Source organism: Microbacterium sp. AG157 (genome assembly GCF_003385695.1).
Taxonomy (GTDB): Bacteria; Actinomycetota; Actinomycetes; order Actinomycetales; family Microbacteriaceae; genus Microbacterium; species Microbacterium testaceum.
The window spans coordinates 1-56,585 of record NZ_QRDK01000005.1; the positions used below are offsets into that span (position 1 = coordinate 1).

A 56,585-nucleotide genomic window follows, 5' to 3' on the forward strand; every position below is an offset into this window, starting at 1 on the left:
GCCCGGTGGGGCGGGGGGCGCCCCCCCGGTCCCGCGGGGGGCGAAGGCGGGGGGGGGGGGGGGGGGGGGGGGGGGGGCCGGGGGGGGGGGGGGGGGGGGGGGGGGGGGGGGGGGCTCGCGGCGCGCGCCGGTGTCGGCGCCCCGCCATAGACTCGAACGGACGGAGGTGCGCATGATCGACACGACGGAGGAGGCCGGGTTCTCGGCATCCATCGATCGCGCCGTCGACGTCCTCGCGGGTCGCAAGATCGCCGTGCTGACGGGGGCGGGCGTGTCGACCGACTCGGGTATCCCCGACTACCGCGGCAAGGGGGCACCCACACGCACGCCGATGACGGCGCAGCAGTTCCTCTCGAGCGCCGACGCCCGTCGCCGCTACTGGGTGGGCAGTCACCTGGGCTGGAAGGTGTTCGCGGCCGCGCAGCCGAACGACGGCCACCGTGCCCTCGCCGACCTCGAGTCCGCGGGAGTCGCGAACGGCGTCATCACGCAGAACGTCGACGGTCTGCACGTGCGGGCGGGCAGCGGCCGGGTGGTCGAGCTGCACGGCACCATGCGCCGGGTCGGCTGCTTGCAGTGCGGGCAGGTGTTCGACCGCCGCGATCTGGCGGAACGCGTCGAAGCCGATAACCCGTGGATCTCGCTGCCCGAGAACGTCGAGCTGGGCCCCGACGGTGACGTGACCCCGGCGTCGGCCGACGGGTTCGTCGTCCCGGTGTGCTCGGTGTGCGGGGGCACGCTCAAGCCCGACGTCGTGTTCTTCGGCGAGTTCATCCCGGTCGAGAAGTTCCGCGAGGCCGAGCAGCTGGTCCATGCGAGCGAGGCTCTGGTCATCGCCGGTTCGTCGCTCGTGGTCAACTCCGGCATCCGACTGGTTGAGCGGGCGCGGCGCAGGCGCCTCCCGGTGGTCATCGTCAACCGCGGAGAGACCCGCGCCGACCAGCGAGCGGCGGTCAAGATCGACGGCGGCACGACGCACGTGCTGCGCGCCCTCGCCGACCGGCTGCCGGCTCTGCTCTGAGGCTCGGCTCCTCTCGCGCAGCGACCTCCCGGCGAACGGCGACGCTGTGATCGCGCGACGACATCGCAGCCGCACGCGCCCGCCGGGAGAGGCGGCCCGCGCCATCCGGTGCCGCGCCCACCGCCGTCACCGCTCCCGCGTGAAGCCCACTGCTCCGCCGTCGAGGAACGCCCGGTGCGCCCCGCGCACGGTCATGCCGGTGAGACGCTCGATCGCGGAGGTCGCCCCGGGGCGCAGCTCGTCGTGGCGGCGCACGAAGACCTCGTGGGCGCGGGGGGCGTTCCACCCCGCGGGCAGCAGGTCGGCCGGCAGGTCGGGATCGGTGAAGGGGAAGCGGCGGTAGTCGTCGGTGAGGCGCACGCGAGCCACCAGGGCATCGTCGTGGGTCCCGCCGTCGACCGGGCTGTCGTGCTGCGCCACGAACCTGCCGTACAGCGCGTCGAGCGCGTCGAGGTCCCACCCGCGTGCGGCGATCGATCGGTCGTGGTCGAGGTCGCCGCTGCGGCTGAGGAACACGTCGGAGCTCACGCCGTTTGTCTCCATCAGATCGCGCGCCGCGGCCATGCGGTCGCCGGGTGCGACCCAGATCGCGGGCTGCAGCTGCCCGAAGCCCAGCCAGGTGAGCTGTTTGCGCACCTCGTCGCGGGCCGAGCGGTCGCCCGCGCGCGTCGCGATGAGCGTCCATTGGCCGTCCCACTCGCCGGATACGTGCCGGAAGATGCGTTCGCGTCCCTCGTCGAGCAGCTGCCAGGCCTTGGGCGAGAGCACGTAGGTGGTCAGGCGACCGTCACGGCGGGTCTCGAACCACCCCTCGGCCCGCAGGCGCGACATCACCACGCGGGTGGTGGCCGGTTCGACCTCGAAGAGCTGGAGTACGTCGCTGAGTCCGCGCAGCGGAGCCTCGCCGTCGCCGCAGTAACGGAAGTAGTCCCCGAAGAGCGTGAAGACGAGAGAGCGGGGGCGCATGCGAGAACGTTACCCGACCATTATGTAACGAAGTGCTGGCGCCGAACGTTTTTATGTTGCATACTCGTTGCGTCGTGACGGTTCGACATTCTCAGCGAGGAGGCTGACATGCGTATCGCAATCATCGGAGGCGGCCCGGGCGGGCTGCTCTTCGCCGCCCTGGCCGCGCGGAACATCCCCGGGGCTCACGTCGACCTGTTCGAGCGCAATCGCGCCGACGAGGCATTCGGCTTCGGCGTCGTCTTCTCGAACGCGACGCAGAGCGGAGTGGATGCCGCCGACTCGGCGCTGCGCGAGACCCTCGACGCGTCGGGGGTGCGGTGGGACGCCATCCGCGTCACCGCGAAGGGCGAGACCATGACCTTCGCCGGCAACGGCATGGGCGCCGTGCTGCGCAAAGATCTGCTCGCCGCCCTCCAGCAGCGGGCCGTCGCCGCCGGGGCGCATCTGCACTTCTCCGCCCCGCAATGCATCGACGAACTCGGCGACTACGACGTGATCGTGGCCGCCGACGGAGCGAATTCGCAGACGCGCGCCGCGATCGGCGACGACACCCTGGGGGTGACGTACGAGACGGCCGCGGCGAAGTTCATCTGGTTCGCCACCGATGCCCCCTTCGAGGGCCTGACGTTCCTGCACACCCACGCCGAGGGTCTTCCCGACGACGTCGCCGGCGTTTTCGCGGCGCACGCCTATCCGATCGGCGGCGGCCTGTCGACCTTCATCGTCGAGACCGACGAAGACACCTGGCGCGCCGCCGGTCTCGACGCCTTCGCCCCCGCCACTCCCCCGGGCCCGAGCGACGAGCACAGCCAGCACCGGCTCGAGCAGATCTTCGCCCCCCTCATCGGCGGCGCACACCTCATCGGCAACAACTCCCGGTGGGGCAACTTCCGCACCATCCACGCGCGCAGCTGGCACCGCGGCAACGTCGCTCTGCTCGGTGACGCCGTGCACACCGCGCACTTCTCGGTCGGCAGCGGCACGAAGATGTCGCTCGAAGACGCCATCGCCCTCGCCGACGCTCTCGTGGCGCACCCCGACGACGTCGAGGCCGCGTTCCTCGCGTACGAGGGCGTGCGGCAGCCGCAGGTCGCCCGCATTCAGGGCGCGGCGCGGCCGAGCCTGTCCTGGTGGGAGAACTTCGGGACGTACTTCCACGCGTTCGAGCCCTGGCAGTTCGGTTTCCACTTCTTCTCGCGCGCCCTCCCCGCGGCCAAGATCGCGCGCCGCGACCCGGATGCCGTGGACCGTGCCCTGCGACAGTGGCAGAACAGGCACGGCGCCCCGCCCCTCGAGTCGGCGGTGACGGGGCTCCTCGACAGACGTGTTCTCGACCGCGACCAGCTGCCCCCGGTCGTGACGGTCGCGGCGGGCGACGGCATCCGTCCCGACGACGCCGTGCGCGAGGCCCTCGCCGGTCACGCCGACGCCTCGGCTGTGCTCGTCACGGGCGGCAGCGCGCTCGATCGCCAGCTCACCGCCGAGGCCGCTCGCCTGCGACACGGCGTGGCGGCGATCATCGACGAGCCCGAATGCGACGAGGATCGCGCCATGACCCTGGTGCTCTCGGGCCGCGCGGATGCGGTGCTGCGATGAAGACGCGCGAGGGGACGACGCCCTGGCCCGCCGACGTCGCCGCGCGGTACCGCGCCGAGGGGCTGTGGCAGGGCCGCACGCTCGGTGACGCGTTCGCCGAAGCCGCACACGTGCACGCCGACCGGGTCGCTCTCGTCGACGACGAGGTCTCCCTGACCTACACCGAGCTGCACGACCGGGTCGAGGCGTGCGCGGCGCGCCTGATCGATCTGGGCCTCGTCCCCGACGATCGCGTCGTCGTGCAGCTGCCGAACCACTGGACGTTCGTCGTTCTGACGGTCGCGTGCCTGCGGGCCGGGATCGTGCCGGTCATGGCGCTGCCCGCCCACCGCGAGCACGAGTTGCGACACCTGGTCTCGGCATCCGAGGCCGTCGCGCTCGTCACTCCCGACATCCTGCGCGACTTCGATCACTTGGCGCTCGGCCGCGCTCTGCGGGCGTCGAGCCCGACCGTGCGGCACCTGATCGTGCTGAGCGACGATGACGACGCTCCCGACGCCGTCAGCCTCAGGGCCCTGTGCGCACCGTCCGACGACTCGATCCGCGGTCGGGCGCTGCCGAGGCCGGATGCCACCGACGTCGCCGTGTTCCTGCTCTCGGGCGGCACGACGGGCCTTCCCAAGCTCATCGCCCGCACGCACGACGACTACCTCTGCAACATCGTCCTGACCTCGCCGCCCTCGGCGGTCGATCGCGACACGGTATACCTCGCGACGCTGCCCATGGGACACAACTTCCCGCTCGCGTGCCCCGGCATCCTGGGCACCCTGCTCGCCGGCGGCACTGTCGTGCCGTTGGGTTCTCCGCGGCCCGAGCGCGCATTCGCGGCCATCGAGCGGCACAGGGTCACCCACACCGCCGCGGTGCCCGCGGTGGTCGCCTCGTGGCTCGATCACGCCGGCGCCGTGGGGTTCGACGCACTCGGGAGCCTGCGCGTGCTGCAGGTGGGCGGAGCGCGCCTCGCCGACGAACTGGCCGAGCGCGTCGTGCGGGGGCTGCCGGGCACGCTGCAGCAGGTGTTCGGCATGGCCGAGGGGCTCATCAACGTCACGCGGCTCGACGATCCGGTCGAGGTCGTCGTCGGTACGCAGGGGCGTCCCGTGTCGCCCCGCGACGAGCTCCGCGTGGTCGACGAGACGAGCGGGCTCGACGTCGCCCCGGGCGCACCCGGCGTGCTGCTCACCCGAGGCCCCTACACGCCGCGCGGGTACTACGACGCTCCGGAGACGAACGCGCGCTCCTTCACCCCCGACGGCTACTACATCACCGGCGACATCGTGCGCCGGCGTCCCGACGGGAACCTCGTCGTCGAGGGACGCAGTAAAGACATGATCAACCGCGGCGGCGAGAACATTTCGGCCGAAGAGGTCGAGAACCTCGCTTACGCCCTAACGGGGGTGCGCCTCGCCGCGGCGGTGGCCATGCCGCACGACACCCTGGGTGAGACGGTGTGCCTGTTCGCCGTGCTGTCCGACGGACACGACCTCGATCTCGGCGCGGTGAGGGCGCACTTCGATGCCTGTGGCGTCGCGGCGTTCAAACGCCCCGACCACCTCGTGACGGTGACCGAGCTGCCGTTGACGAAGGTCGGCAAGATCGACAAAAAGGCCCTTCGCGAACGTCTCGTCGCCGAGCGGTCCGCCGAGCTCACCGCATCCTGACCCGGAAGGAGCGTTCGATGTTCATCGACGCCGCGGGGCTCTCCCCCGCCGACACGTACCGCCTGCTGGTCGGATCGGTCGTGCCTCGCCCGATCGCGTGGGTGACGAGCGGGCGGGAGCCCGTGAACCTCGCCCCGTTCAGTTCGTTCACCTGGGTGAGCCAGCATCCCGCGATGCTGGGCTTCACTGTCAACAAGCGCGCGAACGGCCGCAAGGACACCGTGCGCAACATCGAGGAGCAGGGCGAGTTCGTGGTGAACATCGCCGACGAGGCGATGCTCGAAGCGCTGCACGCGAGTTCGGAATGGATGCCGCCGGAGGTGGGCGAGGCCGACCGCCTGGGTCTCGCACTCGCGGAGTCGCGCATCATCGGCATCCCGGGCCTGGCCGACGCCCCCGTGCGCATGGAGTGCCGTTACCACTCAACGACCGCATTCAGCCCGACGGGCGGCGAGTTCGTCGTCGGCACGGTGGTCGCCTGGTCGATCCGCGACGACGTCGTGCGGCTCGGCTCGACCGGTGCGGCCAGCATCGACACCGAGCTGCTGCGGCCGATCGGCCGTCTCGCCGGCCCGCGGTACACCCCGCTCGGCGAGGTGGTCGAGCTGCCGCCGGTTCCAGGCGGGTGAAATACTCCACGCGTGAGACCCCGTGGGGTCTGCACGGGGCCCCGTGAGACGTCGACTCACCCCGGCTCGGTAGCGGAGCGCATCAGCGTCGGACGACCTCAGGTGTCCGAGATCGAGCACGGCGATCTCGAGAACACGAAGGTCCGCACGATCCGGGGACACCCGGGGCCGACGGCGGCAGCTTCGTCATCGAGGACGTCACGGGCGACGCCCGGGCGCAGGTCACAGAGTTCGGCGTGGGCCCCGCGCGCGCCGTCCCGCAGTTCCGCTCGGGTGACATCCGCCTGCGAGTCGCGTCGCCCGACACGGAGCACGTCCGCGAGCGGTCGCGACGGCGCGCCCTCAGAACCAGCGCGCGATCGCCGGCAGCTTTCCACCGCCCACGACCCGCAGCCGCCGCGCACCGCGGCCGGCGAGCCAGCGCGCAAGGTCTGCCGCGGCGCCCTCGACCACGGGGCCGCCCTCGCCGTACTCCCCCGGTGCGGCGTCTCGGTCGGTCGCCCGCAGCACCACCGCGCCGGGCTCGCTGCGGCGCGTCCAGGCGCGCAGCACGTCGGCGATGATGCCGTCGACCATCTCGGGCGGGAAGTCGAGGAACGAGCCGCCGTTGTCGAGGTCGACCGCGTGCACCCAAACTTCCTTGGCCCGCATCCACGCCGTCTCGCGCGCGGGCACCGTGCGTCCCTGCGCGGTGACGACCTCGGCATCCCACTGCGCGTCGGTGAGATCACGCCACTCGACGTCGAGGTGCACGGCGGCGTGGTCGACGAGGTGGCGCAGCGCGCGGGTCGGCAGGGTCGCGCCGAGCACGATCTCGTCCCACCGCTGCGTGTCGGAGGCGTACATGCGGTTCTCCACGCCCGTCCGCGCCCATTCGACGAGTCGGGCGACGGCACGGGCGTTGTAGCCGACATGCGCCACGAGGTGACGACGCGTCCATCCGGGCAGCAGGCTCGGCGCGTCGAGGTCGGCGTCGTCGAGCTGCATGAGCCGCCGGGCGAAGTACGCGGTGCCCCGGCGCGCGAGATCGAGGTGCGCGTGCGGGGCGGCGTCGGCGTCGTAGCGCGCGCCCGCCCCCTGCCGCTCGCGCAGGGCGAGCTGCTCGGGGCTCAGCGGGGCGCCGCTCACGGCTCTTCCGGGACGAATCGGTTGGTCAACGTCCCGATCCCGTCGATCGCGACCTCGACCACGCTTCCGGATGCCAGATACTCGCGGGGTTCGCGGGCGTGCCCGACGCCGCCGGGGGTTCCGGTGAGGATGACGTCACCGGGGCGCAGGGTCGTGATGGTCGAGACGTACCGCACGAGGTCGACGGGGCCGTGGACCAGGTCGTGGATGTCGCCGACCTGCTTCTGCACGCCGTCGACGGTCGTGGTCATCCGGGCGTCGAAGGGAATCTCCTCGGGGGTGGCGAGCACCGGCCCGAGCGGCGTCGAGCGCTCCCATGTCTTGCCCTGCAGCCATTCGCGGGTGCGGAATTGCCAATCGCGCATCGAGACGTCGTTCGCGATGGTGTAGCCGGCGATCGCGTCTTCGGCCTCCTCGTCCGACGCACGGCGCACGGTGGCGCCGATGACGACCGCGAGCTCGCCCTCCCAGTCGATCTCGGGGCTCTCCGGCGGCAGGGCGATCTCTTCACCGGCCGCGGCGAGGGTGTCGGCGAACTTCGCGAACAGCACCGGATACTCGGGCAGCTCGCGCTTCATCTCCAGGATGTGGGCGCGGTAGTTCAGACCGACGCACACGATCTTGCTCGGTGCCACGATCACGGGCGCGTAGCGCACGGCATCCAGCGCGATGACCGCCCCCTCCAGCGACGCCACCGCCGATGGAGCCCCGGCGCGCAGCACGGCTCCGACGTCGGCGAACCCCTCCAGCACGACAGCGCGATCGCCCTCGACACGGGCGGCGGCGGTGTCACCGTTCCACAGGATGGTGCAGAGCTTCATGGACGATTCCCCTCGACGACTCCGGTATACGGAGCGATCGCACCGACGGCCGGGAGAGTTGTGCGGAGCGTCATCGCCGCCTCCCCCCGTCGCGGGCCGTTCGCCCGGTGTGAATCGGAGAGGTTTCTGCGCGGGGTCATCGGTCGGTCTCCTCTTCGAACTCGCGGTACAGTCCCAGCCCCTCGAAGATCGGGGTGTCGCTGAAGTGGAACAGGTCGAGGCGCGTTTCGGCCTGAACGCGGAAGCGGCACCAGCTGGGCACGACGAAGATGTCGCCGTGCTCGACGGTGTGCTCGGTGTCGCCGAGCAGGACCCGTCCGGTGCCGTCGAACACCTGGTAGACGTTGGAGCCGACCTCCTGTCGCACCGGCGTCGAAGCCCCCTCGCGCAGGCGGTGAAACTGCGCGCGGATGGTGGGCATGACGTCTCCCCCAGTAGTGGGGTTCGCGAAGCGCACGGCGGCGTGACCGGGACCGACGGTGGCCGGCATCCCCTCCTTCTCGAGCAACAGCTGGTCGGTCAGGGCGGCGTCGGTGTGCTCCCAGCGGTAAGCGCCGATCGGGCTCGACACGGTACGACGCAGGCCGGCCAGCGGCAAGAGGCCCGGATGCGCCCACAGGCGTTCCGAGCGGGAGTAGTTGGGGGTCGCCTCGTCGGTGACCCTCTCGGAACCGAACTCGAAGAACCCCGAGTCCATCTGGTACGCGAAGGGGATGTCGAGGCCGTCGATCCACGTCATCGACTCGTCGGTCTCGTTGTGGTGCCCGTGGAAGTGCCAGCCCGGGGTGAGCAGGAAGTCGCCGCGGCTCATCCGCACCGGATCGCCGTTGACGACGGTCCAGACGCCCTCGCCGGAGGTCACGAAGCGGAAGGCGTTCTGCGAGTGCCGGTGCTCGGGTGCCGTTTCGCGGGGGCCGAGTTGCTGGATCGCCGCCCACAGCGTCGGCGAGATGTAGGCGCGTCCGCCCATTCCGGGGTTGGCCAGACCGATCGCACGGCGCTCTCCGCCGCGCCCGACGGGCACAAGATCGCCGGCGCGCTCGGCCAGGGGCTGCAGGGCGCTCCACCGCCAGACCCACGGCAGGGCCTTGGGCTGCGGGGTCTGCGGCATGAGGTCGTCGAGCTGCGTCCACAGGGGAATGAGGTGTTGCTCGTCGAATCCTCGGTACAGGGCGCGCAGTTCGGGGGTGTCCTCGGGCTGCATCGCGTTCTCGACCGGGGTGATGGTCTCGCTCATCGGTCCTCCTCGACGTCGGCGTGGTTCCAGGTTGCATTACTTCGCTTCGTTGCGCAACGCACTTTTGTCACACGTTTCGACGAGGCGAGACATTTTCCTTGCGCAAGACACGAATCTGTTACACCATGTCGCCACGGGATGCCGCGGCACGGCGCCACGGCCCCGGTGAGAGCATCGACGCCGATCTGCAAGGAGGCAGAGCATGTCCGAACTCGAGCACCACGCGACCACTTCGTCCGATGGCACTCCCATCTCGTACTTCCGCCGTGGCCGGGGGCCCGCGCTCGTGGTGACGCACGGGAGCATCGCGACGAAGGAGCAGTGGATCCCCGTCAGCGAAGCGCTCGCCGAGCACGTCACGCTCTACGTGTACGACCGACGCGGCCGCGGCGGCACCGGGGATGCCGGTGCCTACTCCCTCGCCCACGAGGTCGCCGACATCGCCGCGATGAGGGAGGTCGCCGGCCCCGGAGCACACCTCCTGGGCCACTCGTTCGGCGCCCTCGCCACCCTCGCCTACGCGCGCGAGCACGGCCTCGGCGGCGGCACTCTCCTCGCCTACGAGCCTCCGCTCGCCGTGCAGGGCCCCGTCGCGGGCGACCGCCTCGCCGGTTACCGAGAACTCGTGGATGCCGGTGACCTCGACGCCGCCCTCGAGTACGCGCTCGTGAACTTCGTGCGCGTGCCCGCCGAGGCGATCCCGTTCGTCCGCGAGACACCGCTGTGGGGCGCCAGCGTGCCCCTGACCCCCACGTGGGTGCGCGAGCTCGCCGAGATCGACGCCCTCGGCAGCGACCTCGCGCCCTACGCCGAGATCGACGACCCGACCCACCTCATCGCGGGCACGGCGACCACGTCGTTCCTGTATCAGTCCGCTCACGATCTGGCGAACATCATCCCCGGCGCGGGCATCACCGACATCGAGGGCGCCGATCACTTCGCGCACCTCGCCGATCCGCGGGGCTTCACCCGCGTCGTGGTCGACGCGCTCGATACCGCCGCGGTCGTTCGGTAGCCCCCGCCCCCGGACCGGCCCCCGGCGCGCGCCCCGACCGCGCCGGGGGCCCCACGAGTCGGGGCGGTTCCGCCGTCCATCGGACCGCTCGGGCGCCCGGAGCCTGCGCGCGCGGCACGAGGGGCGGGCGGTGGGTACAGGCGGCGGGGTGCGCACCCCACCCCCGGGTTAGGCTCGAACGGTGACGATCCTGACTCTGGTGCGACATGGCGAGACCGCGTGGAACTACGAGGGGCGGATCCAGGGCTCCACCGACATCCCCCTGAACGACACCGGTCGTGTGCAGGCGCGCGGTATCGCCGAGACCCTCGCGGCTGAGTACGCGGGGCGCGACGTCATCGTCGTGTCGAGCGATCTCGGTCGCGCTGCCGAGACCGCCGACATCATCGCGGCGGCCCTCGGCACCACCGTGTCGCGCCGCTTGCCCGGATTGCAGGAGCGCTCGTACGGCGACGCCGAGGGGATGGACGCGCCGACCTTCTACGAGACCTACGGCCCATGGCACGCGGCCGACGTCCCCGGCGCGGAGACCTGGCCGGTGGTGCGCGAGCGCGCTCTCGCCGCGATCGCCGAGGCCGTGGCATCCGCTCCCGTGGGCGTCGACGTGATCGCCGTCGCCCACGGCGCACTCATCCGCGAGGTCATCATGTTCGCCACCGACGGGGAGTTCCCGCGCGAGGGCGAGCGCCTGCCGAACTGCTCGGCGACGACGTTCCGCCTCGAAGGCGACCGCTGGGAGATGCTGGCCTACGCCGGCGTCGCGAGCTGAGATCCCCGTCTCCGCACAGACCGGGCGTCGCGCGAGAACCTGAGGGGTCTCCTCACGACGTCGCGCGTGCCACCACCGACCGTGCGTGCCGCAGGATCGGCTCGTCGATCATGCGTCCCTCGTAACGGAACACGCCCCGCTCCCCCTCCGCTGCGTCGAGCACTCCCCGCGCCCAGGCGACGAGGTGCGCGCTCGGGGCGTACGCCTCGCGGATCGTCGCGACCTGCCCCGGGTGGATGCACGCCGTGGCGGCGAAACCGGATGCCGCGGCATCCCGAGCCTCCGCGGAGAGCCCCTCCAGGTCGGCGATGTCGACGTGCACGGCGTCGATGGCCCGCTTGCCGAAAGCCCCCGCCGCCAGCAGCACGCGCGCCCGCGCCAGGCGCGCGACGTCGCGGTAGCCCCCGTCGTCGCGGCGGCTCGAGGTGCCGCCCAGGCTTGCGACCAGATCCTCCGCGCCCCACATGAGAGCCACGACCTGCGGGAGCGCCGCGAGCTGCTCGGCGTGGACGATCCCCCGTGCCGTCTCGCACAGGGCGATCACCTCGAACCGCTCGAGCAGACCGAGGGATGCCGGGTCCTCGGCCTTGGCGACCATCACGCGTCGCACCCGGGTGTGCGCGAGGGCGGCCAGGTCGTGCGCGAAGTCCGGCGTCCGCGGCCCGTTCACCCGCACGATCACGCGCTCGGGGTCGGGGTCGGCGGCGATCATCGCGTCGCGGGCCGAGGACTTGGCGTCCGCGGACACGGCGTCTTCGAGGTCGAGAATCGCGGCATCCGCCCGCTCGAGGGCTTTCGACAGCCGTTCGGGCCGGTCGGCGGGGACGAACAACAACGCGGGGCCGAGGGTGAACGCGCGGGTCACCTCGCTCACGCCCGCCCCTCCAGCGCCCACACCAGCACCGTCCGCGTGGCGGTCGCCACGACCTCGCCGTTCTGCGAGCACCCGGTATGAGCCATGACCACGACGCCTTGACCCGGACGGGATGCCGAAGAACGCACCGACACGATCTCGGTCTCGGCGGTGAGGGTGTCACCGACGAACAGCGGCGCGGGGAAGCTCACGTCGGTGAGCCCCAGTTGCGCGACGAGCGTGCCCTGCGTCAGCTGCGCGACGGAGAGGCCGACGAGGGTCGACAGCGTCCACATCGAGTTGACGAGGGGTCGACCGAAGGGCTGGGTCGCGGCGTACGCGGCATCCAGGTGCAGTGCCTGTGCGTTCATCGTGAGGGTCGTGAACACGACGTTGTCGGCATCCGTCACGGTGCGGCCGGGGCGATGCGCGTACCTCTCACCGACGACGAACTCCTCCAGGTACAGGCCGCGCTGCTCGATCATGCGGCAACGGTACCCGTGAGCCCCAGCGCGCGCGAGATCACCATGAGCTGCACCTCGGTGGTGCCCTCGCCGATCTCGAGGATCTTCGAGTCGCGGTAGTGACGGGCCACGGGGTACTCGTTGATGAAGCCGTTGCCGCCGAACACCTGTGTCGCGTCGCGCGCGTTGGCCATGGCGGCATCGCTCGCCGTCATCTTGGCGACGGCGGCGTCGACCGTGAAGGGCTTGCCGGCGTCGCACAGGCGCGCGGCGTGCACCCACGCCAGGCGGGCGGTGTGCACGCGGGCGTGCATGCGGGCGAGCAGGAACTGCATGTTCTGCCGGGTGGACAGGCGTTCCCCGAACACCGTGCGACTGCGGGCGTAGTCGACGGCCGCTTCGAGGCATCCCTCTGCGGCTCCCGTGGCGAGGGCGGCGATCGCGACGCGGCCCTCGTCGAGCGTGCGGAGGAAGTTCTTGAACCCGTGCCCGCGCTGACCGAGCAGGTTCGCCTCGGGCACCCGCACGCCGTCGAACGTGAGGGGGTGCGTGTCGGAGGCGTTCCAGCCGACCTTGTCGTAGGCGGGGCCGACGGTGAAGCCGGGTGTGCCGTTGGGCACGATGATCGTCGAGATCTCGGGGCGCTCGTTCGTGCGGCCGGTCACGGCGGTGACGGTGACGAACCGGGTGATGTCGGTGCCGGAGTTGGTGATGAACTGCTTCGACCCGTCGATCACCCACTCGCCCCCCTCGAGTCGCGCGGTGGTGCGGGTGGCGCCCGCATCGCTGCCCGCCTCGGCCTCGGTGAGTCCGAATCCGGCGAGAGCGCGACCCGCCACGAGGTCGGGCAGGTACTCGGCCTTCTGCGCATCGGTGCCGTAGCGGTAGATGGGCATGGCGCCCAGGCCCACCCCCGCCTCGAGGGTGATCGCCATCGACTGGTCGACGCGCGCGACGCCCTCGATCGCGACGCACAGACTCGCGTAATCGCCGCCCTGCCCGCCGACCTCCTCGGGGAACGGCAGGCCGAAGAGCCCGAGCTCCCCCATCTGCTCGACGAGATCGAGGGGCAGCTCGTGCGCGCGGTCGGCTTCGTACGAGCGCGGCGCGATGACCTCGTCGGCGAACTCGCGCACCATCGCGCTCAGTTCGCGTTCGTCGTCGGTGAAGGCCTGCTGACTGTCGATGCTCACGGGAGGGTCTCCTTGTGGGAAGGGATGGGGTCGGATGCCGGGATCCCGGCGAGATCGTGCGGCTCGGAGGGCGCGGGGGTCACCGAGGCGACCACCGCATCGCGGGCGACCTGCGCTCCCGCCGCGGTGCGGAGTCGAACGACGCCGGCGTGGGGCGCGGTGACGGTGTGCTCCATCTTCATCGCCTCGATCGTGACGAGCCGGGCCCCCGTCTCGACCGTGTCTCCGTCCGCGACGTGCACCGCCACGACCGTGCCCGGCAGCGGAGCGACCAGATCGGGATCGAGGGTTCCCGGCGCGCGGCCGACCGCGGCCCGGCGACGCTCGGCGGCCGCTCGACGCGAGACCGGACGCAGGCGATGCGCTCCGCCGTCGGCATGCACCCAGAACTCCCCCGGGCCACCGGTCACGAGGGCCTCGACCTCGGCCGGCCCGACCGCGCGCACGACTCCGGCGTCGTCTTCGAGGAACACGCTCCGACCGGGCGCCGCTGCCCCGGCACGCCACGCGCCGACGCGGCCCCAGACGGAGCCGTCGGCCGGGGAGCCGGCATCCACGACTCTCTTCGCCACGGCAGCGAGTGCATCCGGCGTCGGCTCGACGGCGTGAGGCGTGCCCCTCCGGTCCAGCAATCCCGTATCCAGATCCCCCGCGCGCACGGCCGGGTCGGCCAGCAACGCCCGGAGGTCGGCGATGTTCGTGTCGACGCCGAGCACGACGGTCTCGGCGAGAGCGGAGTCCAGGCGGGCGATCGCCGTCTCGCGGTCGGGGCCGTGCGCGATCACCTTGGCGATCATCGGGTCGTACAGAGAGCCGATGACGCTGCCGGTCTCGACGGCACTGTCGACGCGGGCGGATCCCGGATGCCAGAGGCTCACGGTCCCCGTCGCGGGGAGGTAGCCGCGCGAGGGCGTCTCGGCGTACACGCGCGCTTCGATCGCGTGCCCGTCGAGACGAACCTCGGGCAGGTCGAGCGCGAAGCCCGCGGCCACCCGCAGCTGCTGCTCGACGAGGTCGATACCGGTGACCATCTCGGTCACGGGATGCTCGACCTGCAGGCGCGTGTTCATCTCGATGAAGAAGGGTTCGTCGAGGCGGTCGCCCGCGACGAGGAATTCGACGGTGCCCGCGCCGAGGTATCCGACGCTGCGGGCGGCGGCGACGGCGGCCTCCCCCAGCCGTCGGCGGGTCTTTGCGTCGACGACGGGCGAGGGGGCCTCCTCGATCACTTTCTGGTGCCGTCGCTGCAGCGTGCATTCGCGCTCGCCGAGCGAGAGCGTCGTGCCGTGCGCGTCGGCGAGCACCTGCACCTCGATATGCCGCGGGCGTTCCAGCAGACGCTCGAGCAACAGGGTGTCGTCGCCGAAGGCCGCGGCGGCCACGCGGCGGGCGGTGGCGAGCGCGTCGGCGAGATCGTCGGGGCCGGTGGCCACGGTCATGCCCTTGCCACCTCCGCCCGCGGAGGGCTTCACCAGCAGCGGGTATCCCGCGCGATCCGCCTCGGCGGCGATCTGGTCGTCGCTCAACCCCTCGGCGGAGAACCCCGGGACCGTCGGCACCCCGTGGGCGGCGACGTGCTCCTTCGCGCGGATCTTGTCGCCCATCACCTCGAGCGCCTCGACCCCGGGGCCGACGAAGACGATCCCGGCCGCGGCGCACGCGCGGGCGAAGCCGGCGTTCTCGCTGAGGAAGCCGTACCCCGGGTGCACGGCATGCGCCCCCGACGACACCGCGGCGGCGACCACCGCGTCGACGTCGAGATACGACGGCACGCGCAGGGCGTGGTCGGCTTCACGGGCGTGGGGCGCATCGGCATCCGCGTCGGTATGGACGGCGATCGAACGGACGCCGAGACGGCGGAGCGTGCGGAACACCCGGCGCGCGATCTCACCGCGATTGGCGACGAGGACGGACGAGAACATGCGGGGCGGATCGACGCGCGGCGCGACGATGTCGCGAACGGGGCGGTCAGGCATCGCCGTCATCCCCGATCACATCCGGAAGAGGCCGAAGCCCCGGTCGGCGAGCGGCACGCGGCTGACGACGTCGAGCGCGAGCCCGAGCATCGTGCGGGTGTCGACGGGGTCGATCACGCCGTCGTCCCAGAGTCGAGCGGTGGCGTAGTACGGACTGCCCTGCTCCTCGTAGCGTTCGCGGATGGGTTTCTGGAACGCCTCGTCGTCGGCATCCGTCCACTCCTCTCCGCGCGCGGCGCGCTGCTCGCGGGTGACGGTGGAGAGGACGGATGCGGCCTGCGCCCCGCCCATGACCGAGATACGGCTCGAGGGCCAGGTCCACAGGAACCGCGGGTCGTACGCGCGCCCGCACATGGCGTAGTTGCCGGCGCCGTACGATCCGCCGACGAGGACGGTGAGCTTGGGGACGCGGGTGGTCGCGACGGCGGTGACCATCTTGGCGCCGTCTTTCGCGATGCCCCCGGCCTCGGCATCCCGCCCCACCATGAACCCGGTGATGTTCTGCAGGAAGAGCAGGGGGATGCCCCGCTGATCGGCGAGCTCGATGAAGTGCGCGGCCTTGAGCGCCGACTCGCTGAAGAGCACGCCGTCGTTGGCGACGATCGCGACCGGGTGTCCGTGCAGGCGCGCGAAGGTCGTGATGACGCTCTCGCCGTACAGCGCCTTGAACTCGTGCTGGGTGCCGGCGTCGACGAGGGTGTCGATGATCGCGCGCATGTCGACGGGCTGACCGATGTCGGCGGGGACGATGTCGTACAGGTCCTCGGGGTCGCGTGCGGGGTCTTTCACGGTCTCGACCGACCAGACCGGCGCCGCGGTTGGCGGCAGGGTTCGCACGATGTCGCGCACGATCTCGAGAGCGTGCTCGTCGTCGTCCGCGAGGTGGTCGACCACCCCCGAGCGACGGGCGTGCAGATCGCCGCCGCCGAGCTGTTCGGCGGTGACGTCCTCGCCGATCGCGGCCTTGACCAGGGGTGGTCCGCCGAGGAAGACCGTGCCCTGATTCCGCACGATCACGCTCTCGTCGCTCATTGCCGGGACGTAGGCGCCACCGGCGGTGCACGAGCCCATGACGGCGGCGATCTGCGGGATGCCGAGTGCCGACAGCTGCGCCTGGTTGCGGAAGATGCGGCCGAAATGGTCGCGGTCGGGGAACACCTCGTCCTGCAGGGGAAGGAAGGCGCCGCCCGAGTCGACGAGGTAGACGCAGGGCAGGCGGTTCTCGCGCGCGATGTCCTGCGCGCGCAGGTGCTTCTTGACCGTGAGGGGGAAGTAGGCGCCGCCCTTCACGGTCGCGTCGTTGGCGAGCACCATCACATGACGCCCGTGGACGAGACCGATCCCCGCGACGACGCCGGCGCCGGGCGCTCCACCGTCGTAGAGCCCGTGGGCGGCGAGCGGGGCGATCTCGAGAAAGGGACTCCCCTCGTCGAGGAGCCGGTCGATCCGGTCTCGTGCGAGAAGCTTGCCGCGGCCCGTGTGGCGATCGCGGGCGGCGTCCGACCCGCCGCGCGCGGCGCGGGCCAGAGTGGCGCGGAGCTCGCTGACGAGGTCGCGCTGGGTCGGCGCGGCGGCGGGGGTTTCCGTCGCGCGTCCGACCGCTCCTGTCTCGGAGGCCGCGGGCTTCTGCGCGACAGGCGGTGCCGCGTCGGACGCTGTCGCGGTGACCGGTGCTGTGCTCATGGCGGCTCCGTCTCGGCGCCGCATCGTCGACGGCACCGTCGTTCCCGTCGGGGTCGTTCCCGCGGGGTGGGGTTTCAGTTAATGTTGACTAACTGAAATGCCAGGCTAGCCCGAGCGGATGCCGATGACAAGAGCGAACGAGAAGCCCACGGCCGTCGCGGGCGAGGCACGGACTCACGGGGCGGCTGTGCGCGTCCCCGTCGGCAACGCGCGCGACCGCGCCAAGGCCGATCGCCGCGCGGCCCTGCTCGCCGCCGCGGCGCGCCTGTTCGCCGAGCGCGGCTTCGACGGCGTGACCCTCGGCGACATCGGCGAAGCGGCGGGAGTGAGCGGCCCCGCCGTGTACCGGCACGTCTCGAGCAAGCAGGCGCTGCTCGGCGCGATCCTCGTCGACGTCAGCGCGCGGTTGCTGCAGGGCGGTCGCGCGGTCGGGGGCGGTCGCGCGGTCGAGGACGGTCGCGCGGTCGGGGACGGTCGCGCGGTCGGGGACGGTCGCGCGGTCGGGGACGGTCGCGCGGTCGGGGACGCTCCCGCGGCGCCGAGCGACGGTCCCGCACGGCGCCGTGCCGACGCCCCGTCCGCGGCGGGCGAGATCCCCCGCACCGACACGGACGTCCACACCACGGACGATCCGGACACCGTCCTGCGCGCGCTCGTCGACTTCCACGTCGCGTTCGCGGTCGCCGAGGCCGACGTGATCCGCGTGCAGGACCGCGACCTCGACCGCCTCTCCCCCGACGACCGCCGCGCGGTACGCGACCTGCAGAACGCCTACGTGTCGGTGTGGACGGCGGCTCTCGCCGCGAGAGACGGGGATGCCGAGTCACCGGCCGAGCGCCGCGTGCGCGCCCTCGCGTGCTTCGGCCTGATCAACTCGACGCCGCACAGCGTGCGGGGCGTGCCCGCGCCCCGTGTCCGCCTCACCCTCACCCGCATGGCCCTGGCAGCGCTGACGGCCTGAGCCACGGCATCCGCTCTGCCTCCGGGCGCCGACCTCCGCCGAGCTCGAGTGTCCACGAAACCCGGACACCCCCGGCACCCCGCCCGGGTGTTCTGGACACTCAACGCACCCGTCCCACCCCCGGCACCCCGCCCCGCGCGCCAGCCTCGAGTGTCCACGAAACCCGGATACCCCCGGCGCCCCGCCCGGGTGTTCTGGACACTCAACCAACAAACACCCGCCCACACCCCACGCGAGCGTGCACGACACGCCGGACGCAGCGCGGGGCTCACGGCGTGCCTTGGACACACGACACGCCCGTTCCCGCCGGGGCATCTCACCCCGCCTGCCGAGCTCGAGTGTCCACGAAACCCGGACACCCCCGGCACCCCGCCCGGGTGTTCTGGACACTCAACGCCCCCGCCCCACCCTCGGCACCACGCCCGGGTGTTCTGGACACTCAACGCACCCGCCCCACCCTCGGCACCCCACCCCGCGCGCCAGCTCGAGTGTCCACGAAACCCGGACACCCCCGGCACCCCGCCCGGGTGTCCTGGACACTCAACGAAGACACGTGCAACCCGCGCACGCGGGAGGTGCCGAGGGCGACCACTCCCCCGGCACCCGGTCCGCGGGTCCGAGCCGAAGCCCGCACCGACGACTCAGCGCAGCAGCATCGCGCGCCCGGGCTCGCGCAGCACTCCGGCGACGTCGGTGAGGAAGCGCGCCGCCTCGGCCCCGTCGACCAGTCGGTGGTCGAACGAGAGGCTGAGCGTGAGCACGTCGCGTAGCGCGATCTCGCCGTGATGCTCCCACGGTGTGCGCCGCAGGGCTCCGACGGCGAGGATCCCGGCCTCTCCCGGATTGAGGATGGGGGTGCCGGCATCCACTCCGAACACGCCCACGTTGGTGATCGAGAACGTGCCACCGGTCATCGCGGCGGGGGCGGTGCGCCCGGCGCGAGCGGTGGCGGCGAGGTCGGCGATCGCGTCGGCGAGGTCGACGAGGTCGAGGGCGTCGGCGTCGGCGATGACGGGAACCACGAGACCTCGATCGGTGGCGGCGGCGATCCCGAGGTTCACGTAGTGGTGCTCGACGATCTCGCCGGCCGCCTCGTCCCACTTCGCGTTGAGCGCGGGAGTGCGCCCGAGGGCGAGGCACACGGCCTTCGCGACGATCGCCAGCAGCCCGATCCTGTGTCCGTCGAGGGCGCGGTCGGTCTTGAGGGATGCCAGCAGCTCGGTCGTCGCGGTCACGTCCAGCGTGAGGAAGGTCGTCGCGTGCGGAGCGGTGAACGCGCTCTGCACCATCGCCGCCGCCGTGTGCTTGCGCACCCCGCGGATCGGCGTGCGCGTGATGCGGTCGCCGATCCGCGGGGCGGGGACGCTCGCGGGCGCGGCCGAGGGGGCCGGGTGTGCAGCCGTGACACGGGCGATGTACTCCTCGACGTGCGCGCGCGTGATCGTCTCGCCGGGATGGGCGGCCGCGACCAGGACGAGGTCGATGCCGTGATCTTTCGCGAGTTTGCGCACCGGCGGCGTGGACCGCGGACGCTCGACCGGAAGGTCGATGGGGCCCGTGCGCACGATGTCGTGCGGGGCTGCCTCGCGCACGGCGTGGTCGGTGTCGAGCGTGACGGGTGCGGCCCCGCGCGCACGGCGACGCGGGCGACTGCCCGAGGTCGGCGCGGCGCCGTAGCCGACGAGGTTCGGCGTCGCGCGCCCGGACGCCCCCGCCTCCGGTGCCGTCGTGCGGAGATCGTCCGCGACACGCCGTTCTGCGAGGTGCGGCGGCGGCACGTCGGCTCTCGACTGCGCGGGACGGTCGGCCGCGCCGATCGCCGTTTCCGCGGACTCGGCCGCCCGACTCTCGGCCGGCGCGTGTCCCGCGGGCGCCGCGGTGCCGGCATCCGCCCCCTCCACCGCGAACGACACGAGGGGCGAGCCGACCTCGACGACGTCTCCGGCCGCCGCGTGCAGCCCCTGCACGGTGCCCGCGTAGGGCGAAGGGATCTCGACGATCGCCTTGGCCGTCTCGACCTCGGCGATCGTCTGGTTGAGGGTGACGGTGTCGCCCTCCGACACGTGCCACTGCACGATCTCGGCCTCGGGGAGCCCCTCGCCCAGGTCGGGAAGCCGGAATTCGGTGATCATCGCACGACCTCCGATCCGGTGTTCCGCTCGAGCACGCGATCCACCGCGTGCAGGATCCGATCCAGATCCGGCACGTGGTGCTTCTCGAGCTTCGCGGGCGGATACGGGATGTCGTGCCCGGTCACGCGCTGCGGCGGTGTCTCGAGGTAGGGGAAGCACTGCTCGGTGATGCTCGCAACGAGTTCCGCCCCGACCCCCGCCTCGCGTGCGGCCTCGTGCGTGACCACGACACGCCCGGTCTTGCGGACGGATGCCGCGACCGTGTTCATGTCGATCGGCGAGAGCGAGCGCAGGTCGATGACCTCGAGCGAGACGCCCTCGTCCTCCGCGGCGAGAGCGGCGTCGAGAGCCGTACGCACCTGAGCGCCATAGGTGACGATCGTCGCGTCGGTGCCCTCTCGGGCGACGCGGGCGAGGTGCATCGGCGGGGCGTCGGCCAGGTCGGCATCCAGATCGACCTCGCCCTTGGAGTGGTACAGGCGCTTCGGCTCGAAGAAGACGACCGGGTCGTCGGAGGCGATCGCCTGCTGCAGCATGACGTACGCGTCCTGCGGGTTCGGCGCCGCGACCACGCGCAGCCCCGCGGTGTGCACGAAGTACGCCTCGGGCGACTCGGAGTGGTGCTCGGCCGCGCCCACGCCCCCGGCCCACGGGATGCGGATGACGAGCGGCATCCGGATCCGCCCGTTGCTGCGGTAGTGCAGTTTCGCGACCTGGCAGACGATCTGGTCGAATGCCGGGTAGACGAACCCGTCGAACTGGATCTCGACGACGGGCCGGTAGCCGCGCAGGGCGAGGCCGACCGCGGTGCCGACGATGCCGGCCTCGGCGAGCGGGGTGTCGACGACGCGCTGGGCTCCGAACCGCTGCTGCAGACCGTCGGTCACGCGGAAGACACCGCCGAGCTTGCCGATGTCCTCGCCCATGAGGAGGACTCTGTCGTCTCCTTCGAGGGCGCGCGCGAGGCCCGCGTTGATCGCGGAGCCGAGGGTGAGAGTGCTCATCGCGAGACCTCCTTCTCGTCGTTCTCGTGCGCCCGGGTGAGGCCCGCGTCGATCCCGGAACCACGCGTGACGGCGCTCATTTCTCGAACCCCGCGAGGTACTCGACGTACTCCGCTTTCTGTTGCGCGAGCCCACTGTGCGGTTCCGCGTATACGTGGTCGAACATCGTCTCGGGTGCGCGGGTCGTCGCTCCGATGCACGCCGCGCGCACTTCGGCGGCGAGCGCGTCGGCGGCTCGATCGACCTCGGCCATCCCGGAATCGTCGAGCATCCCTTCGGCGCGCAGATACGCCTCCAGGCGCGCGATGGGGTCGCGCTGCGCCCATTCCTCGACCTCGGCGGCGTCCCGATACCGGGTGGGGTCGTCGCTGGTGGTGTGCGGCCCCATGCGGTAGGTCACGGCCTCGAGGAACGAGGGCCCCTCACCGCGGCGAGCGCGATCCAGCGCCCACCGCATCGCGGCGACGCAGGCGAGGGCGTCGTTGCCGTCGATCCGCAGGCTCGGGATGCCGAACCCCGGCGCCCTGCCCGCGATCGGGTACTTCGCCTGGACGGTGACGGGTTCGCTGATCGCCCACTGGTTGTTCGAGCAGACGAACACCACGGGCGCGCGGAACGACGAGGCGAAGACCATCGCCTCGTTCACGTCTCCCTGGCTGGTGGCCCCGTCTCCGTAGTAGGCGACGGCGACGTCGGTGGAGCCGTCGCGCTGAGCACCCATCGCCCACCCGGTGGCGTGCAGGGACTGCGCTCCGATGATGATCTGGGGCGGAGCGGCATTGATGGTCGTGTGGTCGTAGGCCGAGTGCTCCTCACCGCGCCACGCGAGCACGTAGTCGGCGGGCTGCGCCCCGCGGCCCAGCAGGACGCCGTGCTCGCGGTAGCTGGGAAAGACGAAGTCGCCGGGGGCGAGGGCGTGCGCCGTACCCACCTGGGTAGCCTCCTGGCCGCGGCACGGAGCCCACAGCGCGAGCTGGCCCTGGCGCTGCAGGGCGACACCCTCGGCGTCGAGACGACGGGTCAGGACCATGTCGCGGTGCAGGGCTCGCAGCTCGTGCGGCGACACGTCGGCGACCCACGGGTCGAGGGTGTCATCGGCGATCCGCGAGCCGTCGGGCTCGAGAAGGCGGAGCACGTCGTCGACGCCGTCGTGCTCGTCGGCGCTTCCCGGGGAAGTGCCTCGCGTCTGGGTGTACGTCATCGTCATCCCTCCAGTGCGGCCGGGGCTCCTCGTGAGAGCCGGGGCGTACGGGTGCCGGCAGCACCGCCGACGGGGCCGACCGTACGCGCGGAATGCACCCCGCTCAAGACCTCGTCGTCATATTGAGCATCGTGCCCACCGCGACCGACCTTCGCGCTGCTAATGTTTCGCACCATGAGCAAGCTCGACGCGGTCGACCTCGACCTGCTCCGCGCCCTGTCCGCCGACCCGCGCGCCACCGTCGTCGCGCTCGCCGAGAAACTCGGACTCTCCCGCAACACCGTCCAGGCGCGCATGAGCCGCCTGGAACGCGGGGGCGTCTTCCTCTCGTACGAACGCACCCTGTCGGCGGAGGCCCTGGGCTTTCCCATCGAGGCGTTCCTTCAGGTGACGGTGCGCCAGGCCGAGCTGCCGGCCATCCGTGCCGAGCTCGCCAAGGTGCCCGAGGTGCTGCAGGCGCACGGCCTCAGCGGACAGGTCGACCTGCTCGTGCGGGTCGCGTGCCGCGACACCCAACACCTGTTCGACACCGACGCCCGCATCCTCGCGATCGAGGGTGTCGAACGCACCGAGACCTCGCTCGTCATGGGCGAGGTCATCGGCTATCGCGTCGGCCCGCTGATGCAGCTGGCGCGCGAGGAGATCTAGCACCCTCCCGCGGGGCCCCGACCTACGGCGCCGGCACCACCGGGATACTCGCCGTCTCCGCCTTCTGCTCGGTCGGGCTGCCGGCATCCATCCGCACGAGAACCACACCCACGAGGATCAGCGCGCCCCCGACGAACTGGATCGGCGCGGGCGTCTCGCCCAGCAGCAGCCACGCGAACCCGAGCGCGAACAGCACCTCGCTGAGGCCCACGAACGACGCGAGCCGCGAACCGATCAGCGGTACGGCGATGACTCCGAGCGCGTAGCCGACGGTGGTCGCCACGGCTCCCACCCAGAGCAGGGGCAGGATGCCGGGGAGCTCGAGCCCCGCGAGCGACACGGTGATCGAGGGGGCGGCGAAAGGCAGCGCGCCGGTGAGCACCAGCGCCCCCATGAGCAGCGTTCCGGTGAGCAGGCCGCCGGCGGCCAGGGCGAGGGGTGGGAGGTCGTCGCCCGCGCGCCCGGCGATGACGAAGTACGCCGCGGCGCACACCGCGGCGCAGAGCGCGAAGATCGTGCCGAGCAGGTCGAAGCGCGCTCCGCTGATGTCGACGACGAGCACCAGACCCGCCATGGCGACGACGGAGCCGATCAGCACGGCCTTCGACGGCGAGCGGCGGGTGCGCACCCACACGGCGATGACGATGAGCACCGGCGCGATGTACTGGATGAGCAGGGCGACGGCCACGGGCATCCGCTGCATCGCCGCGAAGTAGAAGAGCTGGCAGCCGGCGACGGCGGTGAGTCCGAACGACACGATCAGCAAGCCGTGCCGGCGCACGAACCCGCGCTGGCGGCGAATCGCGCGCACGAGCGCGGGTGAGAGCAGGAGCGCCGCGAGGCCCATCCGCACGAGCAGCACCGCGCCGAGCGACCACCCGCCGTCGAGCAGGGGTTTGACGAAGGGACCGCTCGACGAGAACGCCAGGGCCGAGGCGACGGCGATCGCGAGCCCGGTGACGGCGGTGGAACCGCGGTGGGTGGGAGGCGGGAGGGTCACGGAAGACGTGGTCATGCGGGCCTGCTGTCACGAGTGAAGGGGGTTTACACTCGTGACAGTACGGCCTCGACCTGTCAGGAGTCAACGTGGTCTTCATTCGTGACACAGAACTCGTGCTGCGCGCCGCCGTCGAGCTCGTCAACACCCTGCCCCACACGGAGGTCAGCGGGGTCGACACCCTCGTCGACGCTTCCGCTCTCGAGGCCTTCACCGAGACCCACGGCTACACCGGCTCGCGCACGCGCGACGCTCGCGAGCTGACCGCCGTGCGCGGCATCCGGCCCCGACTGCTCGCGCTGTGGAGTGCGGATCGCGACGGGGCCGTCCCCCTGGTCAACGCGATGCTCGCCGACGGGCGGGCGCTCCCCCAGCTCGTGCGTCACGACGGCCTCGACTGGCACATCCACGCGAGCGACCCCGCGGATCCTCTCGCGACCCGCATCCTCGTCGAGACGGCCCTCGCGTTCGTCGACGTCATCCGCGCCGACGAGTACGACCGCGTGCGCGTGTGCGACGCCGACGATTGCAACGGCGTCTACGTCGACTTCTCGAAGAACGGTTCGAAGCGCTACTGCGACGCCGGCAACTGCGGCAACCGCATGAACGTCAACGCGTACCGCAAACGCAGGGCGGACGCTCCGGCATGAGGCCGTCTTGATCCTGATCGAGCAGGCCTACTGCACGAACTCCCGGATCGCGGATGCCGCGGCCTCCGGCGTCTCGTAGTGGATCAGGTGCCCGACCTCGGGGATCTCGACGAGCCGCGCGTCCGGGAACAGGGTCGCCAGGTGGCGCTCGGCCTCGATGGGCGTGATGTCGTCCTTCTCGGCCGCGATGAGCAGGGTGGGCTGCGCGATGCGCGGGGCGAACTCGCGCACGTCGTGCGAGACGCTCGTGACGAAGGCCTCGTGCAGCACGTCGCGGTCGGCGAAGCGTGAGAAGTACTCGTCGTGCTGCTCGTGCACGAAACGGCGCAGGTCGGGGTCGCGGGTCTTGGCCATGGCGTTGCTCATGACGCGCACGATGAGGCCGTTGCGCAGCAGTGCGTCGCCGAGCACGCGCGGAAGCTTGGCCCCCGCCAGGTAATAGAACACGGCGAGGCGGGTGAGGATCCCGCGCGGCCCCTCGAGCGCGGGCGCTCCGATCGGATTCACGAGGACGAGTTTCGGCGTCGACAGCCCGCCCGCCACCGCCGCGGACGACACGATCGAACCGAACGAGTGGCCGAGCACGATGGCATCCGGAGCGACCTCTCCGACGAACGCGCGCAGCCACGCGGCGTAGGTGTCGAGATCATGGGGGCGGCCGACCAACGGCGCGGTCTCGCCGAATCCCGGGAGGTCGGGAGAGATGACGCGGATGCCGGGAAGATGCGCGACCACCGGATCGAGCCCGTGGTGCTCACCGCGGAAGCCGTGCACCGCGACGATCGTCGTCTCGGCGTCGTCGTCGCCGTAGACCCAGTACGCCGTCGTCCCCCCGAGAACACCGGCCTCGCGCCGCACGACGGGGATCTGGGCGAGTCGTTCGGCGTAGGGGTTCGGCATGCGTCGAGTCTACGAGGGGGGTCGGGCAGGACTCGTCGGCACCGATCCACCGGGAGCGGGGGCGCGCAGGCCCTCGCGTTGTGCGGGAGGAGATTGCTCGACGGGAGGAGACCTCTCGCCCCACGCATCCTGCGCTCGCCGGATCCCCTCCCGTCGCCGCGCGTCCTGGCCCGCTTCTCCGCGCCGACCCGCGCTCGCCCTTTCTCGCGCCCGTGCTCCGGCAGGCGCGTCTTCCCTCCTGCACCCGTCGGCAGGAACGCTCTTCGTGATCCTTCCCGCTCTGCGCGCCTCGACGGCGATGTCGGAGCTCCGCTCTACCGTGAGCGCATGACCACGTGGCAAGCCGAGCCGCTTCCCCTCTTTCAGACGCCCGAGTGGGCGCGCCTCGTCGGCGTGTTCGACCTCGAGACGACCGGCGTCGATGTCGAGAACGATCGGATCGTCACCGCGCACGTGGGTGTGCTCGACGCCAACGGCCGCGTCGTCGACGCCCGCGACTGGCTCGCCGACCCGGGCGTCGAGATCCCGGCGGGGGCGGCGGCGATTCACGGCATCTCCACCGAGCGAGCCCGCGCCGAGGGCGCTCCGGCCCCGCGCGTCGTGGCCGAGGTCGTCGAAGCCCTCGGCGCGCTCTTCGCCGCCGGCATCCCGATCGTCGCCTACAACGCGCCCTTCGACTTCTCGATGCTGAAGAACGAAGCCGTACGACACGGCGTCGCCCCGATCGCCGACCCCTCCCCCGTCATCGACCCGCTCGTGGTCGACAAGACCTTCGACCGGTACCGCCGCGGAAAGCGCACGCTCTCCGTCGTCGCCGAGCACTACCGCGTCCCCCTCGAGTCCGCCCACGAAGCCTGCGCCGACGCCGTGGCGGCGGGCCGCCTCGCCCTCGCCGAGAAGTTCGGTCCCTGGCTGCCCTCGACCCTCGACGAGCTCCACACCCGCCAGATCGGGTGGGCGCGCGCGCAGGCCGCGAGCCTCACGGAGTACTTCGTCAAGATCGGGCGGCTGGATGCCACGGCTCCCGCGATCGACGGGGCCTGGCCGATCCGCTGACCCGGTCCCGCTTCTCGACCGCCCGTCCTCGATCCCCGCCGCGCCGAAGCGGTCGATGCCCGGGCGCCCCTGCTCTGCTTCCGCTATGCATCTCCTGTGACGAACGTCGTCCTTGATCGACACGCCACGGAAACGTGCCACCCCTAGCGTGGCGCCAACGCTCTCGGTGGCGACCTTATGCGCGACGCTGCCGCACCTTCTGAAGGGACGACACAACCCATGCGCCACGCTTCCGCAGCCACGCCCTCGAAGCATCCCGTTCTCCGTCGCCCCCTCCTGGCCCTCGGCGCCGCGGCGCTCGTGGCCGGACTGATCTCGTCAGCCGTCGCACCGGCGGTCGCGGCCGACCCCGTCGACGGAGCACGCACCGCGGGAGACGCGATGTTCCCCAACGTCGGCAACGGCGGCTACGACGCCCTCGACTACGACATCGACCTCGCATGGACTCCCGACGCGGTACAGACCGGATCCGTCGTGGCGGGCTCCGTGGTCGCGACCTCGACCATGACCGCCCGTGCCGCCGAGCCACTGCGCAGCTTCTCGCTCGACTTCGAGGGACTCGTGGTCGACTCCGTCACCGTCGACGGCACCCCCGCCGCCTGGCAGCGCGACAGCGATGCCGGCGCGATCCGCCACAAGCTCATCGTCACCCCCGCCTCCCCGGTCAGCGGCGAGTTCCGCGTGACGGTCGCGTACCACGGGGTCCCGCAGGCCCACGTCGACGCCGACGGATCGTACGAGGGCTGGAACGCCACGACCGACGGGGCGACCATGCTCGGTCAACCGGTCGGCAACATGACCGGATTCCCGCACAACAACACCCCGGGCGACAAGGCGACCTACTCGATCTCCCTCGATGTCCCCACGACCCTGAGCGACACGGCGGGTCAGGGGTCCGCTCCGGCCGCCGCGGTCAGCAACGGCGAGCTGCTCTCGACGACGCCGTCGGCCGACGGCACCCGCACGACGTGGGCGTGGCAGCAGACCGAGCAGATGGCATCCGAACTGCTCATCATCTCGATCGGCCGCTACGACGTCATCGAATCGACCGTGACGCTCAGCGACGGCAGCACGATCCTGGCGTGGTCGTTCGTCGACTCGACCTCCACGACCGCGAACAAGGCGACCGTGACCAGCGCCGTGGATCAACTCGGCCCGATCATCCGCAACCTCGAGTCGATCTACGGTCCGTACCCGGGGCGCAGCGCGGGTGTCGTCGTCGACCGCGTCCCGCGCGGGATCAACTACGCGCTCGAGACGCAGGACCGCTCGTTCTTCCCCACGCGGATCGGCTTCAGCACCCTCGTGCACGAACTCGCCCACCAGTGGTACGGGAACAACGTCTCCCCGACGACCTGGACCGACATCTGGGTCGCCGAGGGCATGGCCACCTGGTCCGAGAGCTTCTACGCCGGCAGCGACGGGTTCGGAACAGGCACCCCCTCACGCGAGCAGCAGTTCGACGCGTGGAGCGGCACACCGGCGGGCGACGGCGCCTGGAGCATCGCCCCGGGCGCCCAGACCGACTCCGCCTCCCTGTACGGCTACCAGACCTATGACCGTTCGGCGCAGTTCTGGGCGGCTCTGCGCGTGGCGATCGGCGACGACGCGTTCTTCGACGTCGTGCGGCAGTGGCAGACACGCAACGCCGGCACGAGCAAGACGGGGGCCGACCTTCTCGCGCTCGCCGAAGAACTCTCCGGCCGCGACCTGCGAGCGTTCTATCAGGACTGGATCCTGGATGCCGACAAGCCCGCGTGGCCCGATCAGTTCACGCTCTCGCTGACGTCGTCCGCGACCGCATCGCTCGAGCGCGCCGCCACCGCGAGCTACACGCTCACGGCCGAGAACACCGGGCTGGTTCCCTTCGCCTCCGCGACCGCGACGCTCGATGTCGGCGGCATCCTGAATCGGGCCTCGATCGACTCGGCCACCCTGCCCGACGGTGTCGCCCTGACCGGCGACGACCTGGTCTGGACAATCCCCGCGACGGATCCCGGCCAGACCGCCGCGACGACGTTCGCGGCGACGGTCTTCGACGAGGCCTCGGGCGGCGCCCTGACCACCGAGGCCGCACCGAGCCTCGGCGGAACGTGCGCATCGTGCGCGAGCACTCTCGCGGTGCGGGAGTACCCGGTCGATGCGCAGGCACCGGTCATCACCGGCGACACCGCTGTGGGCTCGACGCTCACGGCGACCACCGCCGGTTGGACCGACGACACCTCGTTCACGTACTCCTGGGCCGTCGACGGGGCCTCGATCCCGGATGCCACGACCTCGACCTTCACGATCCCGCCCACCGCCGAGGGGCGTACGGTGACGGTCACCGTCACGGGCGGTCGCGCCGGCTACCTCGACCAGACGCGGACGAGCGCCCCCTTCGGACCGGTGGCCGCGGCGGCGGCGGCGTCACCCTCGGCTTCGCCGTCGGCATCGGCTCCGGCCGCGCCGCGCGCCCCCGGACAGCTCGGGGCGACCGGCTCGGAAGCGCCGATCACGGCGGCGGTGTGGGCCGCGGCCGCGCTGATCGGCGGCGCGGTGCTGTCGGTGGTCGCGGTGCGCCGTCGGCGAGTTGCGCGAGGTGAGGATTCGGTCTGACCGCTTCGGCGAGGACGCCCCTGCTCCCGGGTTGCCGGGGGTGGGGGCGTCTTCTCGGCTGGACAGCCCGCCGGATGGGCCGAGATGGGGGCGTCGTTTGGCCAGACCACCCGGAGCATCGCCGGGAGCGGAAGAGTTATCTAACCATCTCGCTCTGCGCGCCGCCGGGAGGAGCACACCTGACCACCCCGCCCTGCGCGCCGCCGGGAGGGGCACATCTGATTAAACCGCCCTGCGAGTCGCCGGGAGCGGGGGACGTCGGGTGCCCGCATCACCCTGCGTGTTACCGGGTGCGGAGCGTCGTCTGCCCTAGCCACCTGCGCAGGGCGTCATCTCTCCGAGCGGCCGGCAGCTCGTCAACGTCCGTGTCAGCGGGCGCGGTGCCAGGTGGTGATTTGGAGCCGCCACCACGCGACCTGCGAACGCGGCCACGATAAGAGTTTCCGCCCGAGAACCGAGGGCGATCACTTTTCGGCGCCAGGGCCCTGCGCACTCGCGTTGGGGTCCGCGGAGCCGGGTCGCGCGTCTGGACGCCGACCAATGCGGGACGCGCGTTCTGCGCGGGGCGCGCAGTATCGGGACCATCCCCTCACCTGACCCCTCCCGCAGGCTCCGGCATCCCCGCCAGCAAATTTCCATCGGCAGATCCCTCTCCTCCCTCGAAATGAGCTCGGGCCCTCGTTGCGCCATCGCACGGCATCCGCCCTGGCACACCGGCATCCCAGGACATTTCCCCTGCCCACGAATCGCTCGTCGACGTCGCCGGACTCGCTCGCTCAACTCGTCGAAGGGGGGCGATTCACCGTGTGCCTTCCCCGCGGAAGTCAATGTCGGTGGTCGGCGATAACGTTCTGCCATGACCCGCACCGCACACTCCGAAGACCGGTCGACGCCGGTGTTCCGGGAGTGCGACGGGGCGCCCTGGCCGAGCGACGAAGAGCTCGAGCTGGAAGCCGAATGGGCAGCTTTCCGCGAGAGCCGCGACGTCGAATGGTGGGTCGACGATGACCTCCCGCCCACGAGCTCCGTGCCCTTTTCTTCTGCGCAGGGCGTGCCGCCGCACGTGCCGAACCGGCTGGATCCCGTCGTTGGCGACGGAGCCTGGGAGTGGGACGACATCACCGACCTGCTCGGCGGCGAAGCTGCATCGGTCGCCGACCTCGACGCCCGCCTGGGACATCTCGAATGCGTCGTCACCGATCGGCAGCGGGCGACCGCCGACGAATACCGCCTGATTCTGGCGATCCTCGACGACGCCGCCTTCGATCCGACGCCGTGGGTCGGGCCTGACCCCACTCTCGATCGCGCCTGGCAGGACGCCCGAGGCCGCACGCCCGGCGCCGTCCGACGCGACCGCATCGATCTCGCCGAACGTGCCGCCGTCGCCGAGATCGCGGTGCGCCTGCACCTCTCCGAACAGACCGTGCGCACGAGGGCCGCCCACGCGCGGACGCTGTCCGACGGGTGCCCGCAGCTCTGGAAGGCCTTCGCCGAGGGACGCCTGTCCGAGAAGCACGCCGTCGACGCAGCCCGTCTGGCCTCGACTCTTCCCGCCGGCGATGCCGACGCCTTCCACCGCTTCGACGACGAAGCGTGCCCGCAGGCATTGGCTCTCCCCCCGGCGAAGTTCGCCGTCACCGCCCGCGCCATTCGCGAGCGTGTCCACGCCGAGTCGATCGAGGCGCGCCACCGCCGGGCCGCACACGACCGCGGCGTGTGGATGCGAGCCGAGCTCGACGGCATGGCGTCGCTGCACGCCCTGCTGCCCGCCGACCGCGCTCGCGCCGTGATGTCGCGTCTCGATCAGGCAGCCCGGCATTTGCGCGCTGCGACCGACGAAGAGCGGACGCTCGCGCAGCTGCGTGCCGATGCCTTCGCCGACCTGGTGATTATGAGTGACGACCCACCCGAACCGACGGCATCTTCGCCCTCGGCCCCCAGCGCCACCGTTTTCCCTCCTTCACGCGCCGACGCTGCAGTCCCCGTCCCTCCCCCGGCAGCCGCCCCGCGCACTTTCCGCTCGGCGCCCCCGGCAACCGTCGTCGTCACGATCCCCGCACTGACGCTTCTCGGCCGCGACACCGAGCCCGCCACGCTCGAAGGGTACGGACCGATCGACCTCGACACGGCCCGGCGCCTGGCCGGCACGGCGACCTCGTGGATCCGGCTTCTCACCCACCCCGTCACCGGCACCCCGCTCATGCTCGACCGCAAGACGTACCGTGTACCCGTCGCCCTCCGGCGATGGCTCGGCGTCACCTCGCCCAGCTGTGTCTTCCCCGGCTGCGGCCGCGCGGCGCGGGACTGCGACATCGACCACCTCATCGCGTGGGCCGACGGCGGTACGACGGACGACGACAACCTCGACCCGAAATGCCGACACCACCATCGCCTGCGTCATGAGAGCCGGTGGGACATCGATCGTGGAGCAGACGGTGGCACCGCCTGGATTTCACCCCTGGGTGGGAGGTACGGCACGGATCCGCCGCCGTTCTAGTGACCGAGCCGCAATGACGTTCGTGACGAAACGGGATGCCGCGCCGTCACGATGCGTGACACCCGTGACGCGCCCCGGGGCGTGTGCCGCGGCACCGGGCCCGGCATCGGCCGCAGCGCCACTTTGCTGCCCCGACCATGACGCCCGTCGCGCAATGGTCCGGATATTGTTTCGATCCCCCAGCCCTGCCGCAGCCCTGCCGCAGCCCTGCCCCTGCCCCAGCCCCAGCCCCCCAGCCCTGTCGCAGCCCTACCCCAGCCCCAGCCAGAGCCCCAGCCCTGCCAGACTGTTCCCGTGACCGTCCGCATCGCCACCGTCCAGGCCGAAGCAACCCCCGGCGCCGTCGAGCTCAACATCGCGCGTGCCGCGCAGCTCGTCGCCGAGAGCGCCGAAGCCGGAGCAGAACTCGTCCTCTTCCCCGAGGCCTTCCTGACCGGCTACGACGAGGCCACCTTCGGCGGCACGCTGCCGAACCTCGATGACCTCACCTGGCTCGCTCCCCTGCAGGAAGCCGTCGACGAGACCGGCGTCATCGCCGTGGTGAACACGGCGCTCGACGATGGCCACCGTCGAACGCTGACCGACGTCCTGCTGGCTCCGGGCGCGCCGCCCCTCCCCGCGTACGCGAAGCAGCACCTCCACGCCCCCGAGCGCACCATCTTCGTCTCCGGCGCGCGGGGATACTCGTTCCGCATCCGCGATGTCGAGTTCGCACTGTCGGTCTGTTACGACGCGAACTTCCCCGAGCACGCCGCCGCTGCGTCGGAGGCGGGAGCTACCGTCTACCTCAACAGCGGCGCCTACTTCCCCGGCGGCGAGCGACGTCGAGACCTCCACCTCGCCGCGCGCGCTCTCGACAACGGCATCTACGTCGTCTACAGCGGCCTGATCGGCGCCCCGAGCGACTTCATCGGCGGCTCGGCCGTCTTCGACCCCCTGGGGCGCCGCGTCGCGTCGGTCGACGAGCGCGAGGGGCTGGCCATCGCCGATATCGATCCCGCCCTCGTGGAGGACGTCCGCCGAGATCAGCGGATGTGGACGGACCGCCGAGAAGATCTGGGCGACTTCGAGCGGTCCGGCGACCTCACGGGACGCACCGCGCGAGCGACCGGCGCCTGACCCGCCCGCACCGGTCACGGGACGCGACGTGGGAACGACCAGCGTCCCGACCGCCCGCACCGCGAACGGGCCCTGCCGCACATGCAATCGCGTCCGAACCGCCGCGCGCTCCCCAGCGACTGACGGCATCGGCCGCACGTCATGCGCGCTCCGCCCGGGCCACCGACCGGCGGCGCTGCACCGCCCGAAGACACCGCCGCGCGCTGCCGAGACCAGCGGAGTTCCTTCGACGTCCTCACGGGAACACGCGAAAGCCCCCATCCCGAAGGACGAGGGGCTTTCGCGGCGAAAACCGCTGCGGATCAACGACCGCCGAAGTTGTTGCGTGACCACTACCGGCGTGAATGACTCAGGCAGCCTCCCCGCCCGGGGCGGTCTCCTCTCCATGACCGATCCCAAGCCCCTCCGCGCCGTGCTCTACGTCCGCCTCTCCAAGGAGTCCGCGCGCTCCACCTCGATCACCGGCCAGACCGACGACCTCTCGGTCATCGCCGAGCGAGCGGGCTGGGACGTCGTCGCCACCTTCACCGACAACGGCAAGTCGGGCGGCAAGGAGCGCGAGAACGCCCAGGCGGCCTACGACCTGTGGGCCCGCGGGGACGCCGATATCCTCGCCGTATACGCCTACGACCGGTGGAGCCGCATGGGCATCAAGACCCTCGCCGCCCTCATCGAGGTTGTCGACGCCCGCGCCAAGACCCCGCACCCGGCCACCTTCATCGCCGCCCGCGAGGGGATCGAGTCCACACAGCCCGACTGGCAGCTCCGCGCAGCTTTCGCGGCCGACATGGCGAAGCGCGAGCGCGACCTCGTCTCGAGCCGTCAGACCGCGGCGCGTGACCGCATGCGCCGCCAGGGCCGAAACGCGGGGCACGGCGTCCCGCCCTTCGGCTACCGCACAGGCCCGCACCCGACCCTTCCCGTCGGCCGTGGCCTCCACGTCATCCCCGAGGAGGCCGACGTCGTCCGCGAGTTGGCCGAGCGCCTCATCGCTGGCGAGTCAACCGTCAAGCTCGCCGACGAACTAACCAAGCGAGGCGTGGCGACGGCACATTCCGAAGCCCGACGGGCAGCCCTAGCGGGATTGCCCGTGGACGGCCTGGACCGGGGCCGATGGAAGGCCGGACGTCTCGGAAAGACGTGGACGTCAGACCATCTATTGGGCCGAATCTCGAACAATGGCGCGCCGTTGCTCGACGAGAGCGGCGAGCCATTGGCGCCGTTCGAGCCCATTCTCACCCTAGAAACCGTCCTAGCGATCCGCGATCGATTCACTCCCGACAAGCAAGGGCAGCTCTACCGCCGCGCCTCAGGTCTCCTATCTCGCATGGCATTCTGCTCCGGGTGCGACCGCCCGCTCTACCCGCGGCGGACCTCCGTGAGCGAGCGCAACCCCGATGGGTACATCAACTACGGTTGCTCCGCTCAGGCCGCGGGCGTCTCCTGCGCCGCGAAGGTCACGATAAGCGCCCGAAAGCTCGAGGCGGAGGTCGTATCCCGCTACCTCGCGGCTCGCGGCGAGCTTCCCGAGACCCGCGTCGTCTCCTACTTGTCGGGTGGGGCACCCGCTGGCGAACTGTCCGCCCTTGAGGCGCGCCTCAAGGAGCTAGCGGGGCGCCTGGCGGCGGCCGACGACGAGGAAGAACTCGAAGCGCTGACCTCTGCAATGGCAACACTGCGCGCCCGGCGTAAGTCGCTCCGCGGCCAACTCGCGATACCCGCCGAGCGGGTTGAAGCGACGGGGCGCACCTGGGCCGAGGCATGGAATGAGTCACCGGAGCGCGAGACGCGGCGGCGGATGCTCCTACACCTGATAGACCACGTCGTCGTCCACCCGGTGAGCGCGTCGAAACGGGTTGTCATCTACTGGCAGCCCGAGCGCCAGCCGCCTGAGTGAACCGCGGGCCAGCGGGACAGGCCCGTCCCGGCAGCGGGACAGGCGCCGGGACGGTGCGCCGGGGCAGGCCGGGATGACGAAATGACGATTTGAACGTCATTCTCTATTACTTGCTCTAGGAACCAACTCACTATGTAAAGGAAGGGGAAGTGACGTTCAAATCGTCATTTCGTCATCCTCCCGGAACCCTGGGCAGCGCCCACCCGTCAGGCGGTCTCCTCTGCATCCCCGTTTCCCGCGGGGTGACCTCCCATCTAAGGACCGCTCATGACGACTTCCCGCCTGTCCACCATCGCCACCCGCGTCCGCAACGCCGACGACCGCGACGCGCTCGCCCTGGCGCTCGACGAAGCGGACGAGGCGCTCGGCCTCGTTCTGACCCTCGGCTACTCGGCGCCCACCCTGGCCCTCGCCGGCCTGGCGTTCGACGACGCCAACAAGTTCGCCGACCTCGCACCGCACGCGCGCGCCGACGCCGCTCGTCGCTTCGCCGTGCTTCTCGACGTGATCGACGAGCTGACCCGGTGACGGCCCCGGCTTGCGCCGGGTGCGGCGGTCCCGTCCCCTACCTCGGGCGGGGCCGACCCTCGACGACGTGCTCCCCCGAGTGTCGTCGGACTGTCCGCGCTGAGGCCGCCCGCTCGCGGCGCGGATCAGACGACCCCTCCCCGGGCGACGTGCCGCCCATCCCTGAGCGCATCCGCGATGGACTGGCCGCCAGCGCCGCCGAGCGCGCCAGCGCCCACGAGGACCGCCGCAAGGGCATCGAGGACGCGGAGTCCCTCTTCGCCGCGCACGATGACGACGGCGGCGTCAGCCCCAGCCTCGGGGCGCTCGGCTACGCCCGGGTTTCGTCCGGGCGCGACGGACGCACCATCTGGGACTCCGACCCGGCGCAGAAGCATCAGGCGTCCTACGCCTCCCGAGAGGCCACCCGCATCCGCGAGGAGTGCGTGCGCGAAAGCATCCGACACGCGCTCTCGGCCGCGCGCCGCCTTGGCGTCTTCGACCCCGCGGACGTCGACCTCGGGCCCGCTCGAGAGGCGGGCAACGAGCGCGCCGACGCCATCCTCGCCGCCCTCGCCGCGTAGCCATTCCGGCTACGGGCAGCCTCTCCTATAAGTGAGGGATCGCGCACCGCTCGTCGGCGCGCAGCTCTCCACGAACGGCCCCCGGTCTACCGCGCGTAGGCACGGGGGCCGTTCCATTCGCCCTCGGGCTTGAGCGCGCCAGGTGCGCGCCCGCCCACGGGGCTTCTCCCTCTTTCGACGTAGCGGCAGGTCCGTCCGTCACATCACCGCCAGGTGCGGCTTCCTTCCTTCTTTCAGCCTCGGCGCTTTCATCTGCGCCCACCCCTCAAGGAGCCTTCATGGCCAATCTCTTTCAGACTGACGCTGTCGCCGTCGGCGGTGTCGCTATCCGTCTCGCGGCCCGCAATTTCCACCTCGCCGAGGTCGCGCAGCGCTTCGACTCGTCCGACTTCACCTCGGGGCGCGGCGACACGGTCTACCTGACCGTCCCCGGCGCACTCTCCGCCCACGGCCGCGCGCTCGACGACATCACCAACCGCATCATCAGCGACCGTCTCTCCGAACTCCGCGAGCCGATCCGACTGTCGACCCATGCCTACTCGTCCGTAGTGCTGACCGAGGCGGACCTCAGCCTCAACATCGTCGACCTGAGCAAGCAGGTTCTCAACCCCCAGGCCCAGGCCGTCGCGGCGAAGGTCGAGGCGGCCCTCGCCACCGTCGTCGGAACGATCGTCACCGACAACTCGATCAAGTACGCCGCAGCTAACCCCGTGTCTCTCTTCACGAAGGGGCGTGCAGCGCTCCGCGCCAAGGGCATCGACGTCACACAGGAGCGCCTCATCGCCCTCGTCGGCTCGACTGTCTACGACACCCTCCTCGACTCGGGCGCCCTCGACGCCGAAAAGCTTGGCGGCGATGCCCAGGCCCTGACCAAGGGCGCCGTCGGACGCATCCGCGGCTTCGAGGTGATCGAGTCCACCGCCGTCGGCGCTACCGAAGTGGTCTTCATGACGAAGACCGGCTCGCTGTACCTCGCCAACCGTGCCCCCGAAGTTCCGGCCGGCGTATACGGCGCCAAGGTGCGACACGAGACCTTTGAGCTCCGCTCCATCCAGGACTACGACGCCGCCTACACCGCGCAGCGGTCGGTACTGTCCACCTTCGTCGGCGCCGGCATCCTGCCCGCCTACCGGGCAACCCGGACCGAGGACGTTGCAGTCCAGGGCGCGGCCGATTTCGTCGCCGGGTCGGTGACCCTGTCCCCCATCCCGGGCGGCGCAACGGTCAAGGCCAACATCACGAACGTGTAATGCAACTTGCTCCGCCATGGCCCCGGCGTCCTAAGGGGCGGCGGAGTGCTCGCGGCCTCACCGGGTAGGTACGGCGCGGCGAGAGCACCCAGCGACGGGGAGTCGCGTGGGGTGAGCGGGCGGTCAGCCTAGGTCCCTGACGCGGCATGCACGGCCCGTCCCCTTGACCTCCGAGGGGGCGGGCCTTACGACCCGCCGAGAAGCTGCGTTATAGCCAACGCCGTTTGCGGAGCTCCGCTCGTGATACCCACCGAGACAGGAATGCCCCATTTGTCCCAAAACGCGGACCACAGGTCCGGCTTGCTGGAGGCACTCTCCGCCTGACGCAACACGCCGATGAGCCGCTCGACAGCCTCTTCCAGCGCGGCATCGCCCATGATTTCGAAGTTGTCGAGCACCTCCTCCACGTGCAGCAGAAGGCGCGCAATATGCAAGCGCAACATCTCCGGGAGAGAGTCATCGTCACGGAGACCGCCACGAACCTCAGCGACCATCTCGCGGATGCCGTCACGCTGAGTAGCGGTGCTCCCTGGAACTGATTGGTCCAGTAGCGATGCCACCCAGGTCAGCACTCCTATGTCACCGGGCTGAGGAGTAAATCGATTGGCCGCCGAATTGATCTCTCCCGTGTTTCCGTCCACGTGAGCAAGGACGCCGCGCTTCCATACAGGAAGCAGATCAGCGAACGTGTCGACCGGGTGTCCCTGCGCACGCCAGATAGGAAAATGCTCCTCAATATCGTTCAAGGCGGTCCACAATGCAGTGAATGAGTGACCGTCCTTGTCACTCAAGCTCGCGCCAAAGAAGTTGATGAGCAGCCGGGCTGGGTTATGCGACATGCCGCGAGCATATCGGTGAGCAAGTCGACCCCGGCCCCGACAGACGCGCGAGAGCGAGACGCACCCCGGCCTCGTCGCCCCCTGACCCGAGAGGGGTGGGGAGGGGCTCCCCCTACCCCCATCGCTCCGAGCCCGGGGAGGCATAGCGTTCGACGGTCGATACGCATAGCTTCCGGTTTTTCCGCAGAGCGCCCCCGTTCCCCGGTTTCTACCCAGCCCGGAATTCCGCGTGATTCCGCACCCCCGGCGCCCCGAGCCCGGGCCTCAGAGAGCCTAAGCGAGCCCCACGACACGCCGTAAAACGGCCCCAAAACTCCGCGCTAAGCCCCGTTTCACCCCATGAGACGGGGCTTTTATCGTGCGCCCAGCCCCTCGGAGGTGCCTATGGCTGACACAGTCGGCTTCGCCACTATCGGCATCATCGTCTCGGCCAACTCGGCAGCCTCGGCGGGCAACCTCGCGAACCTGACCGGCATCGACGACCTCGGCGAGCACGGCAAACGCGGAGGAACCGCCCACGGCACCGCAATCTTCGCCGGAGCCTCTCGCGCCCTCGCTCCTCTCGCCGTCGCCTCGGCGGCCATCGGCGGCGTCATAGGCGTCGTCTCCTGGGGCAAGGCCCAGGTCGAGGCCCTCGGCCGAATCGAGCAGATCAACACTCAGACGGCGTCGGTCATCAAGTCGACCGGCAACGCCGCGAACGTCACGGCCGAGGGTGCCGAGGCCCTCGCGGGCAAGCTCGAGGGCCTGACTGGCACGGAGGCCGAGAGCATCCAGGAGGGAGCCAACCTCCTCCTCACCTTCAAGAACATCCGCAACGAGGCCGGTGCGGGCAACGACATCTTCGATCAGACGACGACGGCCATGGTCGACATGGCTCGAGCCATGGGCACCGACGCATCGAGCGGCGCCATGCAGCTCGGTAAGGCGCTCAACGACCCCGTCGCCGGTATCGCTGCCCTGTCGCGCGTCGGTATCACGTTCTCCGACGACCAGAAGACCCTCATCAAGTCCCTCGTCGAGTCCGGGCAGACGATGGAAGCCCAGAAGATCATCCTCGCTGAACTCAATTCGCAATTCGGCGGGTCGGGCGCAGCCTACGCGCAGACCTACGCCGGGAAGATCGACTTTCTCGGACACGCCTGGGGGACGTTCGGAGAGACCCTCTTCACCGGAGTCATGCCCGCGCTCGGGACGGCGGCCGTGTTCCTCACGCGCGTCACCGAAGTTGCGACCGGCGTGATCGACGTTCTCTTCAACGGGAACTTCGACGGCGGTCTCTTCGCCGCTCTCGGGACCACTGAGGACTCCGGCGTTGTCGACTTCCTCTTCAACGTCCGCGACCTCGTCCTCGACCTGTGGTCGGCCATCGCGGCGGGTAGCCCCGACGGCATCGCCGAGGTCTTCACGGGCCTCATCGCGGGAGCCGCGGGCGCGGCGGCCCAGGTCCACGCCGCCCTCTTCGACGCCCTGCCCGCGGTCCCCTCCACGGTCCTCTCGATAGCCCCCGCGCTCGTTGACGCGGCGGCCCTTGTCTTCGGCTCCCTCATCGACGGCATCGTCCAACTCCTGCCCTACCTGACCAAGGCCGTACCCGCCCTCCTCCCGGCCCTGACAGGCGCTCTGGGGGTCGCGGTGCCGGGTCTACTCAACGCCGCCGTAACACTCTTTCAAGGGCTCGTGACGGCCGTCACGACGGCGCTCCCGCTCCTCGTGACAGCGCTCGTCGACCTGCTACCGGCGCTTACCGGCGCGCTCGTCGGCATGCTGCCCCTCCTCGCTGAGGCGGCCCTCGCGCTATTCACAGGCCTTCTCACCGCCTTCGCAACGGCGCACGCCGCCATCATCGCGGCGACCCTCGACCTCCTGCCGATGCTCGTGAGCGCCGTTATCGAAATGGTCCCCTTGCTCGTCGGGGCCGCAATCGAGCTTTTCCTCGGCATCGTCCTCGGGCTCGTCGACGCCCTCCCCCAGATCATCCGAGCCGTCCTGGAACTCCTGCCCCCGCTCATCACGGCGCTCGTCAGCATGGTCCCCGTCCTCGTCCGAGCGGCCGTCAGCCTGTTTCAAACGCTCGCCGAGACCGTCCCGGGCATGCTCCCCGAGGTCGTCGGGGCCCTCAGCCAGATCGGCGGCGCGATCGTCACCGTCCTCGGCGGCCTCGGACGAACCCTCCTCCAAGCGGGTATCGACCTCGTGCGGGGACTCGTGCAAGGACTCATGAACGCCGCGGGCACCGTCGTCGACGCCCTCCTCAACGTCGCCTCGGGTGCCGTGGACGCGTTCAAGAACTTCCTCGGCATCCATTCGCCGTCGCGACTCTTCATCGGCATCGGCACCGGCCTCGGCGACCAGCTCGCCGAGCAGATCAGCGAAGCCCGCTACCCCGCCCCTGAGCCCTTGAACCCCGCCGACATTCCCGACGGCGGCCTCATCGGCGAATGGCAGCGCCGTCGCCAGGCTGCCGCCGAGGCAGAGGGAAACACCTTCCGCATCAGCAACGTCCGCGACGGACGCGCCACCGCGGCGGCCATCGCACGGCGGCGCACGGGTGCCGCGTAACAAGAAAGCCCCCGTTCCCTTACCGGAGCGGGGGCTTTTCGTCGTTACGCTCGGGCCATGGAGCCCCGTGTCTTCGTCCTGATACTGACCGCCCTCGCGTTCATGCTGCCCACGCTCGCCGCGATCCTGACATACCGGTCCGCCGCCCGCGCGATCACGCTCGCGGACTTCCAGGCAGCGGAGTATCGACGCATCTACGAAACCTTCCTCGAGGAGGCATCCGGCAGCCGCGACGAGGCCGCGGCCCGCAAATACGACGCTGCCTACGCGGCCATCGGCTATGAGCCACCCACCTACACGAACATGGTTTCGGCCCCCATGCTCGCGACCGCCCGTGCCGTTCGGGCGGTGCTCACAGGGGCAAGGTCGAACGCCTGGCTCGCGCTCTCAGGCCTCGTGTGTGGCTTCACGGCGTCCGTGTGGTCGCTCTACCTGCCTTCCGCCTAGGCTCGGCGCATGCTGACTCCGGCCGAAGTTCGATCACGCTGCCGCACCGACGCAGAGGCGTCCTTCGAACGACTTCAAGGCGCGGCAGCGTCGGGCGACCCTGACGAGATTCGGCGCTCCTTGGCCGGTGTCCTCGGCGATCTGTATAGGTGGCGCGTGTTCGAATGCCGGGCGATGAGTGAAACGACAGGAACCGTTGTGAAGCACTTCGGCGGCATCAGCTCAGAGGGGGAACTTCTCGAGGGGCTAATACTCTGGCGCGACATCGCGGAGCATCACCCAGAACAGCTCGTCGAACTCCGGCACTACCCCCTTGTCCCCTCACCGGACCTCACCACGTCGGCTCACCTCTACACCGGCCACAACCTCTGTATCGTCCGCGCCGAAGAGGAGCCGCAACGCATCAGCGAGGAACGGAGACCACGTCGCGAGGTATTCCGCGACCGAGTCGCAGGTAAGCCGCTCCTCCCGATTGTGGAACGCTGCATCACCTTCCTCGGCGGGCTCACGTCTTGAGTGACCTTGTCGCCGCCGTCCCGCCGCACGAGCCGGCCGAGGACACACTCGTCACGGTGGCTAAGGCGGGCCTATCTCTCATCCCCGGCGTCGGCGGTCTTCTCGCCGAGACGCTCGCACATGGCATGCAACTTCGCCAGGGAGCGCGACAACACGAATTCAACGAACGTGTAGCGCGGCGTCTCGACGCTCTACTCGCTTCCGCCGCACATCGGGTCACTCTGGACGACGTTCTCAACTCCGACGAGTTTCTTGCGGGCGTCACTCGCGCGTCGCGCATCGCAGCCGAGACGGCATCCCATTCCAAGCGGGAACGTCTGGCCGCGGCCGTCGCCAACTCCGGGGAGTGGTCAGCCTTCGTGAAGCGAGAGCGAACGGAGTTCGCCCGTCTAGTCGAGGACTTCGATGACCTTCACGTCTGGCTGCTGCACTATCTCAACGACCCCGGAGAGTGGCTCGAGAAGAACGGCCACCTCCCGTCTGGGGTGCGCGCGGAGGACGTCATCGGCTTCCCAAAGCCCAAGCCGCACCTCACCTCAGGCGATGAGAACCCGCTCACGACCGTCTTCGGCGTCCCGTTCAAGACTTACTACCCCGTGCTTATGCAGGTCGTAGGTGACCTCGAGCGCACCGCTCTAACAAGCAACGAGCTACGGGACCAACTCAGGCGGTTATGGCCAGCACTGCACGGTGTGACCAACGACAAAGGCCGTCGGTTCCTGGAATTCCTCGGGGAACCGAGTTCGAGCGACGCGGCAGCTCCTGAGCTCTGACGGCTGCATCCGCCCAACGAAAAGACCCCTCTCCGTCAACTACACGGAAAGGGGTCTTTCGTCGTTGTGCGCCTCACTGAGACCCGATAATGGGGTTGGGCGGTCCCGGGCTACTAGTCCTAGTCCGGGCCCGCCTCACGCTGCCTGTAGCGCCCGCACCCCGACTGCCTCGCGCGCCGCGTCGACAAGCGACTTAAGGTCGCGGTCACCGATGCCGCCGTGCGCCGGTCCCGCCAGGACGAGGCTGACGAGCGCCCGTGCCCCGTCCACGAGAAGCGCGCGGAGCGTCGTGTCGGCGAGGTCCGCCGCCTCGGCCGACTCACACCGCGAGCCCGTCGCGTGCAGCGCGCACGCCCACCGCAGACCGACGCGGCGGACGGCGTCCTCGTCTTGGCGGATCAGGGCGGCGAGTTCGTTGATCGATTCCATGTCGTTTCCTTCCGTCGGCGCCGGAGCGGCCCCGTTGGCAGTCAACGTACCACACAGAAAATGCCTGATCAGTCGCGCAAACAGATACGCGCGAGTGGCCTTGCGCGAGGGATTGAGCGCAACCCAGATACGCGAAAACGCCCCCTCGTCCGAAGACGAAGGGGCGCCCCGTTTGACTAACGCCTTATTTCGCACCAAAGTTCTTGAAGCGCTGGTTGAACTTCTCGACGCGACCGGCCGAGTCCATGATGCGCTGCTTGCCCGTGTAGAACGGGTGCGAAGCCGACGAGATTTCCACGTCGATGACGGGGTACTCCACGCCATCCAGCTCGATCGTCTTGTCGCTGGACACGGTCGAACGGGTGAGGAACGTGTCGCCCGAACCGAGGTCGCGGAACACGACGGCCTTGTACGTGGGGTGGATGTCAGTCTTCATGGGAGGTCCTTTGAGAAGTGGTGTCCTGGATTCTGCCAGGACGTCAAAGTCTTCGGCGCCGATGGCACCAACGGAAGAGTCTACCAGGCCCCGACCCGAGCCGCCGTCACGGTCTCGGACAGCGACCGGTCAGGACGCGCGAGCAGCCCAGCGCCCCGCTTCGTGCGTGAGCGTGATGTCGAGACCGAACGTCTTCGACAGGTTCTCCTCCGTGAGAGCCTCATCGAGGGGCCCGGATGCCACCGCCTCGCCGTCACGCAGAAGCAACACGTGCGTGAATCCGACGGGAATCTCCTCGACGTGGTGGGTCACCATCACCATCGCCGGCGTGGTGGGTGCTTGCGCGTATCCCGAAAGCAACGCCAGCAGCTCTTCGCGCGCACCGAGGTCGAGGCTCGCGGTGGGCTCGTCGAGCAGCAGAAGCTCGGGGTCGGTCATGACAGCGCGGGCGATCTGCACGCGCTTCTGCTCGCCGTCGCTCAGTGTCCCGAACGTGCGGTCGGCGAGGTGGTCGAGCTTCCACTCGGCCAGCACCCGCAGCGCGCGACGCTCGTCGATGTCGTCGTACGCCTCGCGCCAGCGCCCGACGACGGAGAAGGCCGCCGTCAGCACGACGTCGAGCACGCTCTCCTCCGGGGGTACGCGACGCGCCATCGCCGAAGATGCGAAACCGATGCGGGGACGCAGCTCGAACACGTCGGTACGACCGAGACGTTCGCCGAGGATCGTCACCGAACCGGACGTCGGATGCAGCAGCGTGTCGGCGAGCTGCAGAACAGTCGTCTTCCCCGCGCCGTTCGGGCCGAGGACGACCCAGCGCTGGTCATCCGACACCGTCCAGTCGAGGTGGGACACGATGTCCCGCGCGTTCCGGCGGACGACGACGTCGGAGAACTCGAGAACCTGGGGCATGAATCTAGCCTACTGTCCGAGACGGACGGAACCGGATGCCACGCGGCCCTGTGGAGGGCGGGTGGGGGACTTCTCCTCCCTCCCGGCGAACTCCGCGTACACCGTCGCGACAGGCGCCGGGAGACACCCGCTCTACTTCCCCGCGACCTCCGCGTAAAGCGCCGCGGTCGTCTCGGCGATCGCCGCCCAACTGAAGTCCTCGACCGCGCGCTGACGCCCGGCCTGTCCGTAGGCCCGGGCCTTCTCGGCATCCATCGACACCTCCGTCAGCACGCGGGCGAGGTCGGCGACGAAGCGCTCGGGATCCACGGGCGTCCCGGTGCCGTCCTGCACCTGGTCGATCGGCACGAGTCGTCCGGTGACACCGTCCACGACGACCTCGGGAATCCCGCCCGTCGCCGTTCCGACGACCGCGGCGCCGCACGCCATGGCCTCGAGGTTGACGATCCCCAGCGGCTCGTACACCGAGGGGCAGACGAACGTCGTCGCAGCCGTGAGAATCGCGCACAATTCGTGCCGCGGCAGCAGCCTCTCGATCCACACCACTCCGTCGCGGGTGGCCTGCAGACCCCGGACGAGCTCCTGCACCTCGGCCATGATCTGCGGGGTGTCGGGCGCGCCCGCGCAGAGGATCAGCTGCACCTCGGGCGGCAGCTGCTCCGCCGCGCGCAGCAGGTAGGGAAGGCCCTTCTGCCGGGTGATGCGCCCCACGAAGACGACGGACGGCCGCGAAGGGTCGATCCCCTGAGACCGCAGGAAATCGTCGTCCGACACCGGATGCCACGACTCGGTGTCGATGCCGTTGTAGATGACCCGCACCTTGTCGGGGTCGAGCGACGGATAGCTGCGCAGGATGTCGTCGCGCATACCCGAACTCACGGCGACGACGGCCGCCGCCCCCTCGTACGCGGTCTTCTCGATGTAGCTCGACACCGCGTACCCGCCGCCGAGCTGCTCGGCCTTCCACGGCCGGAGCGGCTCGAGGCTGTGCGCGGTGACGACGTGCGGGATGCCGTGGAGAAGGGATGCCAGGTGACCGGCGAAGTTCGCGTACCAGGTGTGCGAGTGCACGACGTCGGCACCGGCGATGTCCGAGACGATCGCGAGATCGGTGCCGAGGGTCTGGATGGCGCCGTTCGCCGACGCGAGCTCCGTCGGGACGCCGTACGAGGTGGTGTCGGCCTCGTCGCGCGACGCGCCGAACGCGCGGACCTGCACCTCGGTGCCCTCGGCACGCAGCGCTTTCACAAGTTCGGTGGCGTGGACCCCGGCGCCGCCGTAGATCTCCGGCGGGTACTCCTTGGTCACGATGTCGACGCGCATGAGACGAACCGTAGTACACGGCGAGACGCGCCGTGAACGTGTTCCCGCCCGCTCCCCCGAGCCCTAGGGTGGTGCCATGCCTGCAGCGCCGAAGGTCTTCGGAATCATCCTCGCCGGCGGCGAGGGAAAGCGACTCATGCCCTTGACGGCTGACCGCGCCAAACCCGCCGTGCCCTTCGGCGGTCAGTACCGCCTCATCGACTTCGCGATCTCGAATCTCATCAATTCGGGCCTGCGTCAGCTCGTCGTGCTGACGCAGTACAAGTCGCACAGCCTCGACCGGCACATCTCCCAGACGTGGCGCATGTCGCCCATGCTGGGCGCGTACGTCGCCTCGGTCCCGGCGCAGCAGCGACTCGGAAAGCGCTGGTTCTCCGGATCCGCCGACGCGATCCTGCAGTCGATGAACCTGATCCGCGACGAGAAGCCCGACATCGTCGTCGTGATCGGCGCCGACCACGTGTACCGCATGGACTTCAAGCAGATGCTCGACGCCCACATCGCCTCCGACGCGCGGGCGACGGTCGCCGGCATCCGCCAACCGATCTCTCTCGCGAACCAGTTCGGCGTCATCGACACCGACCCGACCGACCCCACCAAGATCCGCGCCTTCCTCGAGAAGCCGCAGAACCCCGAAGGGCTGGCCGACGCTCCCCACGAGGTGCTCGCGTCGATGGGCAACTACATCTTCGACGCCGACGCCCTGGTCGAGGCCGTCACCCACGACGGCGAGCTGCCGACCTCGGCGCACGACATGGGCGGCGACATCGTCCCCTACTTCGTCAATCGCGGTGAGGCGGCCGTCTACGACTTCAACCGCAACGACGTGCCCGGCTCGACGCCGCGCGACCAGTCCTACTGGCGCGATGTCGGCACGATCGAGTCGTTCTACGACGCGCACATGGACCTGATCTCGACCCTGCCCGTGTTCAACCTGTATAACAACGACTGGCCCATCTATTCGCAGACGTTCAACGCTCCGCCGGCGAAGTTCGTGCGCGACTCGGTCGGCCGCATCGGCAACGCGATCGACTCGATCGTGTCGCTCGGTTCGGTGCTCTCGGGAACGCACCTCGAGCGCAGCGTCGTCGGCCCGTGGGCCCTCGCGGGGGGTGGCTCAACCATCACCGACTCGGTGCTCTTCGACAGCGTGCAGGTGGGCGCGGGAGCACGCATCCACCGCGCGATCCTCGACAAGAACGTCGTCCTCGAACCCGGTGCCACCATCGGCGTCGACCGCGAGCGCGACCTCGCCCGCGGATTCACCGTCACCGAGACCGGCATCACCGTCGTCGGCAAGGACGTGCACGTCCACGCGTGACCCCAGAGGCCGATGGCCTCGGATGCGAGAGGGGCGGTGACCGAACTGGTCACCGCCCCTCTTCTGCATCGGGAGGGGGGTTCAGACCCCCACGCGCTCGAAGGCGTCACGTGAGATCCGCGATGAGGCGGGTCGGGCGAGACGCGCTCGCACGGAGAAGCCCTCTCTCAGACCCCCACGCGCTCGAACGCGTCGCGCGAGATGCCCTTGGCGAGAACGGCCTTCGACCACTCCTTCGCGGTGTGCAGGCTGTGGTCGCGGTAGTTGCCGCAGCTGAACGCATCGGTTCCCGGCACGTCGTCCCACTCGACCTCCTCGACGATCGCGCGCAGCGAATCGGAGACGGCGTCGACGAGCGCCGCGACCTCGGGCTCGCCCCACATGATCACGTGGAAGCCGGTGCGGCAGCCGAACGGCGAGATGTCGATCAGACCGTCGATGCGATCGCGCACGAGGCTGGCGAGCAGGTGCTCGATGGTGTGGAGCCCGGCGGTGGGGATCTCCTGCTCGTTCGGCTGCACGAGTCGCAGGTCGAAGTTCGAGATGACGTCGCCACGCGGCCCCGATTCGGTGCCGATGAGGCGTACGTACGGCGCCAGGACCGCCGTGTGATCGAGGGTGAAACTTTCGACGTCGGCCATGAGGAGGTCCCTTCTGAGGAAGCGGGGGTACCGCAGAAGCCTACGGCGGGCTCACCGTCGGCAGACCCCGCGTGACGCCGTGCGACGCAGGCAGCCGCGTCTTCGAGCCGCGTGGACGTGACCCGGCGGGGCCTCGCTCCTCGAACCGCTAGCGTGGAGCGCGTGCCTGCGACCGCCCGTTTCCTTGTCGTCCTCGATGCCGATTCCACGCTGATCCGCAACGAGGTCATCGAGCTCCTCGCCGACGAGGCCGGCCGGGGGGCCGAGGTGGCCGCCGCCACCGAAGCCGCGATGCGCGGCGAGGTCGACTTCGCCACGAGCCTGCGCTCGCGGGTGCACGCGCTGGCGGGCGTACCCACCGAGGCGTTCGAGCGGGCGATCGCGCGCATCGACCCCACCCCGGGCGTGCGCGAGCTGATCGCCGCCGTGCACGAGCGCGGCGGGGTCGTGGGCGTCGTGTCGGGTGGGTTCCACGAGGTTCTCGACACCGTGGCTCCCGACCTGGGCGTCGACCTCTGGCGCGCGAACCGGCTCGTGGCCGTCGACGGAGCCCTCACGGGAGAGGTCGACGAAGACATCGTGGATGCCAGGGCCAAGGCCGACACGCTCCGCCGCTGGGCCGATGAGCTCGGTGTTTCCCTCCCTCTCACCTTCGCGATCGGAGATGGCGCGAACGACCTCGAGATGATGGCGACCGCGGGACTGGGGCTGGCATTCAACGCCAAACCCGCGGTGCGCGAGCGCGCGGACCTCGTCGTGGGGGCCGTCGATCTGTCTCAGGTCGTCGCGCTGCTCCCCCGCTGACTTCCGGGCCGCCCGCGCCGAAAGACCCCCTTTCCGATGTCGGAGGTCCGTTCTACCCTCGCCGCATGGACGTCATCCTGGTTCCCGGTCTGTGGCTCGACGCGTCGTCGTGGGACGACATCACCCCCGCTCTGGAGGCGGCCGGCCATCGCCCGTACCCGTTGACTCTGCCCGGACCGGCCGTAGGCGACCTGGTCGTCGACGACTGGGTCGATGCGGTCGTCCGAGAGATCGACCGCCTCGGCGATCGCGTGATCCTCGTCGGGCACTCGGGCGGCGGCAACGTCGTCTGGGGCGCGGCTGACCGCCGACCCGACCGGGTCGCGCGCGTCATCCTCGTCGACACGATCGTGCCGCATCCGGGGGCGACGATCTCGGAGTTCCCCGTCGAGAACGGCGTCGTACCCTTCCCCGGGTGGGACTTCTTCGATGACGACGACGTCGCCGATATCGACGACGAGACCCGTCGGCGCACCGCGGAGCACGTCGTCGACGTGCCCGGCCGCGTGCCGAGCTCACCGATCACGCTGAGCGACGAGCGACGTTTCGCCGTGCCCGTGACGATTCTGTCGGGGCAGCTCGATGCGGAGTCCTTCCCGCGCGTGCTCTCTCAGTGGGACGCCTACGCGCGAGAGGTGGACAAGATCGAGAACGTCGAAGTCATCACGCTCGATTCCGGCCACTGGCCGCAGTTCTCGCAGCCCGAGCGGTTCGCAGAAAAACTGGTCGCCGCGGTGCGGTGAGAGCTGTCCCGTCCCGGGCTCACGGCCAGCGCTGTAGCGCTCGACCACAAGCGCGTACCGCGTCGTCAGCACGCCAGTCGCCCGGGCGACTGGGGTGCAACCCGGGCCCGGCGGCGTGCATCCGAGGCCTCAGTGCCCCATGCCGAGACCGCCGTCGACCGGAATCACCGCACCCGAGATGTACGCGGCGTCGTCACCGGCGAGCCAGGTGACGACTCCGGCGACCTCCTCGGGAGAAGCGAAACGCCCCGCGGGGATGTTCTTCTTGTACTCGGCCTGGGTGTCGGCGGGGAGCTCGGCCGTCATGTCGGTCTCGATGAAGCCCGGAGCGACGACGTTCGCCGTGATGCCGCGACCGCCGAGTTCGCGCGTGAGCGAGCGGGCGAAGCCGACGAGGGCGCTCTTCGATGCGGCGTAGTTGATCTGACCGGCCGAACCGTAGAGCCCGACGACACTCGAGATGAGGATGACACGCCCCCAGCGCGCCTTGAGCATGCCCTTCGACGCGCGCTTGACGACGCGGAAGGCCCCACCGAGATTGGTGTTCACGACGCTGTCGAAGTCGTCCTCGCTCATGCGGAGCAGCAGGGTGTCCTTCGTCACGCCGGCATTCGCCACGACCACCGCGATCGGACCGAGCTCGGCCTCGACCTGGGTGAAGGCGGCGTCCACGGCGGCCGCGTCCGTCACATCGGCGCGCACGGTCAGGGTTCCCTCGGGGCCCTCACCGGAGCGGGCGGTCACGGCGACCTTCCACCCCTCGGCGACGAAACGCTCGGCGATGGCTCGACCGATGCCCCGGTTTCCTCCGGTGACGACGACGACGCGGTCCTGGGACATGGTGAGACTCCTGCGCTTGCGGTGACGGAACCGCCCTAGCCTACCGAGGCGACTCCCCGGCCCCGCCCGCCGAGGTTTGACACGGGGTCGGCACCGCTGGAACGCTGGACGAACGCGCGACGAAAGGGGCTCCCGTGAGCGACGACCGCACCACCGACCCGCAGCATCCCGAGCACATCGGGTCCGACAACACGCACGGCAGCGAGCAGCCCTCGTCGCCCTACGCTCCTCAGACCGAGACGTCCCCGGCTTCCCCGTACGAGGCGGCAGGGCCGTCGGCGTCCGCGGCACCTTCCGACGGCCCTTCGGCGGACGGTTCTCCGGCGTACGGCGCTGCGCCGTACGAGGCCACGGCGCCGGAAGCCCCGGCCTACGGAACGCCTGCACCCCCGGCGTACGGGGCGTCCGCGCCCGACGCCCCCGCCTACGCGACGCCCGCGCCCGACGCCGGCGCCGCCTACGGCGCCCCCGCCTACGTCGCGCCGGCGTACAACCAGCCCCCGACCTCGACCTACGGACAGCCCGCCTACGGCACGCCCAACGCGGCCTACGGGTACGGCGGCGCCTACGCCGCCCCCGCGCGCACCAACGTCCTCGCGATCGTGTCGCTCGTGGCATCCCTCGTCGGTTTCGTGCTCATCCTGCCGGTGGTCGGATCGATCGCCGGTGTCATCATGGGGCACATCTCGCTCAAGCAGATCAAGGAGCGGGGCGAGCGCGGTCGCGGAATGGCCCTCGCGGGCGTCATCGTCGGCTACGTGACCCTCCTTTTCGTCATCCTCTTCATCATCGGGATCTCGATCCTCATCGCCGGCAGCGCCGGTTCCAGCGGCTCGCGCTACGGCGCCTGACGGTCGCGATCAAGCCGCCGGGCGCTCAGGCGCCCGGCGGCTTTTCACGATGTCGAAGAGTCGGCGCGAGAGCGCACCCTGTGTCATCCCCACGGGCGTACCCTGATACCACTGTGAAGACATCGCACACCGCTCAGTCCGCGACGTCGCTCCCCAAGGCACCGAGGGAGGACGCCGATTCCCGTTTCACCAAGTACATGGTGATGATGGGGATCCGTATCGCGTGCTTCATCGCGATGGCCGTCATCACCCCCTACGGCTGGTACACCTTCGTGTTCGCAGCCGGAGCGATCTTCCTGCCCTACCTCGCCGTCATCGTCGCCAACGTCGCTGCCGATCAGGGCTCCACCGAGGCAATCGCTCCCGAACGCGCGCTCGAAGCTCCCTCGGCCACCCCCGCTCCCGCAGCCGCCGCCGAGGGCCCGCTCGTCATCCGTATCGCCGAGACCCCGCGCCTCGATTCCCCGCGCGACGATCGCTCGTGAACGACGAGCCCGCCGAGTGCTCGCGGGCCGGATGCCGAGAAGCCGCCGTCTGGTCGATCCACTGGCGCAATCCGCGCATCCACGCGGCCGACCGTCGTAAGACCTGGGTCGCATGCGACGAGCACGTGGCCTACTTGCGCGCGTTCCTCGGCGCCCGCGACTTCCCCGTCGAGGTTGCCGCCCTGTCGAGCGAACGCGCGTGAACGCCTCGCCGACGGACGTACCCTGGAAGACGTGATCGGTTCGGTCGAGATGAACGTGTGCATCGGGTGGTGCGCACGATGAGCGAGCGCGAGATGCCCGCGGCCGGACGGTGGGCCATCTACGTCGGTATCGCGATCCTCTTCGCGATCGCCTGCGGGTTCCTCTCGAACTGGCAGTTCTCGCGCAACGCCGATCGCAGCGAACAACTGCAGCTCGTCGCCGACAACTACGACGCCACCCCGGTCCCCCTCGGCGAGCTGCTCGCTCCCGGCGCCGAGCTGAACCCCGGCGACGAGTGGCGCCCCGTGCGCATGCAGGGGCAGTACCTCACCGATGAGCAGCTGCTCGTCAGAAACCGCGCGCACGGGGGCTCGGCGGCCTTCGAACAGCTCGTGCCGTTCCGACTCGACGACGGTCGCACTTTCCTCGTCGACCGCGGGTGGCTCGCCCCCGGCAACCAGCAGTCGGAGCCCGACGACATCCCCGCGCCTCCTTCCGGCGAGGTGACGGTCGAGGTACGTCTGCGCCCCGAGGAGGCCGCCCCGACCTCGGGCCGCACCGCCGAGACCGGTCAAGTGCCGACGATCAATCTCGGACTCGTCGAGGAGCAGACCGGCCCCATCGAGCAGGGCGCCTACGGCCTGCTCATGTCGGAGTCCCCCGCTCCGGCCGCCGCGCCCGCCCCGGTCGACCCGCCGAGCAACGACCCGGGTCCGTACCTGTCGTACGCGGTGCAATGGATCCTCTTCGCCATCATGGGCTTCGGCTTCATCACCTATGTCATCGTCAACGAGCGCAAGCTCCGCCGAGAAGAGGACGACGACGAGGACGACGAGCTCATCGAACCCGTCCCGACGCCCGAGAACCCCACGGGTGAGCGCCGCCGCGTCGACCCGGTCGCCCTGCACCGCTCGCGCAAGCGCCCGAAGGACCGAGACGCCGACGACGAGGACGCCCTGCTCGACGCCCGCTGAGCGGAACGGCAAGATGGCGGAATGACCCCGATCGTGCGCCCCGCCACGGCGGACGACCTCGCCGCGGTACGACTCATCGGGATTTTGAGCTGGCCGCCCACCTACGGCCCCACGCGAGGCGCGGACTACGTCGTCGCCGGGTTGGATCGTTACTGGAGCGACGAGGCGATCGGCACCGCGATCAGGGAGGAGCGCGTCGATGTCGCCTGCCGTGACGACACCGTGATCGGAATGAGCGAAGTCGACCGGATGGGCAACGATCTGGTGCTCTGGAAGCTCTACGTCGCACCCGATCAGCAGCACCGGGGTGTGGGCCGGCGGCTCGTCGACGCCGGGAAGGAGCGCGCCCGTGCCATCGGCGGCGACCTCGTCACCGAGTACGACATCGGTAACGCGACCGTCCGCGGCTTCTACCTCCGCCAAGGATTTCGCGACGATGTCGCGCCCTGGCCCGGCACGGATGCCGTGTGGATGCGCTGGGCGCTGTCCCGGCAGAGGTGACGCCGTGCCGGCACCCACGGCATCCGCTTTTGGTGGCGCTCGGCTTACGCCAAGGTGATCAGATCCGCGTAGTCGCGGCCCCAGATGTCTTCGACGCCGTCCGGCAGGATGAGCACGCGCTCGGGGTTGAGCGCCTCGACGGCGCCCTCGTCGTGCGAGACGAGCACGACAGCGCCCTCGTAGTGCGACAAGGCGCCCAGGATCTCTTCGCGCGAGGCGGGGTCGAGGTTGTTCGTGGGCTCGTCGAGCAGCAGCATGTTGGCCGACGAGACCACGAGGGTCGCGAGCGACAGGCGCGTCTTCTCGCCACCGGAGAGCACTCCCGCGGGCTTCAGCACGTCGTCGCCGACGAACAGGAACGATCCCAGCACCTTTCGAGCCTCGGTCGCCGTGATGTGCGGGGCCGACGACATCATGTTCTCGAGCACCGAACGGTTCACGTCGAGGTTCTCGTGCTCCTGGGCGTAGTAGCCGATCTTCAGACCGTGCCCGGGCTCGAGCTGGCCGGTGTCGGGCTGGTCGACGCCGGCGAGGATGCGCAGCAGCGTGGTCTTTCCGGCTCCGTTGAGCCCCAGGATGACCACGCGCGAACCGCGGTCGATCGCGAGGTCGACGTCGGTGAAGATCTCGAGCGAGCCGTACGACTTCGAGAGCCCGGAGGCCATGAGCGGAGTCTTCCCGCAGGGCGCGGGCTTCGGGAAGCGCAGCTTCGCGACGCGCTCTTCGGCACGCACCTCGTCGAGGCCCGAGAGCATCTTCTCGGCGCGCGCGACCATCTGGTGCGCGGCCGCTGCCTTCGAGGCCTTCGCGCCGAAGCGCGCGGCCTGCAGCTGCAGGGCAGTAGCCTTCTTCTCGACGTTGACGCGCTCCTTCTTGCGGCGCTCCTCGTCGGCCACCCGCTGGCGCAGGTAGTTCTTCCAGTTCATGTTGTAGACGTCGATGACCTGGCGATTGGCATCCAGGTAGAAAACGCGGTTGACGGTCTCGCCGACGAGTTCCACGTCGTGCGAGATCACGATGAGCCCGCCCTTGTAGCCCTTGAGGAACTCGCGCAGCCACACGACACTGTCGGCGTCGAGGTGGTTGGTCGGCTCGTCGAGGATCATGGTCTGCGCGTCGGAGAAGAGGATGCGCGCCAGTTCGATGCGACGACGCTGACCGCCCGACAGGGTCTTCAACGGCTGATCGAGGATGCGATCGGGGAGAGAGAGGTTGTGGGCGATGGATGCCGCTTCCGCCTCGGCCGCGTATCCGCCCGCCGCTTCGAAGCGCTCGGTGTAGTTCGCGTACTTCTTCATCGCCTTGGCGGCCACGGCGGGATCGTCGTCGCCCATCGCCATCGACGCCTCGTGCATGCCGAGGGCGAGAGAGCCCAGGCCGCGGGCGTCGAGGATGCGGGTGCGCGCGAGCATCTCAGGGTCTCCCGAGCGGGGGTCCTGGGGCAGGTAGCCCAACTCCCCCGAGCGGTCGACTCCGCCGTTCGCGGGCAGGAGGTCGCCGGCGAGCACCTTCGTCAGCGTCGTCTTACCGGCGCCGTTGCGCCCGACAAGGCCGATCTTGTCGCCGTCGGAGACGCGGAACGCCACATCGGACATGAGCACGCGGGCACCCACGCGGATCTCGAGGTCGTGCACGGCGAGCACAGCGAACGTCCGTTCTTCGGAGATGGGGAAATGGCCGACATGGCCAGCCACCCAGTATAAGACGCGCTCCTGCATGCCCGCCGACAGCGCGTTCAGCACCGCAGCGGCGGCGCGCTCGAAAAGGCTGCGAGGGAACGACGACTCGTCCGGATGCCGACTTCCCGACACGACGAAGACTTCGCTGTGCGGGTGTCTCGACGCCGAGGAGATCGGCCGATCCCGCGGCGTCTGAGTTTGCTTTTCGCTCCGTGGACTGACCTAAACTAAGCCTATCCTTACCTAACACGCAGGAGGCTCTTCGTGTCCCGATTCCGCGCACTGGCGGCACTCGCCGTCGGTTCCGCCCTCGTCCTGACCGGCTGCGCCGGCACCTCGGCAGCCGCCCCGGGCGCTTCCGACGATTCCACCGCGGACGGCGCATTCCCCGTGACGCTCACCAACGTCTTCGGCGAGACGACCATCGCCGCGAAGCCCGAGCGCGTCGTCACGGTCGACTGGGGCAACCAGGACGTCGCCCTGGCGCTCGGCGTCGTTCCCGTCGCCATGCCCAAGGTGATCTACGGCGACGAAGACGGTGACGGCCTGCTCCCGTGGACGAAGGACAAGCTCGCCGAGCTCGGCGCGCAGACGCCCGTCCTGATGGACGAGACCAACGGCTACGACTACGAGGCCATCTCCGACGCTCGGCCCGACGTCATCCTCGCCGCCTACTCCGGCATGACCCAGGAGCAGTACGACACGCTGAGCAAGATCGCGCCGGTCGTCACCTTCCAAGACGTCGCGTGGGGCACCACCTGGCAGGACATGACCGTCATCGACGGGACGGCTCTCGGGCTGAAGGACGAGGCCGAGAAGATGGTCGCCGACAAAGAGAAGCACATCACGGACGAAGCGGCGAAGTACCCCGCCATCGCCGGGAAGAAGTCGCTCCTCACCTACTTCGACCCGACCAACCTGTCGACGCTCGGCTTCTACAACACGCTCGACCCGCGCATGGGCTATCTCGAGGAGCTCGGCTTGGCCCCGTCGTCCTACGTCGCTTCGGAGTCGGCCGCGTCGAAGACCTTCTGGTTCACCCCCAGCACCGAGCAGATCGAGAACTTCTCCGACGTGCAGGTCATGGTCGCCTACGGCAGCGACGGCATGATCGCCGCGATGCAGGCCGATCCGCTGCTGTCGAAGATCCCGGCCGTGGCCGACGGAGCGATCGCCGTGATCACGAGTGGTTCCACCCTCTCGTCGGCCATCACCCCGACGCCGCTGAACATCGGATCGACCTACGGCGACGAGTACATCGGCCTCGTGGGCGCTGCGGCGGCGAAGGCCTCGTCCTGATGCCGATCCCTCACCCGTCGGAGCGATGAGCACTCTCGCTCCGGCCCTCTCCGCCCCCGGCGACGCTCGCCCGCGTCACTGGGGGCGGAGACGTGCTGTCGGTGTCATCGCTCTCGTCGTCGTGCTCGTCGTCGCGGCGATCCTCTCGGTCACCTTCGGTGCGCGCGACGTCACGGCCGCCGACATCTGGTCGGGACTCACCGGTTCCACCGACACCGCCTCGGCGGCCGCGGTCGCGAAGCGGGTTCCCCGAACCGTCCTCGCCATCCTCGTCGGCGCAGCCCTCGCGGTCTCGGGTGCGGTTCTGCAGGGGGCCACCCGCAACCCCCTCGCCGACCCGCAGATCCTCGGCATCAACGGCGGCGCCGGACTGGCGATCGTCGTCGGCATCGCCTTCTTCGGGCTCGGCTCGGCGACGTCCTACATCTGGGTCGGGTTGATCGGCGCCGCGGGTGCCGCCGTGCTGGTCTACGCGATCGGCTCGCTCGGTCGGGGCGGGGCGACACCATTGCGTCTCGCCCTCGCCGGCGCGGTCAGCGCCGTCGCGTTCAGCTCGCTCACGAGCGCAGTCCTTCTGCCGCGCGTCAACGTCATGAACGAGTTCCGTTTCTGGCAGATCGGCGGCGTCGGCGGAGCGACCTTCGAGACGATCCTGCAGGTGCTGCCCTTCCTCCTCGCGGGTCTGCTGATCTGCCTCGCGAGTTCGACGGCGCTGAACACGCTCGCTCTGGGTGACGAGCTCGCCGCAGGCCTGGGCGCTCGCGTCCGCGCTGCCCGGCTGATCTCCACCGGCGGTGCTGTAATCCTGTGCGGTGCCGCGACCGCGGTCGCCGGTCCCATCGGCTTCGTCGGGCTCGTCGTCCCCCACATGGTCCGTTTGCTGGTCGGCGTCGACCACCGGTGGCTGCTGCCCGTCTCCGCGCTGGGCGGTGCCGTGCTCCTCACGCTCGGCGACGTCGTGGGCCGCGTGGTGGCGCGTCCCGAGGAGAT

General features: G+C 70.2%; 53 protein-coding genes (1 of these 53 running past the window's edge). 31 read left to right on the plus strand and 22 right to left on the minus strand.

The genetic code is table 11. The features are described from left to right. Positions 1 to 172: 172 nt before the first annotated feature. Positions 173 to 1,021: a Sir2 family NAD-dependent protein deacetylase gene (locus DEU35_RS15860; RefSeq protein WP_116240086.1), complete on the plus strand. Its 849-nt coding sequence runs from the start codon at positions 173 to 175 to the stop codon at positions 1,019 to 1,021. 126 nt (positions 1,022 to 1,147) lie between these two features. Here the strand turns inward: DEU35_RS15860 and DEU35_RS15865 are convergent, their stop codons facing one another. Then, on the minus strand, positions 1,148 to 1,987 hold the full coding sequence (locus tag DEU35_RS15865; protein WP_116240087.1) for a PaaX family transcriptional regulator C-terminal domain-containing protein: 840 nt from the start codon (positions 1,985 to 1,987) through the stop codon (positions 1,148 to 1,150). A gap of 108 nt (positions 1,988 to 2,095) precedes the next feature. Here DEU35_RS15865 and DEU35_RS15870 point away from each other — a divergent pair, with 108 nt between their 5' ends. From DEU35_RS15870 to DEU35_RS15880, 3 genes are read left to right on the plus strand one after another with little or no spacing between them, the layout of a single operon-like run. Further along, positions 2,096 to 3,586, plus strand: a complete 1,491-nt coding sequence (locus DEU35_RS15870) for an FAD-dependent monooxygenase (protein WP_116240088.1) — start codon at positions 2,096 to 2,098, stop codon at positions 3,584 to 3,586. Continuing rightward, a complete protein-coding gene (locus tag DEU35_RS15875; RefSeq protein WP_116240089.1) occupies positions 3,583 to 5,247 on the plus strand; it encodes a (2,3-dihydroxybenzoyl)adenylate synthase in 1,665 nt (554 codons plus the stop codon). Before DEU35_RS15870 ends, DEU35_RS15875 begins: the two co-directional genes overlap by 4 nt. A gap of 17 nt (positions 5,248 to 5,264) precedes the next feature. Next, positions 5,265 to 5,876, plus strand: coding sequence for a flavin reductase family protein (locus DEU35_RS15880; protein WP_103209728.1), 612 nt, complete (start codon positions 5,265 to 5,267; stop codon positions 5,874 to 5,876). A gap of 342 nt (positions 5,877 to 6,218) precedes the next feature. Here the strand turns inward: DEU35_RS15880 and DEU35_RS15890 are convergent, their stop codons facing one another. The 3 genes from DEU35_RS15890 to DEU35_RS15900 form a co-directional block, all read right to left on the minus strand. Next, positions 6,219 to 7,004, minus strand: a complete 786-nt coding sequence (locus DEU35_RS15890; RefSeq protein WP_181904674.1) for a maleylpyruvate isomerase family mycothiol-dependent enzyme — start codon at positions 7,002 to 7,004, stop codon at positions 6,219 to 6,221. Further along, positions 7,001 to 7,825, minus strand: a complete 825-nt coding sequence (locus DEU35_RS15895; RefSeq protein WP_103209730.1) for a fumarylacetoacetate hydrolase family protein — start codon at positions 7,823 to 7,825, stop codon at positions 7,001 to 7,003. The genes DEU35_RS15890 and DEU35_RS15895 overlap by 4 nt, the downstream gene beginning before the upstream one ends. A gap of 136 nt (positions 7,826 to 7,961) precedes the next feature. Continuing rightward, entirely contained in the window at positions 7,962 to 9,062 is a 1,101-nt protein-coding gene (locus DEU35_RS15900; protein WP_116240091.1) for a cupin domain-containing protein, read from the minus strand. Between the two features lie 202 nt (positions 9,063 to 9,264). On the opposite strand from DEU35_RS15900, the gene DEU35_RS15905 reads away from it, so the two are divergent. Together DEU35_RS15905 and DEU35_RS15910 are read left to right on the plus strand one after the other, a co-directional pair. Then, positions 9,265 to 10,077 carry an alpha/beta fold hydrolase gene (locus DEU35_RS15905; protein ID WP_116240092.1) on the plus strand — a complete coding sequence of 271 codons (813 nt, stop codon included), beginning with the start codon at positions 9,265 to 9,267 and terminating at the stop codon, positions 10,075 to 10,077. Positions 10,078 to 10,258: 181 nt separating this feature from the next. Then, complete coding sequence (locus DEU35_RS15910) at positions 10,259 to 10,846, plus strand: histidine phosphatase family protein (protein ID WP_103209738.1); 588 nt, start codon at positions 10,259 to 10,261, stop codon at positions 10,844 to 10,846. A 52-nt stretch (positions 10,847 to 10,898) separates the two neighbouring features. Here DEU35_RS15910 and DEU35_RS15915 read toward each other — a convergent pair whose 3' ends face one another. The 5 genes from DEU35_RS15915 to DEU35_RS15935 are packed head-to-tail and all read right to left on the minus strand — an operon-like array spanning position 10,899 to position 17,015. Continuing rightward, positions 10,899 to 11,711, minus strand: a complete 813-nt coding sequence (locus tag DEU35_RS15915; protein WP_116240140.1) for a CoA ester lyase — start codon at positions 11,709 to 11,711, stop codon at positions 10,899 to 10,901. Between the two features lie 5 nt (positions 11,712 to 11,716). After that, positions 11,717 to 12,184, minus strand: coding sequence for a MaoC family dehydratase (locus tag DEU35_RS15920; protein ID WP_103209740.1), 468 nt, complete (start codon positions 12,182 to 12,184; stop codon positions 11,717 to 11,719). Further along, on the minus strand, positions 12,181 to 13,356 hold the full coding sequence (locus DEU35_RS15925; RefSeq protein WP_116240093.1) for an acyl-CoA dehydrogenase family protein: 1,176 nt from the start codon (positions 13,354 to 13,356) through the stop codon (positions 12,181 to 12,183). The genes DEU35_RS15920 and DEU35_RS15925 overlap by 4 nt, the downstream gene beginning before the upstream one ends. After that, positions 13,353 to 15,332 carry a biotin carboxylase N-terminal domain-containing protein gene (locus DEU35_RS15930; protein WP_258873581.1) on the minus strand — a complete coding sequence of 660 codons (1,980 nt, stop codon included), beginning with the start codon at positions 15,330 to 15,332 and terminating at the stop codon, positions 13,353 to 13,355. The genes DEU35_RS15925 and DEU35_RS15930 overlap by 4 nt, the downstream gene beginning before the upstream one ends. Before the next feature lie 15 nt (positions 15,333 to 15,347). Then, positions 15,348 to 17,015: a carboxyl transferase domain-containing protein gene (locus DEU35_RS15935; RefSeq protein ID WP_116240094.1), complete on the minus strand. Its 1,668-nt coding sequence runs from the start codon at positions 17,013 to 17,015 to the stop codon at positions 15,348 to 15,350. A 124-nt stretch (positions 17,016 to 17,139) separates the two neighbouring features. On the opposite strand from DEU35_RS15935, the gene DEU35_RS17325 reads away from it, so the two are divergent. After that, positions 17,140 to 17,976, plus strand: a complete 837-nt coding sequence (locus DEU35_RS17325) for a TetR/AcrR family transcriptional regulator (protein ID WP_258873582.1) — start codon at positions 17,140 to 17,142, stop codon at positions 17,974 to 17,976. A gap of 641 nt (positions 17,977 to 18,617) precedes the next feature. On the opposite strand, the gene DEU35_RS15945 is transcribed toward DEU35_RS17325, so the two are convergent. From DEU35_RS15945 to pdhA, 3 genes are all read right to left on the minus strand, one after another. Next, positions 18,618 to 20,108 carry a dihydrolipoamide acetyltransferase family protein gene (locus DEU35_RS15945; protein ID WP_116240095.1) on the minus strand — a complete coding sequence of 497 codons (1,491 nt, stop codon included), beginning with the start codon at positions 20,106 to 20,108 and terminating at the stop codon, positions 18,618 to 18,620. Then, positions 20,105 to 21,112, minus strand: coding sequence for an alpha-ketoacid dehydrogenase subunit beta (locus DEU35_RS15950; protein ID WP_116240096.1), 1,008 nt, complete (start codon positions 21,110 to 21,112; stop codon positions 20,105 to 20,107). Before DEU35_RS15950 ends, DEU35_RS15945 begins: the two co-directional genes overlap by 4 nt. Positions 21,113 to 21,188: 76 nt before the next feature. Further along, positions 21,189 to 22,313: a pyruvate dehydrogenase (acetyl-transferring) E1 component subunit alpha gene (pdhA, locus tag DEU35_RS15955; protein WP_103210004.1), complete on the minus strand. Its 1,125-nt coding sequence runs from the start codon at positions 22,311 to 22,313 to the stop codon at positions 21,189 to 21,191. A gap of 174 nt (positions 22,314 to 22,487) precedes the next feature. Between pdhA and DEU35_RS15960 the strand changes: the two genes are divergently transcribed. Continuing rightward, entirely contained in the window at positions 22,488 to 22,961 is a 474-nt protein-coding gene (locus DEU35_RS15960; RefSeq protein ID WP_056232426.1) for an Lrp/AsnC family transcriptional regulator, read from the plus strand. Positions 22,962 to 22,983: 22 nt separating this feature from the next. Here DEU35_RS15960 and DEU35_RS15965 read toward each other — a convergent pair whose 3' ends face one another. After that, entirely contained in the window at positions 22,984 to 23,976 is a 993-nt protein-coding gene (locus tag DEU35_RS15965; RefSeq protein ID WP_116240097.1) for a DMT family transporter, read from the minus strand. A gap of 71 nt (positions 23,977 to 24,047) precedes the next feature. Between DEU35_RS15965 and DEU35_RS15970 the strand changes: the two genes are divergently transcribed. Then, on the plus strand, positions 24,048 to 24,608 hold the full coding sequence (locus tag DEU35_RS15970; RefSeq protein WP_103209755.1) for a CGNR zinc finger domain-containing protein: 561 nt from the start codon (positions 24,048 to 24,050) through the stop codon (positions 24,606 to 24,608). Between the two features lie 27 nt (positions 24,609 to 24,635). On the opposite strand, the gene DEU35_RS15975 is transcribed toward DEU35_RS15970, so the two are convergent. Next, positions 24,636 to 25,508, minus strand: coding sequence for an alpha/beta fold hydrolase (locus DEU35_RS15975; protein WP_116240098.1), 873 nt, complete (start codon positions 25,506 to 25,508; stop codon positions 24,636 to 24,638). A 327-nt stretch (positions 25,509 to 25,835) separates the two neighbouring features. On the opposite strand from DEU35_RS15975, the gene DEU35_RS15980 reads away from it, so the two are divergent. From DEU35_RS15980 to DEU35_RS16015, 8 genes are all read left to right on the plus strand, one after another. Then, positions 25,836 to 26,564, plus strand: a complete 729-nt coding sequence (locus DEU35_RS15980; protein ID WP_116240099.1) for a 3'-5' exonuclease — start codon at positions 25,836 to 25,838, stop codon at positions 26,562 to 26,564. 219 nt (positions 26,565 to 26,783) lie between these two features. Continuing rightward, positions 26,784 to 29,162: a M1 family aminopeptidase gene (locus DEU35_RS15985; protein WP_181904675.1), complete on the plus strand. Its 2,379-nt coding sequence runs from the start codon at positions 26,784 to 26,786 to the stop codon at positions 29,160 to 29,162. Between the two features lie 856 nt (positions 29,163 to 30,018). Continuing rightward, the gene (locus DEU35_RS15990; protein ID WP_116240101.1) at positions 30,019 to 31,659 is read left to right on the plus strand and encodes an HNH endonuclease signature motif containing protein; all 1,641 of its coding nucleotides are present in this window, start codon (positions 30,019 to 30,021) and stop codon (positions 31,657 to 31,659) included. Positions 31,660 to 31,953: 294 nt separating this feature from the next. Continuing rightward, a complete protein-coding gene (locus DEU35_RS15995) occupies positions 31,954 to 32,778 on the plus strand; it encodes a carbon-nitrogen hydrolase family protein (protein WP_116240102.1) in 825 nt (274 codons plus the stop codon). A gap of 385 nt (positions 32,779 to 33,163) precedes the next feature. After that, complete coding sequence (locus DEU35_RS16000; RefSeq protein ID WP_147301893.1) at positions 33,164 to 34,675, plus strand: recombinase family protein; 1,512 nt, start codon at positions 33,164 to 33,166, stop codon at positions 34,673 to 34,675. Positions 34,676 to 34,942: 267 nt separating this feature from the next. Then, positions 34,943 to 35,203 (plus strand): hypothetical protein, encoded by a 261-nt coding sequence (locus DEU35_RS16005; RefSeq protein ID WP_116240104.1) that lies wholly within the window; start codon positions 34,943 to 34,945, stop codon positions 35,201 to 35,203. Positions 35,204 to 35,352: 149 nt separating this feature from the next. After that, a complete protein-coding gene (locus DEU35_RS16010) occupies positions 35,353 to 35,766 on the plus strand; it encodes a hypothetical protein (RefSeq protein ID WP_116240105.1) in 414 nt (137 codons plus the stop codon). A 278-nt stretch (positions 35,767 to 36,044) separates the two neighbouring features. Then, on the plus strand, positions 36,045 to 37,016 hold the full coding sequence (locus DEU35_RS16015) for a P22 phage major capsid protein family protein (protein ID WP_116240106.1): 972 nt from the start codon (positions 36,045 to 36,047) through the stop codon (positions 37,014 to 37,016). Between the two features lie 185 nt (positions 37,017 to 37,201). Here DEU35_RS16015 and DEU35_RS16905 read toward each other — a convergent pair whose 3' ends face one another. Beyond that, complete coding sequence (locus DEU35_RS16905; RefSeq protein ID WP_147301894.1) at positions 37,202 to 37,855, minus strand: hypothetical protein; 654 nt, start codon at positions 37,853 to 37,855, stop codon at positions 37,202 to 37,204. Positions 37,856 to 38,239: 384 nt separating this feature from the next. On the opposite strand from DEU35_RS16905, the gene DEU35_RS16025 reads away from it, so the two are divergent. The 4 genes from DEU35_RS16025 to DEU35_RS16040 are packed head-to-tail and all read left to right on the plus strand — an operon-like array spanning position 38,240 to position 42,153. Then, positions 38,240 to 40,417: a hypothetical protein gene (locus DEU35_RS16025; RefSeq protein WP_116240108.1), complete on the plus strand. Its 2,178-nt coding sequence runs from the start codon at positions 38,240 to 38,242 to the stop codon at positions 40,415 to 40,417. A 57-nt stretch (positions 40,418 to 40,474) separates the two neighbouring features. Then, positions 40,475 to 40,864, plus strand: a complete 390-nt coding sequence (locus DEU35_RS16030; RefSeq protein WP_116240109.1) for a hypothetical protein — start codon at positions 40,475 to 40,477, stop codon at positions 40,862 to 40,864. A 9-nt stretch (positions 40,865 to 40,873) separates the two neighbouring features. Next, complete coding sequence (locus DEU35_RS16910; protein WP_147301895.1) at positions 40,874 to 41,380, plus strand: hypothetical protein; 507 nt, start codon at positions 40,874 to 40,876, stop codon at positions 41,378 to 41,380. Continuing rightward, positions 41,377 to 42,153, plus strand: a complete 777-nt coding sequence (locus DEU35_RS16040) for a hypothetical protein (protein WP_116240111.1) — start codon at positions 41,377 to 41,379, stop codon at positions 42,151 to 42,153. Before DEU35_RS16910 ends, DEU35_RS16040 begins: the two co-directional genes overlap by 4 nt. Before the next feature lie 135 nt (positions 42,154 to 42,288). Here the strand turns inward: DEU35_RS16040 and DEU35_RS16045 are convergent, their stop codons facing one another. From DEU35_RS16045 to glgA, 4 genes are all read right to left on the minus strand, one after another. Next, positions 42,289 to 42,582, minus strand: coding sequence for a hypothetical protein (locus DEU35_RS16045; protein WP_116240112.1), 294 nt, complete (start codon positions 42,580 to 42,582; stop codon positions 42,289 to 42,291). 184 nt (positions 42,583 to 42,766) lie between these two features. After that, positions 42,767 to 43,018, minus strand: coding sequence for a type B 50S ribosomal protein L31 (locus DEU35_RS16050; RefSeq protein ID WP_116240113.1), 252 nt, complete (start codon positions 43,016 to 43,018; stop codon positions 42,767 to 42,769). 129 nt (positions 43,019 to 43,147) lie between these two features. Then, positions 43,148 to 43,930, minus strand: a complete 783-nt coding sequence (locus DEU35_RS16055) for an ABC transporter ATP-binding protein (protein WP_103209770.1) — start codon at positions 43,928 to 43,930, stop codon at positions 43,148 to 43,150. 132 nt (positions 43,931 to 44,062) lie between these two features. Further along, positions 44,063 to 45,253, minus strand: a complete 1,191-nt coding sequence (gene glgA, locus DEU35_RS16060) for a glycogen synthase (RefSeq protein ID WP_116240114.1) — start codon at positions 45,251 to 45,253, stop codon at positions 44,063 to 44,065. Positions 45,254 to 45,329: 76 nt separating this feature from the next. Here glgA and glgC point away from each other — a divergent pair, with 76 nt between their 5' ends. After that, a complete protein-coding gene (gene glgC, locus DEU35_RS16065; RefSeq protein ID WP_103209774.1) occupies positions 45,330 to 46,574 on the plus strand; it encodes a glucose-1-phosphate adenylyltransferase in 1,245 nt (414 codons plus the stop codon). A gap of 167 nt (positions 46,575 to 46,741) precedes the next feature. Here the strand turns inward: glgC and DEU35_RS16070 are convergent, their stop codons facing one another. Beyond that, on the minus strand, positions 46,742 to 47,215 hold the full coding sequence (locus DEU35_RS16070; RefSeq protein WP_116240115.1) for an S-ribosylhomocysteine lyase: 474 nt from the start codon (positions 47,213 to 47,215) through the stop codon (positions 46,742 to 46,744). Between the two features lie 162 nt (positions 47,216 to 47,377). Here DEU35_RS16070 and serB point away from each other — a divergent pair, with 162 nt between their 5' ends. Together serB and DEU35_RS16080 are read left to right on the plus strand one after the other, a co-directional pair. Next, a complete protein-coding gene (serB, locus tag DEU35_RS16075; RefSeq protein WP_116240142.1) occupies positions 47,378 to 48,019 on the plus strand; it encodes a phosphoserine phosphatase SerB in 642 nt (213 codons plus the stop codon). Between the two features lie 65 nt (positions 48,020 to 48,084). Beyond that, on the plus strand, positions 48,085 to 48,762 hold the full coding sequence (locus tag DEU35_RS16080; RefSeq protein ID WP_103209780.1) for an alpha/beta fold hydrolase: 678 nt from the start codon (positions 48,085 to 48,087) through the stop codon (positions 48,760 to 48,762). A gap of 129 nt (positions 48,763 to 48,891) precedes the next feature. Here the strand turns inward: DEU35_RS16080 and fabG are convergent, their stop codons facing one another. After that, positions 48,892 to 49,602, minus strand: coding sequence for a 3-oxoacyl-ACP reductase FabG (fabG, locus tag DEU35_RS16085; RefSeq protein ID WP_103209782.1), 711 nt, complete (start codon positions 49,600 to 49,602; stop codon positions 48,892 to 48,894). Between the two features lie 134 nt (positions 49,603 to 49,736). On the opposite strand from fabG, the gene DEU35_RS16090 reads away from it, so the two are divergent. The 5 genes from DEU35_RS16090 (at position 49,737) to DEU35_RS16110 (ending at position 52,617) form a co-directional block, all read left to right on the plus strand. Further along, on the plus strand, positions 49,737 to 50,453 hold the full coding sequence (locus DEU35_RS16090) for a DUF4190 domain-containing protein (protein WP_258873583.1): 717 nt from the start codon (positions 49,737 to 49,739) through the stop codon (positions 50,451 to 50,453). A gap of 113 nt (positions 50,454 to 50,566) precedes the next feature. Further along, on the plus strand, positions 50,567 to 50,938 hold the full coding sequence (locus DEU35_RS16095; RefSeq protein WP_116240116.1) for a DUF3099 domain-containing protein: 372 nt from the start codon (positions 50,567 to 50,569) through the stop codon (positions 50,936 to 50,938). Continuing rightward, a complete protein-coding gene (locus DEU35_RS16100; protein ID WP_103209787.1) occupies positions 50,935 to 51,141 on the plus strand; it encodes a hypothetical protein in 207 nt (68 codons plus the stop codon). Before DEU35_RS16095 ends, DEU35_RS16100 begins: the two co-directional genes overlap by 4 nt. A 78-nt stretch (positions 51,142 to 51,219) precedes the next feature. Then, entirely contained in the window at positions 51,220 to 52,116 is an 897-nt protein-coding gene (locus DEU35_RS16105) for an SURF1 family protein (protein WP_258873584.1), read from the plus strand. Positions 52,117 to 52,137: 21 nt separating this feature from the next. Then, on the plus strand, positions 52,138 to 52,617 hold the full coding sequence (locus tag DEU35_RS16110; RefSeq protein ID WP_116240117.1) for a GNAT family N-acetyltransferase: 480 nt from the start codon (positions 52,138 to 52,140) through the stop codon (positions 52,615 to 52,617). Positions 52,618 to 52,661: 44 nt separating this feature from the next. On the opposite strand, the gene abc-f is transcribed toward DEU35_RS16110, so the two are convergent. Continuing rightward, positions 52,662 to 54,260: a ribosomal protection-like ABC-F family protein gene (gene abc-f / locus DEU35_RS16115; RefSeq protein ID WP_103210012.1), complete on the minus strand. Its 1,599-nt coding sequence runs from the start codon at positions 54,258 to 54,260 to the stop codon at positions 52,662 to 52,664. A gap of 300 nt (positions 54,261 to 54,560) precedes the next feature. Here abc-f and DEU35_RS16120 point away from each other — a divergent pair, with 300 nt between their 5' ends. Both DEU35_RS16120 and DEU35_RS16125 read left to right on the plus strand, forming a co-directional pair. Next, positions 54,561 to 55,595: an ABC transporter substrate-binding protein gene (locus DEU35_RS16120; RefSeq protein WP_103209792.1), complete on the plus strand. Its 1,035-nt coding sequence runs from the start codon at positions 54,561 to 54,563 to the stop codon at positions 55,593 to 55,595. 25 nt (positions 55,596 to 55,620) lie between these two features. Then, on the plus strand, positions 55,621 to 56,585 hold the 5' portion of the coding sequence (locus DEU35_RS16125; RefSeq protein ID WP_103209795.1) for an iron ABC transporter permease. 82 nt of this gene lie beyond the right edge of the window; 965 of the gene's 1,047 nt are visible here — the first part of the coding sequence; it begins with the start codon at positions 55,621 to 55,623; its stop codon lies off the right edge, out of view.

Bases quoted from the DNA above. Each gene is read 5' to 3' on its own strand.
- DEU35_RS15860 (WP_116240086.1), top strand. From the start codon at position 173: ATGATCGACACGACGGAGGAGGCCGGGTTCTCGGCATCCATCGATCGC.
- DEU35_RS15865 (WP_116240087.1), bottom strand. From the start codon at position 1,987: ATGCGCCCCCGCTCTCTCGTCTTCACGCTCTTCGGGGACTACTTCCGT.
- DEU35_RS15870 (WP_116240088.1), top strand. From the start codon at position 2,096: ATGCGTATCGCAATCATCGGAGGCGGCCCGGGCGGGCTGCTCTTCGCC.
- DEU35_RS15875 (WP_116240089.1), top strand. From the start codon at position 3,583: ATGAAGACGCGCGAGGGGACGACGCCCTGGCCCGCCGACGTCGCCGCG.
- DEU35_RS15880 (WP_103209728.1), top strand. From the start codon at position 5,265: ATGTTCATCGACGCCGCGGGGCTCTCCCCCGCCGACACGTACCGCCTG.
- DEU35_RS15895 (WP_103209730.1), bottom strand. From the start codon at position 7,825: ATGAAGCTCTGCACCATCCTGTGGAACGGTGACACCGCCGCCGCCCGT.
- DEU35_RS15900 (WP_116240091.1), bottom strand. From the start codon at position 9,062: ATGAGCGAGACCATCACCCCGGTCGAGAACGCGATGCAGCCCGAGGAC.
- DEU35_RS15905 (WP_116240092.1), top strand. From the start codon at position 9,265: ATGTCCGAACTCGAGCACCACGCGACCACTTCGTCCGATGGCACTCCC.
- DEU35_RS15920 (WP_103209740.1), bottom strand. From the start codon at position 12,184: ATGATCGAGCAGCGCGGCCTGTACCTGGAGGAGTTCGTCGTCGGTGAG.
- DEU35_RS15930 (WP_258873581.1), bottom strand. From the start codon at position 15,332: ATGCCTGACCGCCCCGTTCGCGACATCGTCGCGCCGCGCGTCGATCCG.
- DEU35_RS15935 (WP_116240094.1), bottom strand. From the start codon at position 17,015: ATGAGCACAGCACCGGTCACCGCGACAGCGTCCGACGCGGCACCGCCT.
- DEU35_RS17325 (WP_258873582.1), top strand. From the start codon at position 17,140: ATGACAAGAGCGAACGAGAAGCCCACGGCCGTCGCGGGCGAGGCACGG.
- DEU35_RS15945 (WP_116240095.1), bottom strand. From the start codon at position 20,108: ATGATCACCGAATTCCGGCTTCCCGACCTGGGCGAGGGGCTCCCCGAG.
- DEU35_RS15950 (WP_116240096.1), bottom strand. From the start codon at position 21,112: ATGAGCACTCTCACCCTCGGCTCCGCGATCAACGCGGGCCTCGCGCGC.
- pdhA (WP_103210004.1), bottom strand. From the start codon at position 22,313: ATGACGTACACCCAGACGCGAGGCACTTCCCCGGGAAGCGCCGACGAG.
- DEU35_RS15960 (WP_056232426.1), top strand. From the start codon at position 22,488: ATGAGCAAGCTCGACGCGGTCGACCTCGACCTGCTCCGCGCCCTGTCC.
- DEU35_RS15965 (WP_116240097.1), bottom strand. From the start codon at position 23,976: ATGACCACGTCTTCCGTGACCCTCCCGCCTCCCACCCACCGCGGTTCC.
- DEU35_RS15975 (WP_116240098.1), bottom strand. From the start codon at position 25,508: ATGCCGAACCCCTACGCCGAACGACTCGCCCAGATCCCCGTCGTGCGG.
- DEU35_RS15980 (WP_116240099.1), top strand. From the start codon at position 25,836: ATGACCACGTGGCAAGCCGAGCCGCTTCCCCTCTTTCAGACGCCCGAG.
- DEU35_RS15985 (WP_181904675.1), top strand. From the start codon at position 26,784: ATGCGCCACGCTTCCGCAGCCACGCCCTCGAAGCATCCCGTTCTCCGT.
- DEU35_RS15990 (WP_116240101.1), top strand. From the start codon at position 30,019: ATGACCCGCACCGCACACTCCGAAGACCGGTCGACGCCGGTGTTCCGG.
- DEU35_RS16000 (WP_147301893.1), top strand. From the start codon at position 33,164: ATGACCGATCCCAAGCCCCTCCGCGCCGTGCTCTACGTCCGCCTCTCC.
- DEU35_RS16005 (WP_116240104.1), top strand. From the start codon at position 34,943: ATGACGACTTCCCGCCTGTCCACCATCGCCACCCGCGTCCGCAACGCC.
- DEU35_RS16015 (WP_116240106.1), top strand. From the start codon at position 36,045: ATGGCCAATCTCTTTCAGACTGACGCTGTCGCCGTCGGCGGTGTCGCT.
- DEU35_RS16905 (WP_147301894.1), bottom strand. From the start codon at position 37,855: ATGTCGCATAACCCAGCCCGGCTGCTCATCAACTTCTTTGGCGCGAGC.
- DEU35_RS16025 (WP_116240108.1), top strand. From the start codon at position 38,240: ATGGCTGACACAGTCGGCTTCGCCACTATCGGCATCATCGTCTCGGCC.
- DEU35_RS16030 (WP_116240109.1), top strand. From the start codon at position 40,475: ATGGAGCCCCGTGTCTTCGTCCTGATACTGACCGCCCTCGCGTTCATG.
- DEU35_RS16910 (WP_147301895.1), top strand. From the start codon at position 40,874: ATGCTGACTCCGGCCGAAGTTCGATCACGCTGCCGCACCGACGCAGAG.
- DEU35_RS16045 (WP_116240112.1), bottom strand. From the start codon at position 42,582: ATGGAATCGATCAACGAACTCGCCGCCCTGATCCGCCAAGACGAGGAC.
- DEU35_RS16050 (WP_116240113.1), bottom strand. From the start codon at position 43,018: ATGAAGACTGACATCCACCCCACGTACAAGGCCGTCGTGTTCCGCGAC.
- DEU35_RS16055 (WP_103209770.1), bottom strand. From the start codon at position 43,930: ATGCCCCAGGTTCTCGAGTTCTCCGACGTCGTCGTCCGCCGGAACGCG.
- glgA (WP_116240114.1), bottom strand. From the start codon at position 45,253: ATGCGCGTCGACATCGTGACCAAGGAGTACCCGCCGGAGATCTACGGC.
- glgC (WP_103209774.1), top strand. From the start codon at position 45,330: ATGCCTGCAGCGCCGAAGGTCTTCGGAATCATCCTCGCCGGCGGCGAG.
- DEU35_RS16070 (WP_116240115.1), bottom strand. From the start codon at position 47,215: ATGGCCGACGTCGAAAGTTTCACCCTCGATCACACGGCGGTCCTGGCG.
- DEU35_RS16080 (WP_103209780.1), top strand. From the start codon at position 48,085: ATGGACGTCATCCTGGTTCCCGGTCTGTGGCTCGACGCGTCGTCGTGG.
- fabG (WP_103209782.1), bottom strand. From the start codon at position 49,602: ATGTCCCAGGACCGCGTCGTCGTCGTCACCGGAGGAAACCGGGGCATC.
- DEU35_RS16105 (WP_258873584.1), top strand. From the start codon at position 51,220: ATGAGCGAGCGCGAGATGCCCGCGGCCGGACGGTGGGCCATCTACGTC.
- DEU35_RS16110 (WP_116240117.1), top strand. From the start codon at position 52,138: ATGACCCCGATCGTGCGCCCCGCCACGGCGGACGACCTCGCCGCGGTA.